Source organism: Corynebacterium sp. Marseille-Q2823 (genome assembly GCF_903645345.1).
Taxonomy (GTDB): domain Bacteria; phylum Actinomycetota; class Actinomycetes; order Mycobacteriales; family Mycobacteriaceae; genus Corynebacterium; species Corynebacterium hiratae.
The window spans coordinates 1-55,363 of the sequence record NZ_CAHJXS010000006.1 but is presented as its reverse complement, the minus strand read 5'-3'; the positions used below and the strand labels follow the sequence as shown (position 1 = coordinate 55,363).

The 55,363-nt window shown below is 61.2% G+C and carries 57 protein-coding genes and 4 tRNA genes (1 of these 61 cut by a window edge); 29 read left to right on the top strand and 32 right to left on the bottom strand.

Annotated features, from left to right (window positions below):
- Both HWX44_RS08345 and HWX44_RS08340 read right to left on the bottom strand, forming a co-directional pair.
- Nucleotides 1-373, bottom strand: partial view of a DUF885 domain-containing protein gene (locus HWX44_RS08345; protein WP_175974147.1) — the beginning only. It extends 1,289 nt beyond the left edge of the window; the window shows 373 of its 1,662 coding nt (coding positions 1-373); it begins with the start codon at nt 371-373; its stop codon lies off the left edge, out of view.
- Nucleotides 374-443: 70 nt separating this feature from the next.
- Nucleotides 444-1,013 (bottom strand): LOG family protein, encoded by a 570-nt coding sequence (locus HWX44_RS08340; RefSeq protein WP_175974145.1) that lies wholly within the window; start codon nt 1,011-1,013, stop codon nt 444-446.
- 97 nt (nt 1,014-1,110) lie between these two features.
- Between HWX44_RS08340 and HWX44_RS08335 the strand changes: the two genes are divergently transcribed.
- Nucleotides 1,111-2,187 (top strand): ROK family protein, encoded by a 1,077-nt coding sequence (locus HWX44_RS08335; protein ID WP_175974142.1) that lies wholly within the window; start codon nt 1,111-1,113, stop codon nt 2,185-2,187.
- Here the strand turns inward: HWX44_RS08335 and HWX44_RS08330 are convergent.
- From HWX44_RS08330 to amn, 6 genes are all read right to left on the bottom strand, one after another.
- Nucleotides 2,184-2,753, bottom strand: coding sequence for an HAD-IA family hydrolase (locus HWX44_RS08330; protein ID WP_049156695.1), 570 nt, complete (start codon nt 2,751-2,753; stop codon nt 2,184-2,186). The genes HWX44_RS08335 and HWX44_RS08330 overlap by 4 nt on opposite strands.
- Nucleotides 2,695-3,081, bottom strand: coding sequence for a hypothetical protein (locus HWX44_RS08325; protein WP_046648617.1), 387 nt, complete (start codon nt 3,079-3,081; stop codon nt 2,695-2,697). Before HWX44_RS08325 ends, HWX44_RS08330 begins: the two co-directional genes overlap by 59 nt.
- 64 nt (nt 3,082-3,145) lie before the next feature.
- Nucleotides 3,146-3,628, bottom strand: coding sequence for a ferritin (locus HWX44_RS08320; protein WP_046648618.1), 483 nt, complete (start codon nt 3,626-3,628; stop codon nt 3,146-3,148).
- A 117-nt stretch (nt 3,629-3,745) separates the two neighbouring features.
- Nucleotides 3,746-5,194 (bottom strand): SulP family inorganic anion transporter, encoded by a 1,449-nt coding sequence (locus HWX44_RS08315; RefSeq protein WP_175974140.1) that lies wholly within the window; start codon nt 5,192-5,194, stop codon nt 3,746-3,748.
- Nucleotides 5,194-5,709: a phosphoribosyltransferase gene (locus HWX44_RS08310; RefSeq protein ID WP_046648620.1), complete on the bottom strand. Its 516-nt coding sequence runs from the start codon at nt 5,707-5,709 to the stop codon at nt 5,194-5,196. Before HWX44_RS08310 ends, HWX44_RS08315 begins: the two co-directional genes overlap by 1 nt.
- Before the next feature lie 53 nt (nt 5,710-5,762).
- Entirely contained in the window at nt 5,763-7,166 is a 1,404-nt protein-coding gene (gene amn / locus HWX44_RS08305) for an AMP nucleosidase (protein WP_175974138.1), read from the bottom strand.
- Nucleotides 7,167-7,333: 167 nt separating this feature from the next.
- Between amn and HWX44_RS08300 the strand changes: the two genes are divergently transcribed.
- Nucleotides 7,334-8,083 (top strand): esterase/lipase family protein, encoded by a 750-nt coding sequence (locus HWX44_RS08300; RefSeq protein ID WP_049156683.1) that lies wholly within the window; start codon nt 7,334-7,336, stop codon nt 8,081-8,083.
- Here the strand turns inward: HWX44_RS08300 and HWX44_RS08295 are convergent.
- Genes HWX44_RS08295 through bioB form a run of 3 tightly spaced genes read right to left on the bottom strand, consistent with a single transcriptional unit; the run spans nt 8,080 to nt 10,249 of the window.
- Nucleotides 8,080-9,003: a Sir2 family NAD-dependent protein deacetylase gene (locus tag HWX44_RS08295; protein WP_049156682.1), complete on the bottom strand. Its 924-nt coding sequence runs from the start codon at nt 9,001-9,003 to the stop codon at nt 8,080-8,082. The two genes, HWX44_RS08300 and HWX44_RS08295, sit on opposite strands and share 4 nt — an antisense overlap.
- Nucleotides 9,004-9,014: 11 nt before the next feature.
- Nucleotides 9,015-9,269: a biotin synthase auxiliary protein BsaP gene (gene bsaP, locus HWX44_RS08290; protein ID WP_175974136.1), complete on the bottom strand. Its 255-nt coding sequence runs from the start codon at nt 9,267-9,269 to the stop codon at nt 9,015-9,017.
- Entirely contained in the window at nt 9,269-10,249 is a 981-nt protein-coding gene (bioB, locus tag HWX44_RS08285; RefSeq protein ID WP_046648630.1) for a biotin synthase BioB, read from the bottom strand. Before bioB ends, bsaP begins: the two co-directional genes overlap by 1 nt.
- Before the next feature lie 78 nt (nt 10,250-10,327).
- On the opposite strand from bioB, the gene HWX44_RS08280 reads away from it, so the two are divergent.
- Together HWX44_RS08280 and HWX44_RS08275 are read left to right on the top strand one after the other, a co-directional pair.
- Complete coding sequence (locus tag HWX44_RS08280; protein ID WP_070512799.1) at nt 10,328-11,644, top strand: M20/M25/M40 family metallo-hydrolase; 1,317 nt, start codon at nt 10,328-10,330, stop codon at nt 11,642-11,644.
- 35 nt (nt 11,645-11,679) lie between these two features.
- A complete protein-coding gene (locus HWX44_RS08275; RefSeq protein WP_369816116.1) occupies nt 11,680-12,192 on the top strand; it encodes a hypothetical protein in 513 nt (170 codons plus the stop codon).
- 4 nt (nt 12,193-12,196) lie between these two features.
- Here HWX44_RS08275 and HWX44_RS08270 read toward each other — a convergent pair whose 3' ends face one another.
- Together HWX44_RS08270 and HWX44_RS08265 are read right to left on the bottom strand one after the other, a co-directional pair.
- The gene (locus HWX44_RS08270; RefSeq protein ID WP_070681629.1) at nt 12,197-12,487 is read right to left on the bottom strand and encodes a CHY zinc finger protein; all 291 of its coding nucleotides are present in this window, start codon (nt 12,485-12,487) and stop codon (nt 12,197-12,199) included.
- Entirely contained in the window at nt 12,484-13,206 is a 723-nt protein-coding gene (locus HWX44_RS08265; RefSeq protein WP_118783644.1) for a PaaX protein, read from the bottom strand. The genes HWX44_RS08270 and HWX44_RS08265 overlap by 4 nt, the downstream gene beginning before the upstream one ends.
- Nucleotides 13,207-13,275: 69 nt before the next feature.
- On the opposite strand from HWX44_RS08265, the gene HWX44_RS08260 reads away from it, so the two are divergent.
- Nucleotides 13,276-13,908, top strand: coding sequence for a VC0807 family protein (locus HWX44_RS08260; RefSeq protein ID WP_070681632.1), 633 nt, complete (start codon nt 13,276-13,278; stop codon nt 13,906-13,908).
- On the opposite strand, the gene HWX44_RS08255 is transcribed toward HWX44_RS08260, so the two are convergent.
- On the bottom strand, nt 13,905-14,732 hold the full coding sequence (locus HWX44_RS08255) for a lipase family alpha/beta hydrolase (protein ID WP_070681636.1): 828 nt from the start codon (nt 14,730-14,732) through the stop codon (nt 13,905-13,907). The two genes, HWX44_RS08260 and HWX44_RS08255, sit on opposite strands and share 4 nt — an antisense overlap.
- 62 nt (nt 14,733-14,794) lie before the next feature.
- The gene (locus tag HWX44_RS08250; protein ID WP_175974134.1) at nt 14,795-15,592 is read right to left on the bottom strand and encodes a trypsin-like serine protease; all 798 of its coding nucleotides are present in this window, start codon (nt 15,590-15,592) and stop codon (nt 14,795-14,797) included.
- 290 nt (nt 15,593-15,882) lie between these two features.
- On the opposite strand from HWX44_RS08250, the gene HWX44_RS13305 reads away from it, so the two are divergent.
- The gene (locus HWX44_RS13305; RefSeq protein WP_230308947.1) at nt 15,883-16,167 is read left to right on the top strand and encodes a hypothetical protein; all 285 of its coding nucleotides are present in this window, start codon (nt 15,883-15,885) and stop codon (nt 16,165-16,167) included.
- A 2-nt stretch (nt 16,168-16,169) separates the two neighbouring features.
- Here HWX44_RS13305 and HWX44_RS08240 read toward each other — a convergent pair whose 3' ends face one another.
- Entirely contained in the window at nt 16,170-16,583 is a 414-nt protein-coding gene (locus tag HWX44_RS08240; RefSeq protein ID WP_175974132.1) for a hypothetical protein, read from the bottom strand.
- A gap of 48 nt (nt 16,584-16,631) precedes the next feature.
- Entirely contained in the window at nt 16,632-17,348 is a 717-nt protein-coding gene (locus HWX44_RS08235) for an ASCH domain-containing protein (RefSeq protein WP_175974131.1), read from the bottom strand.
- A gap of 207 nt (nt 17,349-17,555) precedes the next feature.
- Between HWX44_RS08235 and HWX44_RS08230 the strand changes: the two genes are divergently transcribed.
- Nucleotides 17,556-18,191 (top strand): Abi family protein, encoded by a 636-nt coding sequence (locus HWX44_RS08230; RefSeq protein WP_070546042.1) that lies wholly within the window; start codon nt 17,556-17,558, stop codon nt 18,189-18,191.
- A gap of 107 nt (nt 18,192-18,298) precedes the next feature.
- On the opposite strand, the gene HWX44_RS08225 is transcribed toward HWX44_RS08230, so the two are convergent.
- Nucleotides 18,299-18,383 (bottom strand) — tRNA-Leu (locus HWX44_RS08225).
- Between the two features lie 189 nt (nt 18,384-18,572).
- On the opposite strand from HWX44_RS08225, the gene HWX44_RS08220 reads away from it, so the two are divergent.
- From HWX44_RS08220 to HWX44_RS08170, 11 genes are all read left to right on the top strand, one after another.
- Nucleotides 18,573-19,397, top strand: a complete 825-nt coding sequence (locus HWX44_RS08220) for a DUF3662 and FHA domain-containing protein (RefSeq protein ID WP_175974129.1) — start codon at nt 18,573-18,575, stop codon at nt 19,395-19,397.
- 44 nt (nt 19,398-19,441) lie between these two features.
- On the top strand, nt 19,442-19,894 hold the full coding sequence (locus HWX44_RS08215) for an FHA domain-containing protein FhaB/FipA (protein ID WP_046648650.1): 453 nt from the start codon (nt 19,442-19,444) through the stop codon (nt 19,892-19,894).
- Nucleotides 19,891-21,135: a protein phosphatase 2C domain-containing protein gene (locus HWX44_RS08210; RefSeq protein WP_254868143.1), complete on the top strand. Its 1,245-nt coding sequence runs from the start codon at nt 19,891-19,893 to the stop codon at nt 21,133-21,135. The genes HWX44_RS08215 and HWX44_RS08210 overlap by 4 nt, the downstream gene beginning before the upstream one ends.
- Nucleotides 21,136-21,193: 58 nt before the next feature.
- Nucleotides 21,194-22,546 (top strand): FtsW/RodA/SpoVE family cell cycle protein, encoded by a 1,353-nt coding sequence (locus HWX44_RS08205; RefSeq protein WP_175974127.1) that lies wholly within the window; start codon nt 21,194-21,196, stop codon nt 22,544-22,546.
- A complete protein-coding gene (locus tag HWX44_RS08200; RefSeq protein WP_175974125.1) occupies nt 22,543-23,973 on the top strand; it encodes a penicillin-binding transpeptidase domain-containing protein in 1,431 nt (476 codons plus the stop codon). The genes HWX44_RS08205 and HWX44_RS08200 overlap by 4 nt, the downstream gene beginning before the upstream one ends.
- The gene (locus HWX44_RS08195) at nt 23,973-25,391 is read left to right on the top strand and encodes a serine/threonine-protein kinase (RefSeq protein ID WP_175974123.1); all 1,419 of its coding nucleotides are present in this window, start codon (nt 23,973-23,975) and stop codon (nt 25,389-25,391) included. Before HWX44_RS08200 ends, HWX44_RS08195 begins: the two co-directional genes overlap by 1 nt.
- Before the next feature lie 6 nt (nt 25,392-25,397).
- Nucleotides 25,398-27,338: a Stk1 family PASTA domain-containing Ser/Thr kinase gene (gene pknB, locus HWX44_RS08190; RefSeq protein ID WP_175974121.1), complete on the top strand. Its 1,941-nt coding sequence runs from the start codon at nt 25,398-25,400 to the stop codon at nt 27,336-27,338.
- 67 nt (nt 27,339-27,405) lie between these two features.
- Nucleotides 27,406-27,681 carry a cell division protein CrgA gene (crgA, locus tag HWX44_RS08185; protein WP_010188168.1) on the top strand — a complete coding sequence of 92 codons (276 nt, stop codon included), beginning with the start codon at nt 27,406-27,408 and terminating at the stop codon, nt 27,679-27,681.
- Between the two features lie 15 nt (nt 27,682-27,696).
- Nucleotides 27,697-28,773: a histidine kinase gene (locus HWX44_RS08180; RefSeq protein WP_175974119.1), complete on the top strand. Its 1,077-nt coding sequence runs from the start codon at nt 27,697-27,699 to the stop codon at nt 28,771-28,773.
- Nucleotides 28,774-28,821: 48 nt separating this feature from the next.
- Complete coding sequence (locus HWX44_RS08175; RefSeq protein ID WP_049156615.1) at nt 28,822-29,031, top strand: hypothetical protein; 210 nt, start codon at nt 28,822-28,824, stop codon at nt 29,029-29,031.
- An 11-nt stretch (nt 29,032-29,042) separates the two neighbouring features.
- Nucleotides 29,043-29,696 (top strand): response regulator transcription factor, encoded by a 654-nt coding sequence (locus HWX44_RS08170; protein WP_175974117.1) that lies wholly within the window; start codon nt 29,043-29,045, stop codon nt 29,694-29,696.
- Nucleotides 29,697-30,470: 774 nt separating this feature from the next.
- On the opposite strand, the gene HWX44_RS08165 is transcribed toward HWX44_RS08170, so the two are convergent.
- Nucleotides 30,471-31,115, bottom strand: a complete 645-nt coding sequence (locus HWX44_RS08165) for a rhomboid family intramembrane serine protease (RefSeq protein ID WP_175974115.1) — start codon at nt 31,113-31,115, stop codon at nt 30,471-30,473.
- Nucleotides 31,116-31,186: 71 nt separating this feature from the next.
- Nucleotides 31,187-31,717 carry a peptidylprolyl isomerase gene (locus tag HWX44_RS08160; protein ID WP_046648667.1) on the bottom strand — a complete coding sequence of 177 codons (531 nt, stop codon included), beginning with the start codon at nt 31,715-31,717 and terminating at the stop codon, nt 31,187-31,189.
- A 69-nt stretch (nt 31,718-31,786) separates the two neighbouring features.
- On the opposite strand from HWX44_RS08160, the gene HWX44_RS08155 reads away from it, so the two are divergent.
- Nucleotides 31,787-32,425 (top strand): HAD family hydrolase, encoded by a 639-nt coding sequence (locus HWX44_RS08155; protein WP_046648670.1) that lies wholly within the window; start codon nt 31,787-31,789, stop codon nt 32,423-32,425.
- Between the two features lie 27 nt (nt 32,426-32,452).
- On the opposite strand, the gene metE is transcribed toward HWX44_RS08155, so the two are convergent.
- Together metE and HWX44_RS08145 are read right to left on the bottom strand one after the other, a co-directional pair.
- Nucleotides 32,453-34,717 (bottom strand): 5-methyltetrahydropteroyltriglutamate--homocysteine S-methyltransferase, encoded by a 2,265-nt coding sequence (gene metE, locus HWX44_RS08150; protein WP_175974113.1) that lies wholly within the window; start codon nt 34,715-34,717, stop codon nt 32,453-32,455.
- Nucleotides 34,714-35,637: a methylenetetrahydrofolate reductase gene (locus tag HWX44_RS08145; protein ID WP_175974111.1), complete on the bottom strand. Its 924-nt coding sequence runs from the start codon at nt 35,635-35,637 to the stop codon at nt 34,714-34,716. The genes metE and HWX44_RS08145 overlap by 4 nt, the downstream gene beginning before the upstream one ends.
- A gap of 362 nt (nt 35,638-35,999) precedes the next feature.
- On the opposite strand from HWX44_RS08145, the gene HWX44_RS08140 reads away from it, so the two are divergent.
- The 5 genes from HWX44_RS08140 to HWX44_RS08120 all read left to right on the top strand — a co-directional run bounded on the left by HWX44_RS08140 (nt 36,000) and on the right by HWX44_RS08120 (nt 41,206).
- The gene (locus HWX44_RS08140; RefSeq protein ID WP_071406942.1) at nt 36,000-36,875 is read left to right on the top strand and encodes a hypothetical protein; all 876 of its coding nucleotides are present in this window, start codon (nt 36,000-36,002) and stop codon (nt 36,873-36,875) included.
- Nucleotides 36,876-37,041: 166 nt separating this feature from the next.
- Nucleotides 37,042-37,245, top strand: coding sequence for a hypothetical protein (locus HWX44_RS08135; RefSeq protein ID WP_046648675.1), 204 nt, complete (start codon nt 37,042-37,044; stop codon nt 37,243-37,245).
- 83 nt (nt 37,246-37,328) lie between these two features.
- Complete coding sequence (locus tag HWX44_RS08130) at nt 37,329-38,873, top strand: ABC transporter transmembrane domain-containing protein (RefSeq protein WP_175974109.1); 1,545 nt, start codon at nt 37,329-37,331, stop codon at nt 38,871-38,873.
- Nucleotides 38,870-40,657 (top strand): ABC transporter ATP-binding protein, encoded by a 1,788-nt coding sequence (locus tag HWX44_RS08125; protein WP_175974107.1) that lies wholly within the window; start codon nt 38,870-38,872, stop codon nt 40,655-40,657. The genes HWX44_RS08130 and HWX44_RS08125 overlap by 4 nt, the downstream gene beginning before the upstream one ends.
- A gap of 18 nt (nt 40,658-40,675) precedes the next feature.
- A complete protein-coding gene (locus HWX44_RS08120) occupies nt 40,676-41,206 on the top strand; it encodes a GNAT family N-acetyltransferase (RefSeq protein WP_175974105.1) in 531 nt (176 codons plus the stop codon).
- Nucleotides 41,207-41,263: 57 nt separating this feature from the next.
- Here HWX44_RS08120 and HWX44_RS08115 read toward each other — a convergent pair.
- Nucleotides 41,264-41,336: transfer RNA gene (locus tag HWX44_RS08115), tRNA-Ala, on the bottom strand.
- Nucleotides 41,337-41,523: 187 nt separating this feature from the next.
- Between HWX44_RS08115 and HWX44_RS08110 the strand changes: the two genes are divergently transcribed.
- Entirely contained in the window at nt 41,524-42,438 is a 915-nt protein-coding gene (locus tag HWX44_RS08110; RefSeq protein ID WP_175974103.1) for a polysaccharide deacetylase family protein, read from the top strand.
- A gap of 225 nt (nt 42,439-42,663) precedes the next feature.
- Here HWX44_RS08110 and HWX44_RS08105 read toward each other — a convergent pair whose 3' ends face one another.
- The 5 genes from HWX44_RS08105 to gyrA form a co-directional block, all read right to left on the bottom strand.
- Nucleotides 42,664-44,415 (bottom strand): hypothetical protein, encoded by a 1,752-nt coding sequence (locus HWX44_RS08105; protein WP_175974101.1) that lies wholly within the window; start codon nt 44,413-44,415, stop codon nt 42,664-42,666.
- A 492-nt stretch (nt 44,416-44,907) separates the two neighbouring features.
- A tRNA-Ala gene (locus HWX44_RS08100) sits at nt 44,908-44,980 on the bottom strand.
- A gap of 9 nt (nt 44,981-44,989) precedes the next feature.
- Nucleotides 44,990-45,066 (bottom strand) — tRNA-Ile (locus HWX44_RS08095).
- Between the two features lie 101 nt (nt 45,067-45,167).
- Nucleotides 45,168-45,515 carry a DUF3566 domain-containing protein gene (locus tag HWX44_RS08090; protein WP_046648692.1) on the bottom strand — a complete coding sequence of 116 codons (348 nt, stop codon included), beginning with the start codon at nt 45,513-45,515 and terminating at the stop codon, nt 45,168-45,170.
- Nucleotides 45,516-45,518: 3 nt separating this feature from the next.
- A complete protein-coding gene (gyrA, locus tag HWX44_RS08085) occupies nt 45,519-48,107 on the bottom strand; it encodes a DNA gyrase subunit A (protein WP_175974099.1) in 2,589 nt (862 codons plus the stop codon).
- A gap of 79 nt (nt 48,108-48,186) precedes the next feature.
- On the opposite strand from gyrA, the gene HWX44_RS08080 reads away from it, so the two are divergent.
- The 4 genes from HWX44_RS08080 to HWX44_RS08065 are packed head-to-tail and all read left to right on the top strand — an operon-like array spanning nt 48,187 to nt 49,619.
- Nucleotides 48,187-48,408 (top strand): CopG family transcriptional regulator, encoded by a 222-nt coding sequence (locus HWX44_RS08080; protein ID WP_175974097.1) that lies wholly within the window; start codon nt 48,187-48,189, stop codon nt 48,406-48,408.
- Entirely contained in the window at nt 48,405-48,665 is a 261-nt protein-coding gene (locus HWX44_RS08075) for a cell filamentation protein Fic (RefSeq protein ID WP_070701391.1), read from the top strand. The genes HWX44_RS08080 and HWX44_RS08075 overlap by 4 nt, the downstream gene beginning before the upstream one ends.
- Before the next feature lie 50 nt (nt 48,666-48,715).
- Nucleotides 48,716-49,162, top strand: coding sequence for a hypothetical protein (locus HWX44_RS08070; protein WP_175974095.1), 447 nt, complete (start codon nt 48,716-48,718; stop codon nt 49,160-49,162).
- Nucleotides 49,163-49,172: 10 nt separating this feature from the next.
- Nucleotides 49,173-49,619, top strand: a complete 447-nt coding sequence (locus HWX44_RS08065) for a DUF6918 family protein (protein WP_175974093.1) — start codon at nt 49,173-49,175, stop codon at nt 49,617-49,619.
- Between the two features lie 116 nt (nt 49,620-49,735).
- On the opposite strand, the gene gyrB is transcribed toward HWX44_RS08065, so the two are convergent.
- From gyrB to dnaN, 4 genes are all read right to left on the bottom strand, one after another.
- A complete protein-coding gene (gene gyrB / locus HWX44_RS08060; protein WP_070517653.1) occupies nt 49,736-51,784 on the bottom strand; it encodes a DNA topoisomerase (ATP-hydrolyzing) subunit B in 2,049 nt (682 codons plus the stop codon).
- Between the two features lie 129 nt (nt 51,785-51,913).
- Entirely contained in the window at nt 51,914-52,456 is a 543-nt protein-coding gene (locus HWX44_RS08055) for a DciA family protein (protein ID WP_046648698.1), read from the bottom strand.
- Entirely contained in the window at nt 52,449-53,627 is a 1,179-nt protein-coding gene (gene recF / locus HWX44_RS08050) for a DNA replication/repair protein RecF (RefSeq protein WP_175974091.1), read from the bottom strand. The genes HWX44_RS08055 and recF overlap by 8 nt, the downstream gene beginning before the upstream one ends.
- Nucleotides 53,628-53,632: 5 nt before the next feature.
- The gene (gene dnaN, locus HWX44_RS08045; protein WP_046648700.1) at nt 53,633-54,814 is read right to left on the bottom strand and encodes a DNA polymerase III subunit beta; all 1,182 of its coding nucleotides are present in this window, start codon (nt 54,812-54,814) and stop codon (nt 53,633-53,635) included.
- Between the last annotated feature and the right edge of the window lie 549 nt (nt 54,815-55,363).

The following is a 55,363-nucleotide window of genomic DNA, read 5'->3' as shown; positions in this document are numbered from 1 at the left end:
GGATGGTCTGCACCGGGGAGGCAATGTTGTTAAGGCAGCGGATGTCCTCACCGGCATGGTGTAGGTCAAGATCCAGGCAGAGACGGTCGCGCAAGACGGCGGCGGTGACGTAGTCCACCTCATCGAAGTCATCGTCATCATCAGACTCGTCGGTGGTGTCATCGAGGGCGTCGAGATCCGCCATCATCTCACGAGTGCGATCCGCCACGGAGGAGTAGTACTCCGGGGAGAAATCTTCCAACTCCCCGTCGAAGCCGGGGATTCCCCACGCGGTGGCATCGGTGGGCGTGAGCTGCGCGAGGTCGTGGACGAAGTTATCGCACGACGCGTCCAGCAGCGAAGGCTGGCGCTCTGCGTTCTGGTCAAAACTCATAAGGGCGAAGTCTAACGAAGATCCAGGGGGTTGGGCCAACCCAGCACCGCCTTATTTACCAGGTTGTTAGCTAATTGTTGCTCCACTTACTTCCCGGGCTCCTCCATGATGCAAATTGATCCAGGACTTCAGCTGGAAACGGGCTGACCACGAGCGCGTCGAGGAAGCGTTTTTGAACGAACCCCTCCTGCACCATTGCGGAGTACATGTTTATAAACGGCTGCCAGAAACCGTTGACGTCTACTAGGCCCACCGGGCCATCGAGGTTGCCTAATTGTTGCAGGGTAAGCACCTCGGTGAGCTCCTCTAGAGTTCCCACACCGCCCGGCAGGCACACGAAGGCATCCGCGAGTTCCTCCATGCGCGTTTTGCGCTGCGCCATGGTGTCCACGACCTCGAGCTTGGTAACCCGCTGGTGTGACATCTCGTAATCGACGAGCTGCCGCGGGATTACTCCGATGACGGTGCCGCCAGCTGCCAAGCAGGAATCCGCGACGATGCCCATCAGGCCCACGTCACCGCCGCCATAGACCAGGGTGAGGTTGCGCCGCGCGAGCTCCTCCCCCAAAAGGTGTGCGGATTGGCCATAGGCTTCAGAGTTTCCGACGGCGGAGCCGCAGTACACAGCAACAGAATCCATGAACACCACTCTAACGCAGGCACACTTCTAGACTATGATGTCTACTGAATCCCAATTTCTATTAGACAATGCGGTCTGGTGAATTTATACTTGCGCCATGATTAAATCTGGTCCCGTGTTCACTCGCCCCCGCACCCCGGCGGCGAAGTGCCTCCACATCATTCGACTCAATCCCGTTGTGACCCGCAGTGAACTTGTCGAAGCCACGGGGCTATCCCAGCCCACGATTACCCGCGCCACTGCCGCGCTTCTGGGCGCTGGGCTGATTCGCGAGCGCACGGATTTGACTCAGTCCCGCGGGCGCGGGCGCCCCACCGTGCCCCTAGAGATAGCGGATAATAACTGGATGCTCGCCGGCATTGCGGTTGGTACCGCCTTTACCCACATCGCCTTCTTCGATACCAAGGGGCGCACCCTCCGCGAGGAAGACGTGGCTACCCCGGTTTCGCGTTTGAGTGCAAGCGATGTCATCGAGCACATCATCGCTGGTGTCAATCGCCTGATGACCGGCCTGGATCTCCGTTTGGTTTCAGTCGGCGTGACCACCTCCGGAAGCGTCAACGAGGCCGGACGCATCACTGCCCACAACCTGGGCTGGGACGAGATGGACATCGCCAGCCGTCTGGAGTACCAGTTCGGCGTTCCGGTTGTCGTGTCTTCCGTCATCCCCGCCATCCTGGGATCCGAGACGCAGTCCGCGGAGCTGGGCGCGGAAAAGCCCGTCATGGTGCTCTACGCGGATGACTCCGTCGGTGCTGCGCTCACAGTCGGCGATGAAATTGTGCAGCTCGAACTCGACGGGGCTGACGCCCTGGCCACGCAGGCGATGCTTAATGAGACCGGCGGAGACTCGTTCCCAGCCGTGGTGGCGAATGCTGACGATCAGACGCGAGCGCTTCTCGACGATCGCGCGCGCTCCCTCGGCACCACCGCCGCTGAGCTGTTGACGGAGCACACGCCCGATACTCTCGTTGTGGCCGGCGGCGCCTTCTCGGATGATCCGGCGGCCCCGAAGCTCTTTGCTTCCGCCGTGCGCCAGGCCACCGATCACCCAGTGGAGCTGCGCATGATCCCCTCGCACACCGAAATTGTTCGCGCCTGCACCCGCGCTGTGGCGCTCGATCCACTGCTGCGCGTACCGCTGGAGCTCGGCCGCGAGGCGAAAGCTGCCTAAAAAGGGATCGAATTGATGCCCGTAAAAAGGTGGGCCTTGAGCCCGAGGCGCTGCGCGCCAGTGACGAAGTCGGGCCGATCATCGAAGAAGTGCGTGTCCTTGGCCTGCGCGCCCAGGGCATCGACGGCCACGAGGTAGGCCTCCGGATCTGGTTTAGCTACCCCGATATCGCAGCTCAGCGTCACGGCGGCGCATTCCTGAAGCCAGGTCTGCGTCTGGCGGATCCGGGTTCCCAGTACCGCCGGCACATTCGCTAGGATGCCGACGCTGTGGCCTTGACCGATGAGGTTTAGCACCGCACGAACTACCTGTGAGTCGGCAACCAGCAGGCGCTCAGTGTCCAGTTCGGTCGCGTGGCTGACGTCAAAGGAGTCCAGTTCAGTCAGCGCGCGGATGCGCCCCCAATATTGCGAATCACTCAGGTGCCCAGAATTATAAGCTGGGCGAAACTCCTCATAGAGCGACCAAAAGTGCTCCGGGTTTTCGGGACGGAGATAATCCTCCAGCTCAGCGTTCCCAGCGGGCCGCATGAGCACGCCGTAGAGGTCGAAGAGCAAAGTGGCCATGCGCCCAGTGTAGCCAGACCGCAATAGCGCCGGTCAGGGTGCCCGCCACGAAAAGCGGAAGCGACAGCGTGCCGTGGGCCCACAACGTCGAGATCGCTCCCACGAGGAACAAGCCGCCCACGCTAAACAAGGAGCGGCTCAGCGCCGTCGATGCCGCAGCCGCGCCCAACAAGAGGGCAAGTCCTGCAAACGGACCAAGCATGACGGCAAGAGCAAAGAAGAAGGTTCCCAGCGCCATGTTCGTTGCCGCCAGCCACGTGCCGCCGACCAATGCGATCACAAGGCCGGCCAGGGCACCGCAAATGAGCATCAGGCGCGTTGTAGTCATAAAAGAAATTCTCCCACCAACCGCAGGGGGCTGTGGGAGAATTCGTGCAAACTATATGGCTTCGTTACCGTTGCGCCAGCGAACCATCGATGCGCAGCAGGCCCGAGCCGTCATTGCCCACCAGCTTGAGCTGGTCAATGATCTCGGACACGGTGGACTCCTCCTCAACCTGCTCCTCGAGGAACCAGTTGATGAGGGCGCGGGAATCGAGATCCCCGGCGGCATCCGCGGTGCGGGCGATCTCCCGGATCTGCTCCGAGACCTTCTGCTCATGCGCGAGGGAGGCCTCAAAGGCATCGAGCGGGGTGGCGGCCTTGACGGAGCCGACCTGGATATCCCCCAGCTCGACGCGGTAGCCGCGGTCCAGCAGGTGCTCAGCAAATTTCTGTGCGTGCTCGCGCTCTTCCTCTGCCTGCTTGAAGAACCAATCGCGCATGCCCGGGAAGGACAGGTTGTCCATCTCGTAGGCCAGCTGGGTGTAAATCAGGGCTGCGCCGTGCTCGTTGATGACCTGCTCGTTAAGGAGGGTTTGCAGCTTCTCGTCCATGAAAGTGATTCCTTTCGTCTGTTTGGTGTTACCCACAATACAGAAAAAATTCGGGCACGCTAGCAAGGCGATCTTAAGCAAACTCGCACGTCATAACACTTTTTCTGATAGGTTTACCTAACTCAAACCGGAAATCCTCTGGTAGCGCGCGAGGCTAACGCCATCGAGGCCGCGGAATTCCACCGCTATGCCACGGCTTGCGTACTTGTTCTCCACGGACTCGAGTACCGCGACGGTCGAGGCATCCCAAATATCGGCCTCCGAGAAATCCACGATGATTTTGTCCACCGGCAGGGTGTAATCGAAGGCGTAGACCAGATCGTTCGAAGAGGCGAAGAAGAGCTGGCCGCGCACGGTGTAGACGTTGCCCTCCAGCTCCACCGACACCAGGTGCGCCACGCGGCGTGCAAAGGCCACCGAGGCGGTCAGGACGCCGAGGATCACACCGACCGCCAGGTTATTTGTCACCAGGGTGCCAATCACCGTCACGAGCATGACGAGGGTTTCGCTCAACGGCATGCGGTGAATCGTGCGCACCGAGTGCCAATCCACGGTGTGGAAAGACACCATGAACATGACCGCCACGAGCGCGGCCATGGGGATTTTTCCTACGGTATCGCCCAACACGAGGATGAGGATGAGGAGGAAGACGCCGGCGAGGAACGTCGACAAGCGCGTGCGCGCCTGGGATTCCTTGACGTTAATCATGGTCTGGCCGATCATTGCGCACACGCCCATGCCGCCGATGGCCGCGGCGAGCATGTTGCCGATGCCCTGGCCCACGGATTCGCGCGTCTTATCGGAGTGGGTATCCGTGAGGTCGTCGACAAGCTTGGCGGTCAGCAGGGATTCCATAAGGCCGACGAGTGCAACGCCCAATGCATAGGGAAGGCAGAGGAGAATAGTCTCCTTCGTCCAAGGTAAGTCCGGAATAACAAAACCGGGCAGGGAGGTCGGCAGCTCGCCTTGGTCCGCGACGTTGGGAACCTGCCAGCCGAAAATCACAGTGAGTGCGCTAACCACGATAATCGCGACGAGCGGGGCGGGGATCACCGTGGTAATCCGCGGCCACACCACCATGATGACGAGGCCTAGCGCGACAAGGGGGTAGACCAGCCACGGCACCTGCCACAGGTGGCTCAGCTGCGCCGTGAACATGAGGATGCCCAGGGCGTTGACAAACCCCAGCATGACGCTGCGGGGGATGAAACGCATGAGCTTGGCGACGCCCAGCACTGCCATCACTACTTGGAGAATTCCCGCCATCCAGATGGTCAGCAGCACGTACTGCAGGCCATGCTCATGGGCAAGTGGTGCGATGACGACGGCGACAGAACCCGCCGCGGCGGAAATCATGGCTGGGCGCCCGCCGGTGATGGCAATGGACATCGCCATGATGACGGAGGCGAAGAGCCCCACCTTAGGGTCGAGGCCGGCGAGGATGGAAAAACTTAAGACTTCCGGGATGAGGGCGAGCGCAACAGCAAGCCCGCCAAACACCTCCTTGCGGAAGCGGGCGGGCGAGCTAAAGGCCGCGCGGAAAGAACCGGCGGAGGCTTCTGGCATTAATGTCCTTCCTGGAAAGAGCCATCGCGCGTGATGACTGGCAGGACGGACCATGCGAAGTTGATCCACTGGTCGGTCTTCTTCCACGAGAAGTCCGGCTCAAAGATGGTGGTCGGCTTGGTGTAGATGACTGCGGACTTGACCTCGGACGCGGTCTGCTCGAGCAGGTTGACCACGAGGTCGAGGGTCTTGCCGGAATCGGCCACGTCATCAACGACGAGGACCTTCTTGCCCTTGAGCGAATCCGTATCCAGCTGCGGGTTAAGGAGAATCGGCTCCGGAAGGGTCTCACCGATATCGGTGTAGAACTCCACGTTGATAGCACCCATCTCCTTGACCCCGATGGCGTAGCCAATGGCGCCGGCTGGGATCAATCCACCGCGGGCCACGCCCACGATGAGATCCGGGAACCAGCCCGAATCAACGATTTCTTGGGACAGGAAGCGACTGGCCTCACCGAAGACCTCCCACGTCAGGTTCTCGCGTTCCGGGTTCCACCACTCCGGGGTGCTCATCGTCTAGGTCTCCTTCGCCAGATTGTGCATTTCCCTCAGTCTAATCATCAACCTCAACGGAACGGAACCTCTCCCACCGTTCGGCGCAATTTGCGGGTGCGCAGCCGCTCCGGATTCTCCGCTAGGGCCTCCACCGCGCGCACCGCGCACATGACGTGCGCCTCCTTCGAATTGGAATAAAAGGCCTGCGCTTGGGCGGGAAGTTTGGGCACGGCGTGCAGGGGTAGATCGGAGACCGACAACAGCGTGCCGTAGGGGATGCGGTAGCGGTAGCCGTTGGCGGCGAGGGTGCAGGATTCCATATCTACTGCCACCGCAGTGGAGTGTCGCAGCCATTCCCACAAGTCCCGGGAGGTGCGCCACTCCCAGTTGCGGTCATCGGTGGAGAGCACCGTGCCGGTGCGCATGAGCGAATTGTCTTTCCCGTATACCTCTTCGACGGCGGCCTCCAGCATGCGTTGGATCTCCGGGATGGCGGGAATCGGGTTGCTGGTAGTGACGGTGCCGTCGAGGATGTGGTCCTCGCGCTGATAAGCATTGCCCAGGATGAGGTCACCGATGCGCATGCGGCCATCGAGCCCTGCGCAGTGTCCGATCATGATCCAGGCCTCCGGGCGCAGCACCGCCAAGCAGTCCGTGATGGTCTTGGCGTTAGAGGGGCCCACGCCGATATTGATCATCGTGATGCCATCGCCGCCGGCGGTGATGAGATCAAAGCGGGGCATCTGGTAGCGGGAGGTGAGGGTGAGCTCGTCGACGTCGAGAAGCACCGCGTCATTGGGGTGGATGGTCTCTCCCGTGGGCAGCACGAGTGCGGTGTAGCGGGAGTCTTCCCGCGCCAGTTCGCGCAGGCCGAACTTGACGAACTCGGTGGTGTGCATGGCGTAGTTGGTGAACAGGATGTACTTCTGCACGGTGTCCACCTCGATGCCGGTGTAGTGCTCGATGCGGGCGCAGGCGATGTCGAAGCGCTGCGCACCAAAATGGAACAGTGGTTTTTCTTTGCCGTGGAAGGCTTTCCAGGCGCCGTCCACGATTCCGTCATGCACCGCATCGAGGGTGGGCCGGGGGATGTCGCCACGGTCCTGGGGAATCTGTGTAATCCCCCGGATATATTCCGGCGGGATGCGCTCATCCGATTGACCGACGTAGAGATCGCACGGGTAGTTGTTGCTAAGCCGCGTGAGCTGCTCTATCAGGTAATCACGAATCAGCCATGGTTTGGATATCACTGCCGAGTAGCGGCCCTCTTGGTCCACGTAGCCGAAGGGCTCGGAGCGGTCGATAGGAGTCCACTGACGCACATGCACGGTGATCTTTGGGTACACCACGTGGCGGTAGGCATCGTGGTCCCCTGAGGCCAGTGCTTCACGTGCCAGCGCACAGGAACTGTCATAGAGCTCGCAGAGACGAGCAACCGCTTCGTTGACGGAGTGGACATGCTGCAGGTCGGTCATGCCCGCGAGTGTATCCATGAAAGAAGCCCGCCGCGGTGAAGCGGCGGGCCCTATCCCCATGACTAATCCGGTAACGCGTACGGTGTGGAGCTCACCGCCGTTCCGTATTAGGCAAGCCTTAGCTTAGTACGAAAGTTGGATAGGGGTCAAGAGTAAACTGAAATTTCATGACCCCACTCCCCCTCGGTGCCCGCAGACGCCCACGCGGCGTCTACGAAGACGACTGGTCCGCGCGCCCTACCGCCGAACGCCCCTGGCCGGTTGTCTTGATCCACGGAACCTGCGACAGCAAGGGGATATGGCAGGTTCTCGCAGACATGCTCCGCGCCGCTGGCTGGGCCACCTTCGCCCCTGACTACGGGACCCGCGCCACTGGCCCCCTGCAGGAATCCGCTCGGCAGCTCGACGCCTACATCAACGCCGTCCGCACCGTCACCGGCGCGGAGCAGGTGATTCTCGTGGGCCACTCCCAGGGTGGATTATTGGCTCGGTACTGGATGCGCATGCACGATAGCGCGGAGTTTGTACGGCACGTGGTGTGTATCAGCTCTCCCAATCACGGCACGACCCAGGGTGGAATCGCCAGCCCCCTCTTTCGCAGCGAGAGGCAGGAGGAGGTGGCGCGCTCGCTTATCGACGGCTGGTTTGGCCCCGCCGGCATGCAGCAGGTCACCGGCAGCGAGATTGTTGAGGCCACGAACCGCGGCAGCGAGGTCGAACCCGGGGTGAGCTATACGTGCATCGCCACGCGCGCCGACGCCATCGTGGTTCCACCAAACACCTGTTTCCTCAATGGCCCGAATGTCCACAACGTCTATATCCAGGACATCGAGCGCCTTGCGATTATTCGCCACGAGGATATGCCCATGGATAAACGGGTATGCCAGTTTGTCCTCGAGGAACTGGAGCGGCTCTAGAGCTCCAGCTCGTCGAGAACCGCATCGAAAGCCGGCCCCACCTGGGTCCGCCACAGTGTGTCCACGCGGTCATCCGCGCGCCCTGGCCCTCCATTGATGGTGGCCACGCGCTTGCCCTGTTTCTTTGCCTCCAGAACGAAGCGGAAGCCGCTCATCACCGCCAGCGACGAGCCGGCTACCAGCAGGGAGTCAGACGCGTTGACCATCGCGTAGGCGGCGTCCTTTTTAAAAGTCGGAACGGGCTCGCCGAAATAGACCACGTCTGGTTTGAGGCGCTGTGAGCCGCACCGCACGCAGCCGGGCATGACAAATTCTTCGACCGCTTCTTGGCTGAGGGCAACGTCGCCGTCAGGGTTAACGTCCTCTTTGTTGACTGCCCAGCGTTGCAGGTAAGTCGGGTTGGCTGTGGCGGCGCGGGCGTCGTAGTCCGCGCGTGGTTCTTCGTACCCGCAACTCAAGCACACCACGTGCTGCATGTCCCCGTGCAGGGCAATGAGGTTGCGCTGCCCGGCTTCCTCGTGCAGGCCGTCCACGTTCTGTGTGACGACACCCGTGAGGAGCCCGGCGCGCTCGAGTTCGACCAACGCGTAGTGCGTGCGGTTGGGGTGTGCAGCTTGCATGACCCGCCAGCCGACGAAAGCACGCGCCCAATAGCGGTGCGAGGCCTGCGGATCGTGCAGGAACTCCTGGTAGGTCATGGGGCGGTGCCGGCTGAGGGAACCGCGCGGTCCGCGGTAGTCGGGCACGCCCGATTCCGTGGATACGCCCGCGCCGGTGAGGACCATGACGTTGCCGCGGCGCAGTTGATCGGTGACGGCGTCCAGTGCTTGTTGTGGAGGAGTCGGCTCAGCGATCTCGGCGACGACCCGGGAGATGGAGCGCAACGCGGACTGGTGAGCGTGGGCAACGGCGGGATCCATGGTGCCCCAGCTTACGGGAGAGCCTCCTCGTAGAGATGATCTGAGTCGAGCGCGCCATGGCGCGACCAGCGCGCGTTCCAGCCACCCGGGCGCACCTGCCCCACCATGCGGCGCCCACACAGCTGGCAATAGCGCGGGACGTCCAGGCCCGCCGCGGCCGCCGGGTGCAAGGTGAATTCCTCGCTCAGTGGTTTCCCCGTGTTGGGGTGGAACAGCGGCTCATCGCCAGCAAGGACGGCGGCGGCCAGCTCCGTCGAGCTGTTCATCAGAGCGCCTTGATGGGCAGGTCGATGCGGCCGAGCATGTCGACGTCCTTCTCAATCTGCTTGCCCAGAGTGGTCAGGTAGTTGCCGGCGATGATGGCGTTGATGCCGCCAAGCAGCCCCTTTTCGGTTCCGTCATCACCCAGGGAGAGCTCGCGGCCGCCCGCAAAACGGAGGGTTACAGACGGCATGGCCAGGCGGAAGGCGGCCACGGCGCGCAGCGCCTCACCGAGCGGGACCAGCGGATAGTTCGCGAATGGTGTGCCCGGGCGCGGGTCGAGGAAGTTCATCGGCACCTCGCAGGGCTCGATCTGGGCCAGCTGGTAGGCGAACTCGGCGCGGTCTTCCAGTGATTCGCCCATGCCAATGATGCCGCCGGAGCAGATCTCCATACCGACTGCCCGGACGTTCTCGAGGGTCTCTTTGCGCTCCTCCCAGGTGTGGGTCGTGACGACGTTGGGGAAGAAGGACTTGGAGGTCTCCAGGTTGTGGTTGTAGCGCTGGGCGCCCATGTCCTTGAGGCGCTGGGCCTGCTCGCGGGTGAGGGTTCCCAGGGATAGGGAGATTTCGATATCAACTTCATCGAGGATGGCCGGGATGGCCTCGGCAACCTGGGACAGGAGGTTCTCGTCTGGGGCCTTAACGGCCGCCACAATGCAGAACTCCGTGGCGCCGGTCTTGGCGGTCTTCTTGGCGGCCTCCACCAGCTCCGGGATGTTGAGGCGCGCGGCACGCACGGGGGACTCGAAAAGGCCCGACTGCGAGCAGAAGTGGCAGTCCTCCGGGCAGCCGCCGGTCTTAATGGAGATGATGCCTTCCACGGAGACGTCCGGACCGCACCACTTGAGGCGGGTTTGATGCGCGATGTCCGCAATCTCTTCCAGCTGCTCATCCGGGATCTGAAGGACCTGCAGCAGTTCTTCTTCGTTCAGGCCGATGCCCTGCTCCAGGGCCTTCTCGCGTGCGATATCTACGATGCTCATGCGGGAAACCTTACTTGAACACCGTTCAAGTTGTGGTAAATCCGCGTGTTTTGTTCGGTCCGGACTAACCTCTAGGCCATGGATTCCACGCTCTATGACGACACCCTCGCGCTACTCCAGGAGCTTATTCGCAATGCCTGCGTGAATGACCTCACGCCTGACTCCGGCAACGAGGTCCGCAACGCGGATACTCTGGAGAAGTTCTTCAACGGCACCCCGGTGGAGATTCAACGCTATGAATCGCACCCAGGCCGCGTGACCATCGTGGTGACCGTTCCGGGTGACCCGGACAAGGAGCCGCTGACGCTCATGGGCCACACGGATGTCGTGCCCGTCGACGAGCCCAAGTGGACCAAGCCGCCCTTCGACGCCGTCATCGAAGATGGCAAACTCTACGGCCGCGGCGCGGTGGACATGCTCTTTATTACGGCGACGATGGCGGCGGTGACCAGGGACGTCGCCAAGCGCGGCAATCCCGGCGGCACCCTGGCCTTTGTCGGCATGGCGGACGAGGAGGCCCGCGGCGGTTTGGGCTCCATCTGGATGGACAAGCACCACCCAGAGGCCTATTCGGTACGCAACTGCCTCTCGGAGACCGGCGGTAGCCACCTGCCCGGCGCGCTCGGCTTCAACGTCGGCGAAAAGGGCGCAGGCCAGCGCCGTCTGCACGTACACGGCGATGCCGGCCATGGCTCGACGCCCTTCGGCAAGGACTTTGCCATCGTCAAGATTGGTGAGGTCGCTCGCCGCATCGCTGCTGCCGAGCCGCCCGTGGCTACGGATGAGGTGTGGCAGGGATTCGTCAAGACCTTCCGCTTCGACCCCGCAACGGAGGCAGCGCTTCTCGACGGCTCCGCTACCGCCGCAGATTATGAGAAGTTCGGTAATTTGTCTGCCTACGCCCACGCCTTCTCCCACACGACGATTGCCCAAACCGTCCTGCGCGCAGGTGGCGCCATCAACGTGCTGCCCTCCCACGCCTACCTGGAGATGGACATCCGCCCCTTCCCTGGCCAGACCCAGGAGGAGCTTGATGATTTCCTACGTGAAGCGCTCGGAGATATGGCCGAGGAGGTAGAAATCGAGCACCTTATTACTGAGGACGCCACACAGTCCTCGACTGATACTGAGCTGTGGCGCTGCATTGAAGAGACCGCCCACGAATTCTTCCCAGAAAAGAAGGTGTTGCCGGTACTGGCGACGGGTGGTTCCGACCTGCGCGTGGCTCGTCGCCGCGGCGGCAATGCCTACGGTTTTGCGCTGCATGCCGAGGATCGGGACATGGCCAGCGCGAACTCGCAGCTGCACAGCCACGACGAACACCTGCACTTGGAGGACTTGGAGCTGACCGTGAAGGCGTATTCTTCGCTGGTGGATCGTTTCTTGAGCCGCTAACGCAAACGTGTAAAAGCTGTGGCACAATGTGGCGCATGAGAAAAAAGCTTGTCCTGTGCTCCGTTGCTGCCGCCATCGGCCTGTCCGCTCCTACTGCCTCCGCCGACATGGTGGATGACTACCTGGCCAAGGTCCCGGCCGGCCAGATCTCCTGCGAGCAGGCCACCAAGTACTACACCAACCCGTCCGACTACAACAGCAAGAAGTCCCAGGCGCTCGCTGCCGCTAACTTCCACCCGCGCGGCGGCGAGATCCGCGACGCCGTCGCCCGCGCCGACGAGGCCATCGCGCGCTGCGGCCTGAATGGCGGCGGTGGCAACGCTGCTAACAATGGTGGTGCCCCAGCCAACAACACTGCCCCAGCTAACAACACCGCGCCTACCAACAACGGTGGTACCCCAGCCAATAACGGCAATAAGGCCCCGACAAACAACGCTTTTCCGACGATTCCAGTGACCTTCGGAACCTTCACCATCTACGTCCCGGATATCGTGGCGTACCTCAAGACCCTCGTCGAGGGCACCCCGCTGGCCCAGCTTTTGCCGTAGAAAACTAGCGGAAATACGTCCCCGCGTGCAGCGCGCAGCCGGTATTGAAGGCATGCCCGCACGCGGGGCATTTGTATGACGAATACTCAGCGTATGTCATCGTTCGGCCGCAGGCCCCGCACATGACGCAGAGCTCGTCCTTCGGCATGGGTCCAAAATCATGATCCGTTAACTCCGCGTGGCAGAGCGAACACGCGAACCAGCCGCCGCAGGTGTGGCACTTGTTCGCAACGACGTCGACTAGCGTGTGCCAGTGGCGGCACCGGCCCTCCGCGTCAATCGCTCCGTGGATCATGGCCACGACTCTAACAGCCGCGCCATCGCCCGGTGGGCCGGCGTGATGTCCATGCGCAGGCGGCTCTCCAGCAATTCCGCAGGGAAATCAGCGGGGAGAAGCTGTGCGGGGAAGGGCGGGGTGCGGCGCAGCGCCGCGAAGGCGGCGGCGTGGCGGCGCGTAGTTTCGACGACGATGCCAACGTCATCGGTGGGCAAAGGGGGGACGTCGCCCAGCGCGCTAATACGAGCAGCACTATCCTCAAGGTCCCACGCGGTGGCAATAACGTCGCGAGCAGTGTCCTCATCCACGGACCAGGTGCCGATAAAGGTTTTCTGCGCCCACTCCCCCGGCGCGTGGGCGCCCACCAGGACTCCGGGCCGCAGCTGCCGGAAACCGCTGGCATGGGCGGCGCGCAGGAAGGCATCTTTCTCCGCACGGCGATCCTCGCCGATATCGAAGATCACCGTGTGAAACGCCCCCTCCCACTGGAAGTCGCGCGGCGAACCTAGGTGACGAAACTCCGCAAGGTAGTCCCCCACCATGGAATACACGGAACAACGCCCCGCTCGGCGCGAGGATAGGTCGCCCGCGCGCACCATACGGGATAGATACGTGCGCGCACCGGCCGGCGACAGACCCAGCCCAGTGAGGATCGGTGTCAGCACAGGCCCGGGGAGCTCCTCGCGGCGGGCCAACCCACAGAGGTATCCAAAAGTTCCTGGTCCAACGTCAGCCATGCCCCAACCCTAGGGTTTTTATGTGTCAGAAACAAACCGATTCGTATGTTTTGTGGCACACTATGTGGCATGAGTCTCAATCCACGCCTGCTCAACTTCCTCATCCTCGGCGTCTTCGACGTCGGCCTGGCCATCCTGCTATTCCAGATCGTCGATTCCACAACCAACAACCACGTCTATGCCTACCTGGCCGCCAGCATCGGCCCCCTCGTCGGCGGCATCATCCAGCATGTGCGCCAGAAGTCTTTTTCTGGGATTTCTGCGTTGATCCTTGCCTTCAACGTTGCTGCGGCGTTGGCCACGCTGGTCGGTGGCACCGATGAGCGCCTCCTGCTAGTTAAAGGCAGCGTTGTTACCGGCATTATTGGCTTGCTCTTCCTCGGCAGCCTGGCCCTTGGAAAGCCCCTTGCCTTCTACTTTGGCCAGCGCTTTGGCACCGACGGCACAAAGGAAGGCGTCGCCTACTGGAACGGGTTGTGGAAATACCCGACCTTCCGCGCCTCCCAGCGCTACATCACCATCGTGTGGGGCGTCGTGTTCCTGCTCGAAGCCATCATCCGCGTCGTCGCCGCCTATTCCCTCCCCTTCACCACCGCCTACTGGCTGTCGAATGCGTTGCCCTTCGTGGCCCTCGCTATCTGCCTAACGGCCACCTTCGCCATTGCTGCACGCGCCCGCAAGTCCGCGCCGACCCCGGCCTAGCGCGTGAGCCCCCACAGAATCTGCTCGTGCACGCGCGGGTCATGGGGCAGCTGCCCATGTTCGACCGGGGCCGATTCCACGTTGACCACATCCGCCCCCGGAACAGCGCTCAGCTCAGAGGTCTGATTCGGCGTCACAGTGCTATCCGCCGGCGAGTAGATGGAGGTATAGGTGAGGCCGGACGCGGTGTCCGGCAACTGGTTGAGATTCTCCATGAACTCCGAACCCTCCAACTGTTGAATGCCGGCGCTGGTACCCACGAATTTGACCACGCTGGGGGCAATTTTGGCTGCCGTGCTTAGCGACGTTGCTCTGCCACCCCACGTCGTCCCGTGAAAATTCGCGCCGATGGTGACCACGCGGTTCACTTCATCGGGCGAACCGTAGAGCTGGGTGAAGGTCTTGGTGTGCAGGCCGCCCTGGGAGAAGCCCACGAGGTTTACTTTGTGTGCTCCGGTGACCTCCCGGATGTGCTCTATCTGCCTGGCTATTTCGCGCCCAGAGGATTCTAGATCCGAAATCCCCTTCAGGTAGTCATAGGCGTTCTGGTAGGCCACGTCCTCGGCGCCATAATCGAAGGCCCAGACGCACATGCCCTGGTCCTTGAGTGTCGGGATGAGGTCGTTCCACTCAGCCGAGTTAGCCGAGGTTCCGTGCAGCAAAACGACCGGCTCGGTAACAGGACCCGTGGGCTGGCAGTCGGGATCGTTGATGCCGAGACCCTGCGCGGCGGAGGTCTCCATGGTTTGAGCATGGGCCGGAACGGGGGCCGCAGTGGCGAGGAGAATAGCGAGGAAGGCACGCTGCAGGAAGCCGTTTTTCATAAGGAGACAGCTTATCGCCGATCCCTGAGCATCTGCTGTACGGTTCCTGTATGCCTGCCGAACTACCAGGAGGAAAGGCTGCTCAAGCTGCTGGAGCGCTTGGATTCTTTCTTTTGGGTCTGGGCGTGTTTCTTTGCTTCCTCGAATGCTGCGGGCGAATCGAAGTCATCGTAGCTATCCATCAGCGTTCGCAGAGACTGCAGATTCGGATAGATTTCGCTGTGCCACATGTGACGGCGCGTGCCATCGGTGCACTCCTCGTTTTCTTCACCGCCGGTGTGCACCGCGAAGATCATGGTGTCCTGGTAGAGCGGCGCGCCGGAATCTCCGTTGCACGTGCGCGAAGCAAACATGGAGCGCGATCGGATGAGATTATCGAAATCGTAGCCTTGAATCTCCCCAGCGACCCCAGTCTCTTCGACGCGGACCACGGCCTCAGAGGCAAAATTGTGCATCCCTCCGTAGCCCACGAGGAAGAGCGAGTCATTGACGCGCAGTGGCCGCGAGGGCAACTCGAAGGCTTCCGCGTCCATGGGTTCCGCTTTCAGCAGGGCGACGTCCGACTTCTCTGCTACCGGGGTGGAGGCGAGCACCTTGGCGTTGTCACCATCCGCCTGCGTGAGACGCAGGTCGCGGCCCAAGCAGTGTGAAGCAGTAAGCCACCAATCATTGCCGATGTACCCCGCGGAGCACTCGCGTTTGCCGTTTCGCCACAGCGCCGCGACGCGGTCATCGCTGGCTGCAACCGTGCTCGTTGCCTGTAGAACCCCGGGGACGTTCGCAGAAGTGGGGGCGCCAAACAGGGAGGACGTCACTGTCACGATGATGGAGAGCAAGGAAGCGAGAATACCAGGGAACACAAGGCGTAACTCTATCAGTGAAATCGCATGCGTGCTCACCGCACACCACGGCATATCATTAGGACCTGTGATGAAGCGATTTCTCTCTCTTGCCGCTGCACTCTTCTTTCTCAGCGGCTGTTCCTCTCTCGACGTTGAATCCACCCCTGCGAGTGAGACGTCGCAAACAGCGAAGACGCCCACGCCCACCCCCCGCTACGGAGGAAAACGTCGAAGGCGTCAACATAGATCAACCACAAGAGGAAGTCATCGGCTTCACCGAGGCCCCCGGCGCGGCGCAGCCTACTCCGATGGAGAAAACCATCGAGTCCTGCGGTGATGTCTCGCTGCACGAAACCGGTACGACATTCTTCAGCGATGGAACCTCTGGCTGGACGCAACAGTGCTCAGACGAGATGCTGGCTGCGAATCCTCCAGTTCAAGAAGCCGCCGCGGTGTATGAAGCACCCGCCGTGCAGGAGAACTACGTTCATCCCGGTGCGTATTGCAGCGGCGGAAGCGGCGTATCAAAGAGAGGTGTCCCGATGACATGCGCACCCGCTTCTGATGGCAGGATGCGCTGGCAAAGCGCGTAACCTCATTCCGGCAGTTGAGGGCCTTTACCCTTCTTCCACAACGCAAAGGCGATGCCTCTGCGGATCAGTGCTGAAAGCCCCACGGGTAGGCAGCACAGGAAGGGCAAAGCGATGAGCATCTGGCCGACCCAGCCGAAGAGACCAACCGCCCCGATAACGACGAAAACGGCATCTAGGCGGAAATCTGTAATGTCCTTCCGCTGCATGGGCAGGGAAATAAGGTAGGCAATTCCCAGAAACACGAGTGCGGGAAGAACCACAAAGACCGCAAGGAAGCCACTTTCAGCATCAGTTCCTTGCGTATCGACGAAAAAGACGGCCACCAGCAGCCCAACAAACACGAACTCCACAAACGGTAACCGCAGCACTGGGAAATCTATAAGCCGCGGTGGCTGGGCGGAAGCGGGGCCGAACATACCGACAGTCTAGGCAAAATCATTTCCGCGTGGGCTTCGCCAAAGCTTTTAAGCCTTGCGGAGCGTGAACTCAACGACGTCGACTTCGTCGTCCTCAGCTAATCCGGGATAGTGAGTATCAAGCGCTTCTTGGAGCTCAGCAAGAGAGCCAAAGCCATCTCTTCGGGCTTGTTCCTCCGTCAAGGACCTCCGCTGGGTAGAAACAACTGACGTGACCGCTGCGGGAATGGTGACGACCTCTCCGGATTCTTTCTCAAAGACAATCTGGGCGGTTCCTTCATGGAAGGGATCATCCACCCGAATGGTTTGTTGCTTTTCTCCGCTTCGAATTGATTCCTCGTAGCCTTCCCACATATAGATGCGTTGCTCTTTGTCCATGTCACGCCAGCTATATGCGAACGGTAAGAGCTCTTCCACGGTGAGTGCTTCAAGTCCATTGCTTCCGCGCACAATGCACCGGATAGACGGATCAGTATCAAATAGCACTTGGCGGCACTTTCCACAGGGCGAAAGCACCTGGCCAGTCGGGCCGTGGACGGCGACTACCGCTCGGATGGGATCCTCGGGATGACTAGCAGCGTGGTTAGCTAAGGCCGAGATTTCACCACAGGGGCCACCGAGAAAATGATATGCGTTTAAACCGAGCACGTGTTTGCCGGATTCGGTCAGGAGGGCTGCGGCTACGGTGTGATCTACCCCGTCGTGGAAACGCTGCGCATGGGTCGTGGCTGCGGTCAGTAGTTCTCGGAGTTCATTAGTAATCATCCTTCAAAGGTAGCTGCTACTGCCACAACTCCCAAGCCCAAGGGATCACAAATCTGTCGCTGTCATTCACGGTAAATAAGGGCGAAAAACTTCGAATTTCTGGCCGCTATAATTCCCCGAAGATACCAATAACCCCGGCGATTTACTCCTACTTTCGTAGTGCAGGGATCGTTCCGGGGTTTTCAAAGCGCACATTATCATATCCATATGGATAATCCAAGCCCAGCCCAAGTACAGCTGTCCCAGTGGTTTTCATCTGCGCGAATGAGCAGGTACGCCGATCATCCATCACCAGAAACGCTCTACCTTTGGAATACTCACCTCACGAAAACCTATCTCGCAGACATCGAACACCTCGAAGTACTCCTCCGAAATAGCATTCACAATGCCCTAACCGGAAGGTACGGCGAGCGATGGTTTGACGACGATCGAATCCCTTTCAACGATGCAGCGAAGAAGAATATCCGCAAAGCGAAGAAACGGGCCGGGAAGGAAGGTGCACCACCAGGAAAAATCATCGCTGAACTCAGCTTCGACTTCTGGCGTTTCCTCTTGAGTAGTCACTATCAGGCGAGTATCTGGCCCCAGGTAAAGAAGGCGTTGAAGAGAACGCCTGACAGTAGACAGCAGTTTGAAGAACTTGTAGTCATTGTTTACAAAATGAGGAATAGGTGCTCTCACCACGAATCAATCGTTCAACAGCGCGATAGAGCCCGTGAAGTCGCACATCTCGACTCCGTTGATAACGCTATTCAAGAAGTAGCGGACTTCATTGATCCTCACGCCGCGGTATGGATCAAAGACAATTCACGCGTCCCCGCTATACGGGCACAACGACCTTAATCCATTGACGCTTTCTTGATACGTCGTACTGGCCTAGCGAACTCAGGCCACTGAAAAAGAAAAATCTCGAGACACCGACCGGAACGATGTCTCGAGACTTCACAGCGTGCCCGGGGCGGGACTTGAACCCGCACGTCCTATAAGGACACTGGCACCTGAAGCCAGCGCGTCTGCCAATTCCGCCACCCGGGCAGGGTATTGATGTCTTGGCGACTAGCTAACCTTAGCACGCAGTCCAACAGATTCTACAAATCCGCTGGCAAACCCGAACTTTCCAGGGAACTATAGGCCGCGCGTCTACGTTAATTAGAGGAAAGCAACCTATACTGATCGCTGCTATACCTCTCCCTTGAACATCCCGAAAGGAGGACGGCCCTTCCTATGGCATTGCTAGATAAGCTCGCCAAGCTGGATTCTTCCCTGCAACGCGGACTGGACAACGGCATGGCCTTTGTCTTCGGCGGAAAAGTCGTCCCCGCAGAGATTGAGGAGCTTCTCAAGCAGGAGGCACAAGACAATCTGTCCCGCGGTGATGATGGCAAGCTTTATAGCCCCAACGTCATGACCGTCGGCGTGTCCTCCAAGGACATCGAGAATCTCTCACAGGACCCGGATGTTCCCAAGGATCTAGCTGATCAGCTCACCCGCTTCATCCGTAACAGTGGCTGGTCCCTCGCCGGGCCGGTCATCGTCCGCATCGCGGAGGAGTCGGGGCTGCGGACTGGGCAGTTGCGCGTGTCCTCTTTTTTGGATCACGAGCCCACCGAAGAAACCGGATTCGATGCGATTTTCCACCACGACCATGGTCAGGAGGACTCTATGACCCAGCCGCACAACGCCGACGAGGCCGCAACCACCGCCTTCATGGCCCCCACCCCGAATCAGCCGGCGCCGCAGGGCCCGGCGGTGACGCTCATGTTGCAGGACGGCTCCTCCCGCGTCTACCACGTGCAGGAGGGTTCCAATATTCTGGGCCGCAGCAACGACGCGGACCTGCGCCTGCCGGATACCGGTGTCTCCCGCCAGCACGCGGAGATCACCTGGAACGGCCAGGACGCCGTGTTGGTGGACCTGCAGTCCACGAACGGCACCACCGTCAACGACACCCCGATTGAGAACTGGCTGCTTGCCGACGGCGACGTGATCACCCTCGGCCACTCCCACATCGAGGTGCGCATCACCGGCCTCGAAGACCACGGCTACTAAGCCGCCCGGCAATTGTTCCCAGATTCTTAGCGTAAGGACTTTTCATGGATTCGATCGTGCTGCTCTCGCTGCGCATCGGCCTGCTGGTGTTGCTGTGGCTGTTTATCTTGGTCGCGCTCAACGCCATGCGCCGCGACGCCAATAAGGCCGCCGGCGTCTACCAGGCATCGTCCCCGGTGAAGGGGGCCCAGAGGCGTCGCGAAGCGCCGCGTGAAATCGCCATCGTGGACGGGCCGCTGCGCGGTTCCCACATGGAACTGGGCACGCTCGAAGACTGTACGATGGGCCGCGCGCAAGACTGTGACTTTGTCACCGGTGATGATTTCTCCTCCGGCCACCACGCCCGCCTCTTCCGCAGGGGCAGCGAGTGGTTCGTGGAGGACCTCGAATCCCGCAACGGCACCTTTGTTGGTGGCGTTCGCATTGACCAGCCAGAACGAGTCGGAGTCGGCTCCGATATCAAACTTGGCCGAACGACCGTGAGGTTGATGGCATGACTTTAAGCCTGACTTTTACTGCAGTGACAGACCGCGGATTGGTCCGCGAAAACAATGAGGATTCCGCCCACGCGGGCCCGCACCTGCTGGTGCTGGCCGACGGCATGGGTGGCCACGCCGCCGGCGAGGTTGCTTCCACCACCATGGTGGAGCACATGGCCTCCCTCGAGCGTGATCCGGGCGATAACGACATGCTGGCCCTGCTCGGCGCGGCGGCGGAAGACGCCAATGCGGCGATCCGCGAGCACGTGGATGAGCACCCGGAGACGGAGGGCATGGGCACCACGCTGACCGCCCTGCTTTTTAACGGCTCCGAGTTCGGCGTGTGCCACGTGGGTGATTCCCGCGGCTACCGGCTGCGTAAGGGGAAGCTGACCCAGATCACCAAGGATGACACTTATGTGCAGTCTCTGGTGGATGAGGGAAAGCTCGATCCGGAGGATGTCTCCTCCCATCCGCAGAAGTCGTTGATCCTCAAGGCCTACACGGGCCGCCCGGTGGAGCCGACTCTCTTTATGCTCGATGCTGAACCGGGCGACCGCCTCCTGCTGTGCTCGGATGGCCTATCGGATCCGGTAACGGCCTCCACCATCGAGCAGGCGCTGAAGCAGGGCACGGTCGAAGAGGCCGCTACCACCCTGCGGGATCTGGCGCTGCGCTCCGGCGGCCCGGACAACGTCACCATTGTGGTGGCGGAAGTCGTGGAGGCGGAGGGTGACGAGGACTCCCCCATCACCGTCGGAGCCATCCAAGGTGTTGTTCCGGAGCCGACGCACCCGGATTCTTCCGCGAGCCGCGCCGCAAAGCTGATCTCGCCCCCAAAAGCCCAGGCCGCTGAGGAGAAGCCCCAGGAGGAACCACAGCGGCGGCCCCAACGAAGCCGGATTGGGTGGAAGGTGATTGCATGCCTTGCCATCGTCATCGTGCTCGTCGTCAGTGGCGGGCTCTGGATGAAGAATTATCTGGGCAATAACTATTACGTGGCTACGGATGAGGGTGGCACCCTCACCATCCAGCAGGGTGCGGATTATGAAATCTTTGGCCGCCCGCTGCACCACACGTATCAGAATGCGTGCCTGGGCAAGGACAATGCGCTCAAGCTCGGGTACGGAGAGTGCGCGGGCGACTTTGCGCCGTTCACGCTGAAGGATTTGCCCGAATCCGAACGTGCCGCTGTGGGCAACCTGCCCTCCGGCTCCTATGACGAGGTGCGACGCTGTCGCAGCTCGGACAGGCGCTAAGCGCTGAGGCCTCGGAAGGCGGAAAGATGCAAGCGTCCAGAACTGCCGGATGAAGTAGGTGAGTAAGTTCTTCTCCCGCGGCACCGAATTCGGCCTGCTCGTGCTAGCCACCGTGGTTTTCGCCATCACCTTGGTGAGCCTTGAGCTGTCCCGAGGCAACGTGCTGACCCTCGATGTGCTCTGCCTCATCGGCGGTTTCATCGGCGTCTTTGCCGTCGCTCACCTGGTGCTCTGCTTCCTGGCACCCTATGCGGATCAACTCATGCTGCCCATCGTCGCGGTGCTCAACGGCACCGGGCTCATTCTGTTGCAGCGCCTCGATCTTGCTAATGGCGGCGGGCTGGCGGTGCGGCAGGTGATGTGGACCATCGTGGGCCTCATCCTCTTCGCGCTGGTGCTCGTCCTCCTGCGAGATCACCGCTCGCTGACGCGGTATTCCTATATCTTGGGCGCGCTGGGCCTAATCCTTCTCGCATTGCCCCTGGTGTGGCCGCAGCCGCCGGGCGTCGACGCCCGCATCTGGCTGTGGCTCGGACCCTTTTCCATCCAGCCGGGTGAGTTCTCCAAGATCCTGCTAATTTTGTTCTTCGCCATGCTGCTGACCCAGAAGCGCTCGCTGTTCACGGTGGCCGGCTACAAGTTCTTGGGTATTTCCCTGCCGCGCCTGCGAGACCTCGCCCCCATCCTGGTGATTTGGGGCATCGCGATTGTCATCATGGGCATTTCCAATGACTTCGGCCCAGCCCTGCTGCTGTTTAGCACCGTGCTCGGCATGCTCTTTATGGCCACCAACCGCGTGAGCTGGCTGCTCATTGGCGTCATCCTCGTGGGCATCGGTGGCTTCGGCATCTACCAGGTCTCGGAGAAGATCCAGCAGCGCTTCTCCAACTTCCTGGATCCGCTGGCTAACTATGATTCCACCGGCTACCAGCTCTCCCAGGCGCTCTTCGGCATGTCCTCCGGCGGCATTACCGGCACCGGCCTAGGCCAGGGCCACCCGGACATGGTTCCGGTGGCGCACTCGGACTTCATCCTGGCCGGAATCGGTGAAGAGTTCGGGTTGGTTGGCCTCGCCGCGGTACTTGTGCTGTTTGCCATGCTCGTCTCTCGCGGCTTCCGCACCGCGCTGACCTGCCGTGATACCTATGGCAAACTGGTCTCTTCAGGGCTGGCCCTGACGCTGGCCGTGCAGGTCTTCGTCGTCACTGGCGGCATCTCCGCGCTGCTGCCCATGACGGGCTTGACCACGCCGTTCATGTCTGCGGGTGGCTCCTCGCTCATGGCCAACTACATGCTGCTGGCCATCCTGCTGCGCATCTCCAACGCGGCACGCCGCCCGGCGCGCGAGCTGAGCTCAAACGCACCCACTGACACGTCCATGTTCCCCGCCGTCCAGGAGGCCATCCGATGAACCGATCGATCCGCCTCGTCGCCCTTTTTTCCCTCATCCTCACTGCCATCCTCCTGGTAAACCTCACGGTGGTGCAAGCGTTTTCGACGGATAAGTACGCCCATAACCCTAAGAACGTTCGCGGCTACCTGGAGATGCGCACGACCCCGCGTGGCCAGATCTTCGCTGGCAACACGGTGCTGGCGCAGTCCACTGCCGACGCCGAGGGCAACTACTCCCGCTCCTACCCCGCCGACTCCCCGGCCTTTGCCAACATCACCGGCTACCTCTCGGAGCGCTTCGGCGCCTCCCAGCTGGAGGCCTCCCAGAATGACATCCTCAATGGCAAGGATGATTCGCTCCTGGCGCGCAATTGGCTCGATATACTCTCCGGCAAGCCGCAAAAGGGCGCGAACGTCGAAGTCACCGTCGATCCAGCCCTACAGCAAACCGCCTACGATCAGCTCGCTGGACCGGGCTATAACGGCGCGGCCGTAGCCATCCAGCCCTCGACGGGCAAGATTTTGGCCATGGCCTCCTCCCCCAGCTTCAACGTCTCCGACCTGCTCGGTGATAACGCCGGCGAGAAGTGGGAGCAGCTGCAGAACCAGGAAGGCACCCCGCTGGTCAACCACGCCACGCAGGACACCCTTCCGCCCGGGTCCATCTTCAAGATCATTACGACTGCCGCAGGCCTCAATAACGGTTTCAATCCGAACTCCACGCTGACCGGCGCGGCGTCCATTACGCTGCCCGATACCGTCACGGAGCTCACCAACTACGGCAACCAGTCCTGCGGCGGCGCGGATAGCGTCACCCTGCAGACGGCCTTCGCGCTGTCCTGCAACACCGCTTTTGTGCAGATGTCGGAAAGCATCGGCGCCGATGAGCTGCGCAAGTACGCCGAAGGCTTCGGCGTGGGTGAGAAGTACTCGTTGGGTGTTAATACTTCCGCCGGCGCGCTCGGCGAGCTTGGCGACGGCGCCCAAGTCGCCCAATCCGCCATCGGCCAGCGCGACGTGACCATGTCCGCCCTCCAGGCAGCCATCATGGCCGGGACCGTGGCTAATAAGGGCAAGCGCATGGAGCCCTACCTGGTCAACCGCATCACCGATGCCCAAATGAATGAGCTGCGCACCACCACACCGCGCCAGGCCGCTGAAGCTGTGGATGAAGAAACGGCTAATACCATCAAGGACCTCATGTTCGCTTCCGAGCGCAGCACCTTCGGCTACGACGGAAACGGTTTTGCCTCGAAGACCGGCACCGCTGAGCACGGTGAGGGCCTCGCCCCGCACGCATGGTACGTGGCCTTCGACCCGGACAAGGACATCGCGGTGGGCGTCGTGGTCAAGGACGGCGGGCACCTTGGCCAGAATGCCACCGGCGGCCAGGTCTCCGCGCCTATCGGCCGCGCCATCCTGCGCGCATACGGAGGTGAGCAGTAGTGAATAGTGCAGATAACAAAAAGCACCTCCAAGAACTGATCGGTGAGGACTACCAGCTGCAGTGGATCGTCGGCCACGGCGGCATGTCCACGGTGTGGCTGGCGGATGATGTGCGCAACGACCGCGAAGTCGCCCTCAAGGTCCTGCGCCCCGAGTTCTCCGACAACAACGAGTTTCTCTCGCGCTTCCGCAACGAGGCCAAGGCGGCAGAGTCCATCGATTCCGAGAACGTCGTGGCCACCTACGACTACCGCGAGCTCGAGGACAACGGCCGCACCTTCTGCTACATGGCCCTGGAGTACATCCGCGGCGAATCCCTGGCAGACCTCTTGGCACGCGAGGGCGCGCTGCCGGAGACCCTGGCGCTCGACGTCATGGAGCAGGCCTCCCACGGCCTATCCGTGATCCACCACATGGGCCTGGTGCACCGCGATATCAAGCCCGGCAACCTCATGATTACCCAAAACGGGCAGGTCAAGATCACTGACTTTGGCATCGCCAAGGCCGCCGCCGCCGTGCCGCTGACCCGCACCGGCATGGTCGTCGGCACCGCCCAGTACGTCTCCCCCGAGCAGGCCCAGGGCTACGAGGTCGGCCCAACTTCGGATGTCTATTCACTCGGTGTGGTGGGCTACGAGATGCTGGCCGGCAAGCGCCCCTTCAGCGGTGATTCCTCGGTATCGGTGGCGCTGGCACACATTAGTCAGGCGCCGGAGCCCTTGTCGACGTCGATTAGCGCGCCCACCCGGGAACTGATCGGCATGGCCCTGCGCAAGGACCCCAACACCCGCTTCGCTGATGGCAACGAGTTCACCAATGCGATCTCGGCCGTACGCCAGGGCCAGCGCCCGCCGCAGCCCAAATCCGCGGCGCTCGCACCCATCGCTGCTGAACCTTCTCCCTCCGCCTCGACGGAAATGCTGGCCAACATGGCGCACCCCACCACGGTGCGGCCAGCCGTCCAGCCTTCTACACCAGAGCCGGAGGAGCGCCCCGCCAAGAAAGGTGGTTTCGGCACCGGGTTGCTCATCGCCGTGGCCATCGCCGCCCTCGTGGCCGTCGGACTCATGGCCTACCGGATGTGGGGGAACACGGCACCGACCCCACCACCAGCGCCGACGGAGGTCATCGTGACCGAGACGGTTGTGCCGGAGACGACAGAGGAAGAGGAAACGGAAGCTCCCGAGACTGTCGAGATCACCACCGTCGAGGAGGAACCAACCCGGGTCACCGTCACCACGACGCACTCGGTCATCCCCGCCCCGCCGGTGACCACGGAACACACGACCCATCAGGAGCCGCCCGAATTCCCTACGGAGGAGACGCAACCGCAGGTCAATGACAGCCCAACGCCCGCGCCCGAACTAGACTCACAGAGCAACCCCACCGAAGAATCCGCACTACAGGGAGGCCAGTAACCCACCATGGTCAGTGATCGGTACCACCTCCGCCAGTCCATCGGCACCGGCGGCATGTCCGAGGTGTACGAAGCCGAGGACTCCGTTTTGGGGCGCACCGTCGCCATCAAGATGCTGCGCCCCGACATGGCGCGCGACGTCAACTTCCGCGAGCGTTTCCGCCGCGAGGCCCAGAATTCCGGCAAGCTCAATCACCCGAACATCGTTGCCGTCTTCGACACGGGTGAAAAGGACGTCGAAGGCCTGATGGTTCCCTATATCGTCATGGAATACGTGCAGGGCCGCACCTTGCGCGACATCGTCCGTGAGGATGGCCCCATGCCGGTCGAAGAAGCCGCGCGCGTGCTCAAACCGGTGGCGGATGCTTTGCAGTCTTCCCACGAGGCCGGGATTATCCACCGCGATATCAAGCCGGCCAACATTATGCTGACCAACACCGGCCAGGTGAAGGTCATGGACTTCGGCATCGCCCGCGCGCTGGATGATTCCACGTCGGCGATGACGCAAACCTCTGCTGTCATCGGCACCGCGCAGTACCTTTCGCCGGAACAGGCCCGCGGCAAGCCTGCCGACGCCCGCTCTGACGTCTACGCTTTGGGCTGCGTCATGTATGAAACGGTTACCGGCCGCACGCCGTTTGAAGGTGAAACACCTTTTGCGGTGGCTTACCAGCATGTGCAGGAGGATCCGGCACCACCCTCGGAGCTCATCACTGAAGATCTGACGGAACGGCAGCGGCTCGGCGTCGACGCCGTCGTGCTCACGGCGATGGCCAAGCACCCTGCGGACCGCTACCAATCTGCTTGGGAGATGGGCGATGACCTCGAGCGTTTGGCCCAGGGCCAGCTGCCGGAGGCAGCACGCTCCCACGTCAACGATGAGGATCACCCCACCACGATGGTGGCACCCGTGGCCGCGCAGCACCGCGCACCGGTGGCCTCGACTCGTCCCTCTGAAGACGATGAGTCCGGCTCCGGTCTGAAGTGGCTGGCGGCGCTGCTCGCGGCCTCTCTCGTCGCCATCATTGGTTATTTTGCCTGGGACTTCTGGGATAGCTCCCGCCAAGAGGCCCGCGAGCGCGAGCAGGAGCAGCATGAAGCAGCCCAGCGCGCGAGCATGGTGACTATCCCGAAGGTGGCCAACCGCCCGCGCAACGAAGTCGTGGAGGAACTAGAGAAGCTTGGCCTGCTGGTAAGCATCAACGAGGAAGCCAGCCCCGATGTACCGCGCGGCAAGGTCATCCGCATCAACCCTGCGGAAGGCTCAGAGCTGCAGAAGAACTCCTCGGTCACGCTGACGGTGTCCTCCGGCAAGGAGGTCACCGAGGTCCCGGATCTCACCGGCATGAAGCTGGATGAAGCCACCGCCGCGCTGGAGGAAGCCGAGCTAGAGCTCCACACCGACGTCGAGCAGGTGAACGATGAGGCCCCTGCGGGCGAGATCATTTCCCAGAACCCGGCGGGCGGTACGCAGCTGTCCAAGGGTTCGAAGGTGCGGATCACCGTCTCCAAGGGGCAGAAGGAAGTCAGCGTCCCGGATGTCAGCGGTATGGATCGTGACCGCGCGGTCGAGATGCTGTCCTCCATGGACTTTGACGTCAACGTGAACTCGGTGGACTCTGAGCTTCCGGAAAACCAGGTGCTCAGGGTCGTCGAGAAGGGCCAGAAGCTTCCCAAGGGCAGCCAGGTCACCCTGGAGGTCTCCAACGCGATGCTCATCCAAGCGCCGGACCTGACGCGCTCTACGCAGCAGGAAGCTGACTCCGCGCTGCGCGCCAAGGGCTGGTCCGGCTCCTTCGAGGTGGGCGAGCGCATCCCGACGTCTAACCCGATCGACAGCGACAAGATTGGGTGGGCGTCGGCAAGCCGCGGTGATGTCATCCGCAAGGATGAGACCATCCACATCCGGTTCTGGGAGTTTGACCCGGCTGCACTGCTGCCGCAGTAGCTCTCATTGCCGCAGCTGCTAAGGTATTCCACAGATTAACCCCCCTATTCTTCGTGAAGGTGTAACAATGCCAAAGTCCAAGATCACGACGGAGGGCTCCGCACTCCCGCAGTCCTCCAGCTCTGCTACTAACCGTACCCCGGTCAAGATCAACTCTGAGGGCACCCCGAAGTGGTACATCGCCATCATGCTGGGGCTCATGCTCCTCGGCCTGCTCTGGCTGGTGGTGAACTACCTGGCGGGCGAGTCCATTCCGTTCATGCAGGAGCTGGGACCGTGGAATTACGGCATCGGCTTCGGCCTGGCCATCATCGGCCTGTTGATGACGATGGGCTGGCGTTAGTTTTCATCGCCGCCGATGAACTCCTCGAGGTTCTATAGCGTCGCCGGTGTCGGCTGCATCATTCTGGTGATGCTCACCGTCACGGTGGACAAAAGCTTCCTCACCCCTGGCGCACTCGTACTCGCCGGCCTCGGTGTCACGCTGACTCCGCTGGCCCTCCGCCACCCTCTTGTGGCGGCCTGCGGGTACGGTGCGCTTTTTGCGCTGACGGTGTGGCTCTCGGAGTGGCGGTCTTTCCTGCTGTTGGCGTGGAGCCCCGTCATCGTGGGCATCGTGGCGTTTCGCATGCGCTGGCTGTGGGCGGTCCTTCCAGCGGTGGTGTACACCTACCTCGTCACGACGGATCCTTCGAACAACTATGTTCCGGATTTCGATCCTTTGAACCTGTCGCTGCCGCTCATCTTGTATGCGGTGGCCATCGTCATTGGGGCCGCGCTGCGCAAAAACCGGGACCAGCGTCTTGCCGCCGAACAACGCGCCGCCGAGCAACGCGAGGCGTTGATGACAGCCCTCCATGATTCCGTGGCTGCGACGCTAACCTCCGTGGTGATGCGCTCCGAGACCTTGGCGCTGACGCAAACGGACCCCTCCGCGGCTGACTCCGCGGAAGCGATTGCTAACGACGCCCGCCGGGCCATGGGCGAGGTCCGTGATCTATTGCGCGTGATGAAGAATGAGAGCGTGACTCAGGGAGTTAAGTCCTTGGAAGAAGACCTCGACACCATGGTTAGCTTCCTGAGCAGCCACGGCTTCCACTGCGAAGCACAGATCAATGTAGGCAAGAACGGTGAGCTCGCGCTACCGGAAAAGCTCTCCCTCGTGTTCTCTGAACTCGCCATTAACATCCTCAAGTACGCTCGCCCTGAATCCCGTGTGAGCATCGAGGCCACCGGCAGCTCCAAATCCATCGACCTCGTGATCACTTCCGAGATTGCGGCGCAACAATCACGCCAGTACATGACGACGAATCTGGGCTTGGGGGAAATCGCCCGCCGTGTTCGCAGGATGCACGGCAGCTTCGGCAGCGGCAAAGAAGGCAATCTCTGGGTCACACGCCTTTCTCTTCCGGCCGCCTGCCTAAGGAAAATATAGTAAGATTGCCCGATAGTCCGCTATTTCTTAGATTTTAAAAGGTTCGACATGCGTACTTCCCTCGCCGTTGCCGCCGCAGCACTCGCGCTGTTCTCGGCACCAATTGCCAGCGCTGCTGAGACTCCCGCTGAAACCAACGTTGACGCTGCTGCTGAGACCACCGAGTCCACCGGATTCACCTTCTACAGGTCGTACGCGAGCGAATTCGCCGACCACTTCCGTTGCTCCACCAGCCCCCAGCGCTGGTGGTGCGGCTAAACTGTTTCTCCATGAGCATTCGGGTTTTCCTCGTTGATGATGATGAGCTCGTTCGCTCGACGCTCCGCGTCTATTTCCAGACCACCGAAGACATCACGGTGGTCGGTGAGGCAACCAATGGTGCGGATTGCTTAGCGCAGATTGAAGAAGTCAATCCGGACCTCGTCCTCGCCGATATTCACATGCCGCACATGGACGGCATTACGCTGCTCAAGCACCTTAATTCCGGACCGAATCCCCCGACGTTTTTGGCGGTGACCGCCTTCGACTCGGATGACACGATGCTGAAGATCCTGCGGGCGGGCGGCGCGGGTTATATCTTGAAGAACCAACGCCCGCGCTCCATCATTGAGGCGGTTCGAGCCGCTGTGGAAGGGGGCACCCGCGTGGCGCCCGCCGCCATGCACCGTTTGGTCGACTACATCGGTGAGCCTGCCACCCCACGCGATCCCGTCGCCGCCGCCATTGAGAGCCACGAGCTTCACGACGCCGAAATAGCCGTCCTCAAGCTCCTCCTCGCCGGCAACTCCAATTCAGAGATCGCCGCCGCCACTCATTATTCGGAATCCGCCGTGAAGAAGCATGTCTCACGCCTCATCACCATCTTCGGCGCCAGCACGCGCCTGAACCTGGTGACCAAGATTCTGGGTGGCGCTGGCTCCTGAGCCCGACTTCGCTCTAGCGACAGAACCGACCTAGGACATGGGTGGGTGAGCTACGCCACTCTTGGCACTGCTACCTGGTGGTTTTCGGCGGCAGGGCGGGATTTTTCCGCACTAAATTGACCCAAGTCAGGGCATCCCTGGAAAAGGCATCTGACAAAAGGCATCTTTGGGTCTAAAAACGCCATCTGCAAGGCGTAAAAGGCGTTTTCAGCCGTGAAAACGCCTTTTGACGGATGCCTTTTATCAGACGCCATTTGTCGGATGCCTCCAGCATGTCGATGGAGGCACGCAGATGTTGCGCGTTGCGAGGGGATCGAAGAAGGTAATCCGTTTCGCGAAGATACGTGCAGTGCTCTACGGAAACGGTCATTGTGACCCGATTTTGGTCATGAGCGGGTGAGCAACGCCACTCTTGGCACTGCTACCTGGTGGTTGTCGGCGGTGGGACGGGATTTTTCCGCACTAAATTGACCTAAGTCATGCCAAACACCCCGCAACCAGAGCACTGTTAACACCTTGGGTACAAAGTTATCCACAGGGTGGGGATAACTCTGTGGACAACGAATTCCACAGCCTTTCTCCACACCCTGTGGATAAGTGTTTTCACGCTTCCCACAGCCCGCACAAAAACTTCGAACACAACCTAATACGCTGCTGATCTGCGGTTATCTTGGCCCACACGTTCGGTAAATTACAAAAATGTAGTTATCCACAATGTGGATAACTGATGTGGAATTCTTTCGCACAAAGGTTTTGGTGGATAACACGCCCAAGTTATCCCCAAAGCCCAGCTCCCAGCGCCGCTGCAACAACAGCTATCGCCCCGATAAGCCATATCCCTAGCCAACGCAGCCACGCGCGCTGACGAAAGAGAAATGGTGCCAACAGCAGTCCTGTGAACAAACCACCCAAGTGCCCCCACACGGAGACGTTCTCCGCCACGAAGCTGTAGATAACGTTGGCCACCACGAGGACGATGGGCGCTCGCAGATCCAGACCGCGGCTGCGGTACACACCAATGAGTAGTCCCATGAGCGCAAACAGGGCGCCGGAGGCGCCCACCGTGGGTGTGCCGAAATCCATCCACAGCACTGCGGCGGAAGAGCCCACAATGGAGATGAGATAGGCCGCTACATACAGCGCGCTGCCCAGAGCGCGCTCTACTTCCCTGCCCACAAAGAACAGCATCACCATGTTGACCAAAAGGTGCCCGGCATCGAGATGCATAAAGCCTGCGGTAATGACAGTTGGGGGGTGCTCGGACACTTCAGGGCCCCACAGCGTCCAATCTTGGGCCAGCAAGCTGCGATAGTAGGGCGTAGAGAGGGTCTTGGCCTGGATGGCCGTGACCAACCATGCCCCAATGCACAGCACCATGAGCACCAGAGTGGCCGGTGCTGATTTCAGATAGCTCTTCACGCAGACTCCTAAAACAACGAGCCCGCCACCACATCACGTGGCAGCGGGCTCAGATGAAAAGCTAAGAACGCTTAGGCGATCTCGATGGACTCGATGACGACGTCCTCAGCCGGACGGTCCATGCGGTCGGTGGAGACCTTAGCAATCTTGGACACGACCTCCTGGGAAGCCGGGTCGGTGACCTCACCGAAGATGGTGTGGTGGTTGTTCAGGTGCGGGGTCGGCGCCACGGTGATGAAGAACTGGGAGCCGTTGGTGCCCGGGCCGGCATTCGCCATGGCCAGCAGGAACGGGCGGTCAAACTGCAGCTCCGGGTGGAACTCATCCTGGAACTGGTAGCCGGGGCCGCCACGGCCGGTACCGGTGGGGTCACCGCCCTGGATCATGAACTGGTCGATGACGCGGTGGAAAATAGCGCCATCGTAGAACGGGCCGGACTGCTCGCCCTTGGCGTTCTGGGTGGTGTAGTCCTTCTCGCCCTTGGCCAGGCCGATGAAGTTCTCAACGGTTACCGGTGCGTGGTTACCGAACAGGTCGATAACAATGTCACCGTAGTTGGTGTGCATCGTTGCAGTTGCGGTCTTCTGAGTCATGCCAGCCATTGTATGGAAATTTCGCCCGGTGCGTCGTTCCGGCACAACGCTGTGAGCGATCTGCGTAGGGTTACAAGCATGATCCGCGCCATTCTCTTCGATCTCGATGACACCCTCATGGACCACACCGCCGCGATGCACGCAGCCGTTGAGGAGTGGTTGCCAGGCGGGCATCACGAGCGCTTCGCGGAAATTGAAAAGAAGTGGTTCGCCGCCTACGAGCGCGGCGAGGTTTCTCATCAGGGCCAGCGGGTGGAGCGCTGCCGCGAGTTCCTGGGCCGCCCGGAGATGACGGAGCAGGAGGCGCTGGCGGAATATGCCAAGTACCTAGCCGCCTACGAGAAGCATTGGTGCGCGGTGGAGGGCGCGCGGGAAGCACTCGAGTATGTCCTGGATTTAGGGCTCAAGGTCGGTGTGCTCACGAATGGGGCGCGAGACATGCAAATGGGCAAACTGCGGGCAGGCGGGCTCGACCTGCCAGGCGTTGAGCTCTTCCCCACCGTGGAGATGGGCCATCCGAAGCCGCACCGAGAGGCCTACCTTGAGGCTTGTCGGCGACTGGAAGTGGAGCCTGGCTCCACGCTGATGATCGGTGATTCGGTGGCCAATGATGTCGAGGGCGCCCGGGCCGCGGGGCTCAAAGCGCTGCACTTCGATAGGGCCGGAAACGGAGACATCGCCGCGCTCAGTGAGCTGACGGCGATGGGCTACTTTTAAAAGGTTTAAATCCAAAGATTTAAACCTCTAGAGGCTAGAGCGGACCTCGTCGCGGGCGAGGACCATATTGCGCAGGGAGGCCTCGGTCTCCTCGTAGCCGCGGGTCTTCAGGCCGCAGTCCGGGTTGACCCACAAGCGCTCCACAGGCACGTTCTTCAGAGCGGCGCGGATGAGCTCGGCCATCTCCGCCACGGACGGGATGCGCGGGGAGTGGATGTCGTAGATGCCCGGGCCGATCTCGGAGTGGAACTTCTCATCGATGTCCTCGAGCAGCTCCATGCGGGAGCGGGCCGCCTCGATGGAGGTGACGTCGGCGTCGAGGCCGGCGACGGCGTCGATGATCTGGCCGAACTCCGAGTAACACAGGTGCGTGTGGATCTGAGTGGTCGGCTTGGCCTCGAGTGCTACGAGGCGGAAGGAGCGCACCGCCCAGTCGAGGTAGGCCTTGCGGTCCTTCTCGCGCAGCGGCAACAGCTCGCGCAGGGCGGGCTCATCGATCTGGATGATGTCGATGCCGGCTTCCTCGAGGTCGCGGACTTCGTCGGCCAGCGCCACGCCGAGCTGGTCGGCGGAGACGGACTGGTGGACGTCATCACGCACGAAGGACCAGGCCAGGATGGTCACCGGGCCGGTGAGCATACCCTTGACGTGCTTCTCGGACAGGGACTGCGCGAACTTCGCCCACTCGGTGGTCATGGCCTTCGGGCGGGAGATGTCGCCGACGACGATTGGCGGACGGGTGCAACGGGAGCCGTAGGACTGGACCCAACCGTTCTCGGTGACGACGAAGCCGTCGAGAAGCTCGGCGAAGTACTGCACCATGTCGTTGCGCTCCGGCTCGCCGTGGACCAGGACGTCCAGGCCCAGGCGCTCCTGCAGCTCGATGACGGACTTCACCTCGTTGCGCAGTGCCTCGGTGTAGTCGGCGTCGGAGAGCTCGCCCTTGCGGTGTGCGGCGCGGGCGGCGCGAATCTCAGCAGTCTGCGGGAAGGAGCCGATGGTGGTGGTCGGCAGCTGCGGCAGGCCGAGGGCCTCCTGTGCCTTGTTGCGCTCGGCGAACTCCGGCTGGCGCTGAACCTGGCCCTCCGGCAGCTGCGCGGTGCGGTCCTGCACTGCCTGGTCGTGGGTGCGGGAGGACTCGGCGCGGGTGCGCACGGCGCGGTCGGCCTGCGCATAGGCCTCCGGGGTGTCCAGCGGGCCGGCGGCGAGTGCGACGACCTCGCGGATCTTCTCATCAGCGAAGGCGAACCAGGTGGCGACGTCCACCGGAAGGGAGGTCTCCGCCTCCACGGTGTGCGGCACGTGCTGGAGGGACACGGAGGTGGTTACGGAAACGCCTTCGCCGAGGCTCTCGAGCTTCTCGCGCAGGTCGCGCAGGTTGGCGGCCCAGACGTTGCGACCGTCGACCAGGCCGGCGGCGAGGTGGGTGGCCTCGGCGAGCTTGGCCACGCGCTCGAGGTAGGAATTATCTAGGGCCAGGGTGCCGACGGACAGATCCACCTGGACCGCTTCCGGCTGCAGCTCGGCGATGACATCGAGGCCAGCGTTGAGGGAACCATAGGGCGTGGTCAGGTAAACCTGCGGGCGCTTCTCCGCGCTCAGGATGCGGCCGTAGGCACTCTTGAGTGCGGCGGCGAGGGTGGAGTCGTCAGCGGCGACGAGGTCGGCGACCAGGGCGGGCTCGGCGAGCTGAATCCATTCGACGCCGGCGTCGTGAAGCTCAGCCAAGACGGTGAGGTAGGACTCGACTGCCTGATCGAGGTGGTCCAGGGGCTGCTTGGTGGCGCCCTCAGCCTGCTTGGACAGGGCCAGCAGAGTCACCGGGCCAACGAGGACCGGGCGCACGGTGTGGCCGGCGGCGCGGGCCTCCTCGACGATCTTCAGCACGCGCTGCGGGCGGGCGCTAAAGGTCTGGTCATCGGTGATCTCAGGAACAATGTAGTGGTAGTTGGTGTCGAACCACTTGGTCATCTCCAACGGAGCGGTGTCCTTGTTACCGCGGGCCAGGGTGAACTCATCATCGAGGCTCTCGCCCTCGACCGCACCCACGGTCAGTGCGGTCTCGAGGACGTGGTCGTAGTAGGCGACGTCAGCCGGAATGGCGTAATCCTCAGTGAGGCCCAGCTCCTTGAGGCGAGCATAGGTATCGAGGCGTAGGGAGTGCGCGGCGGACTCGAAGGTCTCAGCGTCGATCTTGCCGGACCAGTAGGACTCCAGCGCGCGCTTGAGCTCGCGGTGGGCGCCAACGCGCGGGTAGCCCTCAATCGTGGCCTTGGGGAAGGATGCGGTCATGGGATGACTCCAATTCGATGTAGCAGGTCAGTTGTAATGTCTGGATTGTTGTGCGTGTAGATGTGCAGCCCGTCGGCGCCGGCGTTCAGCACGGATTGCGCCAATGAGGCTGTAATCTGCATGCCTATTTCTTGTTCTTCCTCGGGTGAGGTCGCTGCCGCGAGTTGGTCGAGGACCTTGGTCGGCCCATCCAGCCCGGACAGCTGGCACATTCGCTCCACCCGAGCACGACTAGTCATAGGCATGATCCCGGGGATGAGCGGAATGCGCACACCCGCCAGCCGGGCGCGCTGGGCAAAGCGGACGTAATCCTCCGCATCAAAGAAAAGCTGGGTAATGGCGAAATCAGCGCCCAGGCGCTGCTTAGCCAAAAGGACGTCGATGTCTTCGTCCGGCGTGGCGGACTCGGCGTGGCCATTGGGATAGCAGGCCACACCCACCGCCAAGCGCCCGGCCGCCAAGCGCGCCACGCGGTCCGATTCCCAGCGGCGAATGAGCCGGACCAGGGAATCAGCGTGCGGCAGGTGACCTTCGGGCATGCCGCCCTCCGGCAGATCGCCGCGGAGGGCGAGGAGGCCGCGGACGCTGGCGTCGACCAGCGTGTCGATCCAGCCAACGAGCTCTTCCTCTGTGCCGGCGGTGCAGGCCAGGTGGGCCAGAGGACGCATCGCGGTATCGCGCGAAATCTTCTCAATAAACGCCGCGGTTCCCTCCAGCCACCCGGAGCGCTGGGAGCTGGTAACGGCGATGTAATCGGGGTTATACGCGGCGAGCGTGGCCAATAAGCGGTCAATCTTCGCAGCATCCGCGTCGTGGCGCGGCGGGATCACCTCGAAGGAGAGAGCGGTGCGCTTGAGCTCCCTAGGCGTATCTTCGCTGATTTGGTCTAGTGGCGCGGATGCGGAAAGTCGCGGGGACATGCTCACCTCCTCTGCAGGTTATCGTTGTTTATCGTCGGGGTTGATGTTCCAAAACGTACCAAGCTGTCCATTTCGCACGAAAGGCTTTTTGCTTTGGTAATACCTTTAGAACTCAGTCAGCTGCACTGTTAGCCCATAGCGCTAGTGAATAAAAACCCGGCCCATCCGTACAAAGCTGTCTATTTTCTTTGGACAGCTCGCGACCTGGCGCATCTGGTGGCGGGACCTGCGCGCCGCCACTACGCTGAAAGGGAGTACCCAGCGCGAACGCGGACACACCCGGTTCGGCGCCGACAATCACTCCATAAACAGTTGTCCAACACACATCACCTCAGCATTGACATAAAGGAGCACCTGAGCCCATGAACCCCGCCGCCCTGTCCACAGCCATCAGCGCCACCTCCGCCCTGGTGGAGCGCCTCAAGGAACGCCGCGATGAGAAGGCTCGCGAGGCCTACTCCGTCCTAGAGACCGCCGCCGCCCGCATGGAAGAACGCGATGGCGACTGGTTCTCCGAGGCCCGCCGCGAAGCGGGTGCCGTAACCAAGGCCGCGCACTCCCGCCTCGAGCGCGCCCTGGAAGAGCTCAAGGAACGCAGCGAAGAAGCCACCGAGAAGCTCTCCGAAGCTGCCGCGGAGGCCCAGGACAAGGCCTCCAAGCAGTGGGAAAAGACCCAGAAGCAGGCAGAAAAGAAGACCTCCAAGGCCCGCAAGCAAGCCAAGAAGAAGGCCTCCAAGGCCGAAAAGAAAGCCCAGAAGCGCAGCGCCCAGCTGCAGAAGAAGGCCCGCCGCATCAGCGGTAAGGACAAGAAGAAGGGCTCGAAGATCTGGCTGATCTCTGCACTCGTTGCCGCCCTTGCCGCCATCGGCGGTGGCATCTACTACTTCTTCACCCAGAAGAAGGAGAAGGAGTCCGCCGTCCCGCCGCGCGTGGAGGATTTCTCCTCCCCGTCTGCACCGCAGGGCTCCACCTTGGTCTACACCTCCACCACTGAGGACGATGCCAAGAAGGAGTCCGACCTGGCTGAGGAAGGCGTCGTCGAGCGCGATGAGGAGCTGTTGGGCTCCCTGGATGAGCAGCTGGCCAAGCACCGCGAGGAAGAAACCGCTATTCAGGACGCCGTCGAGACCGAGATCGAGGTCAGCAACGCCGACAAGAAGGATGCCGACACCTCCCGCATCACCGACGACCACGAGTCCGAGGGCAAGCACCGCCTCCACACCGAAGAGGAGAACTAATCCCCCATCCTTGGGGGTGCGTGTTTCGTTGCCTTGATCTCACTCCTTTGCCTGCACGGGCCCGACCTGCTTGAATCGAGGGTTAATCGGCATCGATCGTGATGGATCGGTGCCCGCGCGCAGTTTTGCGCCGCCACCGTATCAGCAGCAGGCAAGGAGATCAGGAATGAGCTTCGAATCACTCATCGTCAAGCTCAAGAGTGGGGACACCTTCTATTTTCCGGCCGGTGCCGTCAGCGGTGATCCGTCCACCCGCGTGGATAACCTGCGCTTTGCCATCGAAAACGGCACGCAGTTCACCTCCATCGATGACTACGGCGTCGACCGCGAGTTCAACGGCTACGACGTGGACAACTACCACTTGGCTTAAGCCGCGCAACCCGTTACAGCGATCCTTCTTCGCTGTAATCTAAATCACCACCTTATGCGCCTTGCGCTATAAGATGAGTCCTTATGACTCACTATCCACGCATGCGGACGTGGTCGTGGTACCTCCCCGATGAACCACCTACCGGGGAGGTATCCCTCACTGAGACCACCGACTTCTCTCGGCCCGGCGCCGCCACGTGGCGGATGCTGGGTGCCCAACGCACCGGCGTCATCGGCATCTTCATCGCCACCCTCATCAACGCACCGCTGGGCGCGTTGGTCTCGGTCATCATCGGCCACACTACGCAGTATGCCTTTTCCGATCCCTCCTGGCGCACCGTAGCCTTGCCGCTTGCGGCCACCGCGGTCATCCTCTTCGTCGCCTATATCTGCGAAGCCACAGCGGATGCTTTCACGGATCTGAGTCAAGCCCGCACCACCCACACGCTGCGCCTGAACCTGCTGGATAAGCTGCTGGGTGCCTCGACCGCCGGGATTAGCCCCGGCCGGCTGCTCAACACGATGGATGAGGATTCGCATTACATCGGCCAACTCAAGCAGATCCTCAACTTCCCACTCGTCATGGTCGGCTACCTCTTAGGCGCCGTGGTCAGCCTCGCCCCGGTTTCCTGGCAGGTCTCCGCCGCCCTACTGATCGGTGCCCTCGCCACCGCGCTAGCCTCGTGGGCCACCACCAAGCCGCTGACCAAGGTTGCTGCGCGCCGCCGCCAGCTGGAAAACACCGCGTTGTCACTCGCCACGGACTTCGCCCAAGGTTCCCGCGTTATCAAAGGCCTGGGCGCCAAGGACATTGCCCGCCAGCGCTTTTCCGACGCCGCTCACGAAGCCCTAACCACCATGCTCCACGAGGCCAAGCTGTCCTCCCTCATGGCCTGGGTGCGGCAGATGGTCCCCGCCTCCTTTGCGGTGGGCATCCTGGCCTGGACCTCCTGGGAAACCTTCGAAGGCCACATTGCCCCCGGCGGCATGATGGCGATTACCATGCTCGCACCCCCGGCATTGACCGCGCTCGGCGTATCGCTGGGCCTGCTCACCGAGAACTGGGCCAGAGCACGCGCCTCCGTGGAGCGTGTTGGCGAGCTGCTGGGCCAGCTCGATACCACTACCGAGAAGACAACCGGCACGCCCATCGAGCTCTCCTCGCCGCGTATGCCACGACCGCGCGCCGAGCACCGTGATTCGGGTGCGCTAACGATCAACGGCGTGCCGCACCGCATCTCCGTGCTGGAAGGCACCTTGCAGGACAACGTCGATCCGCTGCGCGCGGCAACCCAAACCCAAACCCACGACGCCCTGCACGCCTCCGCCTGCGAGGACATTGTTATCCGCCTAGGCGGGCTAGGCCCGGGCGGCGAGCTTCCCACCGCACCCATTGGTGAGGCCGGCCTCAACCTCTCCGGCGGCCAGCGCCAGCGCGTCGCCCTGGCCCGCGCACTCGCACTCGATCCCGACGTTCTCGTGCTCGATAACCCCACCACGGGGCTGGATTCGTTGACCCTGGCGGACGTCGCCAAGCGCGTGCGCGAACTGCGCGCCGACAAGACCACCGTGGTAATCACTTCCGCCTCCACGTGGGCCGCCAACGCCGATGAGGTGGTGGAGCTATGAGCAACCACCCCACCACCACAGACCGCGCGGATGCCTTAGCGCCCGCCTCCCCACAGGAGTGCCTGCGTTTTCTGAAGACCCTGCCCAGTGCCCCCAGCAGGCTCGGCATCGTCCTCTTCTTCGGCCTGTTTACTGTCACCGTCATCATGATGAACCTGGTCTCCCAGGTGCTCGGCCGCGTCGTCGACATCATCCAGGGCGTGGAGCTCCCCGTCCTTGGCACGGGACGCACAGCCATGGTCGGCGCACTCATCGTCATCGCGGTGGGCTTCCTCGTGGAGGTCACCGGCCGCACCCTGGGCCGCTACCTGGTCACCTCCACCACCCGCCGACTCTCGGTGGATCTGCGCACCTCAGCACTAGATTCCACCCTCGGTGCCCCCGTGCCGGCCGTCATGGAGCTAGGTACCGGCAACATCATCACGCGCCTGTCCAAGGACATCGACACCGTGGTCATGGCCATCTCCATGATGGGTGACCGCTTGGTGCTCACCCTCTTCATGCTGCCGCTGACCGCGCTCATGATGCTCTTCATCCACCCCGCTTATGCGCTGCTCTTCATAGCGGTGAGTTGTCTGCTCTACCCCTTCATCCGCGGCACCATGCGGGATATCCCCGCCATCGCCAACGAGGTCTCCTCGGTGGAGGCCTACCGCAACAACGTGCTGTTGGACACCATCCGCGCACTGGAGACCCTCCGCCAGTTCTCACTCAAAGACTGGGCGCACGCGCGTATGGAGCGCTACTCCTGGGACACGGAGCCTGGGCGACAGGTCCGCTCATCACCGCATCGTTGGCCGCCTAGTCGCGGGCTGCTGCTGGGCTCTGTCCTCATGTCTGTGCCCATGGTGATCTGGGGCTGGCTGACCCCTGGTGAGGCCACCGCCGCCGTGTTGGTCATGCGCCTAGAGATCCACGTCTTCAACATCCTCTTCTTCGCCGGTGAGATTCAGCATTCCGTGACCTCCCTCGGCCGCGCCGTCGCCCTGGCCACCCTCGAGGACAGCGCGCACACCAGCGCGAACCAGAAGGACACTCCCCGGCTTAGCGACGCCCCCACCATCACCATCGAGCACCTCTCCTACGCTTACCCCGGTGGGGCGCCAGTGCTTAACGACGTCTCCCTGACCCTCACCGCCGGCACCACCACCGCCCTCGTGGGCACCTCCGGCGCGGGCAAATCCACCCTCGCCTCCCTCGTGGCGGGCCTGCAGTACCCCACAACGGGCACCATCAGCCTCGACGGGATTGATACCGCCACGGTGCCGAATACCTGGATCACCGAGCACGTCGCCCTCATTACTCAGGAAGTCCACCTCTTCTCCGGCACGCTGCGCAGCGACCTGCTGTTGGCGAAACCCGATGCCAGCGATGAGGAACTGTGGCGCGCGCTCAACACCGTGGGCCTCGATGAGAATTCGCGCTGGCTACCCCAAGGCCTGGACACGCTCATCGGCGCCGGCAACGAAGAGATCGGCGCGGAGGCCGAGCAACAGCTCTCACTGGCCCGCATGATCCTGCGCCAACCGCCAGTACTCATCATGGATGAGGCCACCTCCGAGGCCGGCTCTGAGCACGCCGAGGTACTCGAACACGCCGCCAAGGCCGTCACCAAAGACCGCACCTCACTCGTCGTTGCCCACCGCCTGGACCAAGCCCGCGAGGCCGACCGCATCATCGTCATGGAACAAGGCCAGATCGTCGAGGACGGCACTCACGCCGACCTCATCGCTCTGGGCGGGCGCTATGCCTCGGCCTATGCCCAATGGGAGCATGGGAAATAGGTCTTCTCCGCGCCTACCATGGAGCTCATGCATCTTCTTTCCCTTACTGAAGCCGACCGCACCTATCTGGCCCGTATCAACTTCCTTGCCGATACTTTCGGCGATGAGCACAAGGAACTTCCTGAAGGTTTCGAGGAAGGTTTCGACTATTCCCTCGGGGGTTGGGAGCCTTCCCGCGGAGGTTTCATCGCTTGGGAGGGCCACGTCCCCGCCGGTGGCGTGTGGCTGAACTGGGGTACGGCTGAACGCCATGGATTTGGCCACGTGGCGGAAGGTATTCCAGAGCTCGCATTGGCCGTGGAGCCCCGCTTCCGGGGCCAGGGTGTTGGCACCCTGCTGATCGACGCCGCCACTAACCTCTCCCGGGAGATGGGCGCCCCGGGCATTTCGCTCTCAGTGGCTAAAGACAACGACCGCGCACACCGCCTGTATCTCCATCTGGGCTTCGAGCCAGTGAGCGAAAGAGATGGCCACATCGTCTTGGTCAAGCGCTTCGGCAGCGACGCCAATTCCGAAGGCAGCGACAAGGACACATCAGAAGAAGACTGATCAGCAAGTTCAGAAAGACCAGAAAACTTAAAAGGCGCTCACACAGTGAGCGCCTTGTGGAGCATAGGAGAATCGAACTCCTGACCTTCTGCTTGCAAAGCAGATGCTCTACCAATTGAGCTAATGCCCCAGCAACTACATAGCGTACTCCTTGTGTGCCCATCTGCGAAATCATGACTGGCAGAAGAGTCCCCACCAAGCGCGGTAACTTTCGTCACTTTAGTTAACTCACACCTCATTAGTTGCGTGTCACCACGGAAAACAGCACGCGAAAGAGGGACAATGAGTCGTCTCTGAAACTTTAGTGGAAGGTCGTCATGCGCCGAATACTCCTCCGCTCCGTAGCCGCCCTCACGTTGGCTGCCACCGTTACGGTGCCACAGCAGGCAACTGCCCAACAGCTACCCACACTACCGCAGCCATCCATCCCGCAGCCAACGATTCCGACTGTGCAGGACATGCGCAAGGAAGTAGACCGCATCGAGTACGAGGCCTACAAGGCCCTGCCCAAGGAGCTTCAGGAGAATCCCGTCTTTGCGGGTTCCTCACGCCCGGTAACGAAGCAGAGCACGAAGCCACAAGCAGACAAGCCCAACCAGACTGAGAAGGCGAAATCCCAATCAATAGCGGACGATACCTGCTCCAATTGCGTAGCCATCACTTACGACGATGGCCCGGATGCATTGACGGGCCAACTTCTCGACACCTTGAAGGCCAAGGACGCGCACGCCAGCTTTATGGTCCTAGCTCCCAATGCCTATGCCCATCCCGAGCTCCTCCGCCGCATGAAAGCGGAGGGCCACACAGTTGGCAACCACACCGATACACACCGCGAACTAAACAAGCTTCCCGCGAATGAGGTTGACGCGGAAATCAAATCAGGTGCCGCTGCCATCACGGCAGCAACAGGAGAGAGCCCTCGTTGGGTACGCCCACCGTATGGCGCAACAAACCAAACCGTCGCCAACGCGGCCAAGAACAACGGACAAGCACAAGCCCTCTGGAGCGTTGACACCCTAGATTGGAAGGACCGCAACTCCGACCATATCTGCGCAGCAGCCGTTGACGGCGCCCAAGCAGGCGACATCATCCTCATGCATGACATTCACGCCACGACTGTCGACGCCGCCCCATGCGTTATTGACGGCCTCCGCGCCAAAGGTTTAGAGCCAGTATCGCTAGACACCCTCATCCCTAACCCCGAACCTGGACGCCAGTACCTCAGCAGCTAGACGACAAGGCAACACCCCTAAATCAGCTCATGCCGTAGGAGCAAGCTAAGACAATAGCTTGCTCCTACGGCATCTTCTTTGCGCGAGTCCGTCTGAAATGGGAACAATCCGTGTACCCGGTTCGGAGCTGGGCTAACAAACCAAAAAGAAGCACCCCACCATTTGGTGGGGTGCTTCCTAAGCTCTGGCTCCGTTAGGGGCGAAGCCGATTCAAGCTAGCTTGAATTAGAAGGGGAGCTTGATGTTCAGAGCCTTAGCAATTGCCGGGAAAGCAGCTGCGATTGCGGCCAGGACACCAGCGACGATGCCGAAGATAGCGAGCGGGGTCGGCTTGCCATCGTTGGACAGCTTGTCCTTGATGTCGGAGGACTTGTCGTCCTTGTTGTTGCCCGGCTTGGTAGCGCCGTCGTTGGAGCCGTTGTCGCCGCCCTTGTTGCCACCGTTAGCCAGGTTCTCGAGGGCGTCAGCGATACGCTGGCGCTCCTTGGCCTCCTGCTCAGCGCGCTCCTTCTCAGCCTTAGCCTGCTCCTCAGCAGCCTTGGAGTCAGCGATGTCCTTCTTAACGCCATTGTCAGCGTTGAGGACCTGGCGGTAAGCCTCTTCGTACTCAAGGTTGGTGTTGTTCGGGCCGAAGAAGTCCTGCTGAGCAGCAACCTTCATTGCCAGGTAGTCGAGGCGCTCCTCGTCGGTGCCGCCGTCCCAGACAGCGACCAGGGTGTTGCCCCACGGGCTCTCCGGGTCCACGAAGTCGGCCGGAATCTGCGGAGCCCAGATGCGGTTGCCGTCGAAGTTAGCCTTGTCAGAAGCCCAGTTCTTGAAGCCCTTGAACTTCTCCTTCTGTGCCTTGTAAGCCTCGTAGTTTTCGTTCTTGGCCTTGGAGACAATGCCGGTGTTGTGAGCGATGAGCTCAGCGTAAGCCTCGCGCAGGGTCTTCTGCTCGCCGTTAACAACGACGGTGCCGTTCTCGTCAGACTCACGCAGCTCGAGGACGCGAGCGCCGATAGCGAACTCGGTCTCCATTGCGCGCAGGACGCGGACCTGAGCGTATGCCTGGTCCAGGTAGCCCTGGCGTACGAGGATGTCGCTACCCTGAGCACCGCGGGAAGCCTCGAGGGCGGCCTTGCGAGCCTCTTCCAGCTCTGCACCGTCTGCCTTCAGCTGCTCGAGCAGCATCTCAGCGTCAGCGATCAGCTCCTTAACGAGCGGGATGTAGTCACGGTCGATGTAGTTCTTATCGGACTCATCAGCACCGCGCCAACCGGTGTAATCGAGGCGCTCCTTGTAGGTCTCGATGGTCTCTTCGAAGATCTTGATGTTCTCTGCCGGGGTCTTCTGAACGGAGTTGAAGTCCTCCGGATCAACCTGGTTCAGCTTCGGAGCCTGAAGTGCCGGAAGGTTAACCTTCTTCGAAAGCTCCTCGGCCTTCTTCAGGTCGCTTGCCAGCAGGCCTTCCTTAGGCTCGCCGTCGCCGTAAACCTTGCCACCGGAGATGTTGGTGACGGTGGTGTTGTAGTCGAAGGCCTTCTCTTCGTAGTTCTCCCAAGCCTTGTCTGCGGACTTGTCATTCTGCAGAGCGTAAGCTACGGAAGCGCGAGCAGCCTGAACGTTCTTCTCAGCCTGTGCGAGCTGCTTGGTAGCCTCGTTGGCTGCAGCCTGGTAAGCCTTGTGGTCTGCCTGCTCAGAGCGGTCAAGACCATCGGTGTTGGCGTTAGAAGCTGCATTGAACAGCTCAACAAACTGGTTGTTGTTAACGATGTAGTGGTCGGTTGCAGCTACGAGATCGCGGAGCTGAGCCTCGGTGACGTTCTTAGCTTCAACGTCCTTGCCCAGGGATGCGTCCGGCTCGTTGAAGCCGCCGCCCTGGATGTTGGAAGTGTTGGTGTCCTGAGCGAAAGCCGGGACTGCAACACCGGAGACACCGGTGGCAACTGCGATAGCACCTGCGAGAGCGGCGGTGCGAACACGGTTCTTGAACATGTAATTCCCCTATGAGAGTTGAGGTCGGACTGTGAAAATTATCTTACGATAACCGTCGTGTAGGGCGACGCTAGCAATCGTTCTTCATGAATGATCTTCACATTCTCAACGAGTAGTGCAGCTTTTGTCGCTGCAGCAAGATTATCGAAGTCTGGCGGGTCTTTCCAGTCAAACACAACTTATTTTTAAACTTTTTCCAACCAGCTGGCGGCGATGCCTCGCATTTTTGCTGGTAGATGGCCTTCTTCTATACAGGAGTTGAAATTGAAACTATTTCGAACCTTTGTGACAACTGTGAATGAACTACCCCTATCTGGGTAATAATTACACGAATGTCATTGCACTTGCTAGGGTGTCGGCCCAATTTTCACCCCTCACTCCCCCTGATACCTGGAACGGGTGGTTCCTGTGGGCCTTCGTGGGGCTTAAGTGGAAAAAGGAAAGACACCCAGCTTCGTTGTCGTCGCTGAGCGTCTTTCCTTATTTATATTGTGGAGCATAGGAGAATCGAACTCCTGACCTTCTGCTTGCAAAGCAGATGCTCTACCAATTGAGCTAATGCCCCATTGTTCCGTGGTGGGCCTAGCTGGAATCGAACCAGCGACCTCATCGTTATCAGCGATGCGCTCTAACCGACTGAGCTATAGGCCCTTGACCGGAACGAGTAGTTACTCTACATAGGACCGGCGATTTATTACAAATCGCCTGGTCATATGCAGTATTTGAAGCTGGTTTTACTTCACTTTGTATCGCTATTGATGCGGCTCATCTTGCAGGCGGATCTTGAATCCACCGAAGACGTCCACGATGGCGTTATATATAACAGCCATGAGCGGCGCCAGGATCGTCATCAGGACGGCGATGATGGCGCCGAACAGGGCGGCTGCAGAGACGACCAATCCGAAGGAGACCTCAAATCCGCCGCCGACACCGCCAACAAGGCTGTTGAGGGAATCCCAGATGCCCGCCTGGTCAAGGCCGATGTACAGCAGGCACACGGCGATGATCCAGGCCACGAGGCCGACGAGGGACATGGCCAAGCCAACGCGGAACGCCGACATGGGCGAAATCCGGGCTAGTTGAAGCTCTCGTCCAATCATGGGTTACTCCTCGTCCTTATCGGAGTCCTTGTCTTCGCCCTTTTCCGGCTTGGAGTTCTCTCCAAGCTTGAGGTGTTCGGGCTTGACGTCCTCGACAGACTTTTCACCCTTGGCAACTGCCTGGGCGTCCTCCTCACCGTCGTCTTCAACATTGCGGTCGATAGCCAGCAGCTCGACGTCGTCGGCCAGGTTGACCAAGCGCACGCCCATGGTGGCGCGGGAGCTCGGGCGAATCTGGTTGACTTCGTTGCGGACAACACCACCTGCAGAGGTGATGGCAAAGATCTCGTCGTCCTCGTCGACGGCGATTGCTGCAATGAGCTTGCCGCGCTTTGGCGTGTACTTGAAGGTCATCACGCCGAGGCCACCGCGGCCCTGCGGGGTGTACTCCTCAATGGCGGTGCGCTTGCCGTAACCGCCGGAGGTAGCTACCAGGAGGAACTGGCCGTCATTGACCACGGACATGGACAGCAGCTGGTCATCGCCGCGGAAGCGCATGCCCTTCACGCCGGCGGTAGCGCGGCCCATCGGGCGCAGCTGGTCATCGTCCGCGGTGAAGCGGATTGCCTGACCCTGCTCAGAGGTCAGCAGGATGTCATCGCCCTCGTTGACCAGCTGGGCGCCGATCAGCGCATCGCCCTCGTTGAGGTTGATAGCGATGAGGCCGGCGGAACGTGCGGACTCGTAATCGGTCAGTCGGGACTTCTTTACGCGGCCCTGCTGGGTAGCAAGGACCAGGTATGGGGCGTCCTCGTAGGACTGGATCTGAATGACCTGAGCGATCTTCTCCTCCGGCTGGAACTCCAGCAGGTTAGCCACGTGCTGGCCACGAGCGGTGCGGCCCGCCTCCGGAAGCTCGTAGGCCTTGAGGCGGTAGACGCGGCCGAAGTTGGTGAAGAACAGGATCCAATCGTGCGTGGAGCAGACGAAGAAGTTCTTCACAATGTCATCCTGCTTCAGCTCCGCGCCGCGCACGCCCTTGCCGCCGCGCTTCTGGGCCTTGTAAGCATCGACCTTGGTGCGCTTGGCGTAGCCAGTAGCGGTAATGGTGACCACGACGTTCTCGCGAGCGATGAGGTCCTCATCGCTGACGTCGCCGGAAGCGGCAACGATCTGGGTACGGCGCTCATCGCCGTACTTTTCGACGATCTCCGCCAGCTCATCGTGGACGATCTGACGCTGGCGCTCCTCACGGGCCAGGATGTCCTTGAGGTCCGCGATGATCTCCTCGATCTCCGCCAACTCATCGATAATCTTCTGGCGCTCCAGCGCGGCCAGGCGGCGCAGCTGCATGGCAAGGATGGCATCGGCCTGGACATCGTCGACGTCAAGAAGCGCCTTTAGGCCCTCGCGTGCCTCATCAACCGTGGGGGAACGGCGGATGAGCGCGATGACCTCATCGAGCATGTCGAGCGCCTTAACCAGACCGCGCAGAATGTGGGCGCGCTTTTCGGCCTCATCGAGGCGGTACTGGGTACGGCGGACGATGACCTCGATCTGGTGGGCCACGTAGTAGCTCAGCATCTGATCCAGGCGCAGGGTGCGCGGCACGCCATCCACGATGGAAAGCATGTTGGCGCCGAAGGAGGTCTGCAGCTGGGAGTGCTTGTACAGGTTATTAAGGACAACGCGGGCTACGGCGTCACGCTTGAGGGTGACCACGATGCGCATACCCACGCGGTCAGAGGATTCATCCTCGATCTTGGCGATTCCGGCGATCTTGCCGTTGACCACAGACTCCGCGATATTGGAAATCATGTTGTCCGGGTTGACCTGGTAGGGCAGCTCAGTGATAACGATGGTCTGGCGGTTGCCCACCTCCTCGATGGAGGTCACGCCGCGCATACGGATGGAGCCGCGGCCGGTGGTGTAGGCATCCTTGATGCCCTGGTCACCCACGATGAGGCCCGCAGTCGGGAAATCTGGGCCCTTGACGCGTTCCATGCAGGCGGCCAGGGCTTCTTCCTCAGAAGCATTCGGGTTATCAAGCAACCAGTAAATGGCTTCCGCCAATTCGTTGAGGTTGTGCGGCGGAATGTTGGTGGCCATACCGACAGCGATACCGCCGGAGCCGTTCATCAGCAGGTTCGGAACGCGGGAGGGCAGAATCGTCGGTTCCTGCGTCTTGCCGTCGTAGTTCGGTGCGAAATCGACGGTGTTTTCGCGGATATCGCGGACCATCTCCATGGCCAGCGGCGTCATGCGGCACTCGGTGTAACGCATAGCTGCCGGGCCGTCATTACCGCGGGAGCCGAAGTTACCTTGGCCGTCGACCAGCGGGTAGCGCATGTTCCACGGCTGGGCCAAGCGCACGAGGGTGTCGTAGATGGCGGAGTCACCGTGCGGGTGGAACTGACCCATCGTGTCCGAGACCGGGCGGGCGGACTTTACGTAGCCACGGTCTGGGCGGTAGCCGGAGTCATACATGGCGTAGAGGATGCGGCGGTGAACCGGCTTGAGGCCGTCGCGCACCTCCGGCAGGGCGCGGCCGACGATGACGGACATGGCGTAGTCGATGTAGCTCGACTCCATCTCCTCATTGATGTCAATTGGTTGGATGCGATCGAAGAGATCACCGTTGTTATCACTCATAAGGCCCTATGGTACCGCTTGGGGCCTTATAGGACGGTTTCTGGCGCGACAATGGTATCACCGTGATACCATTCCCACCATGGCTATGACACTGCGCCTGACCCCAGAGCAAGACCACGCGCTGACCTTATTGGCTTCCGCGCAAGGTACTTCCAAGCACGAGGCGGTGGCGCGCGCCATCGTCGCAGCGGCCGCACGGACCTTGTCGGAGGCCGCCGTGCAAGACACCGCCCGCCGGCTGCTGCCCGGGCGTTCAGAATTGGAGGCGGAGATCCGCCAGGCTCGGGGCTCGCGCAAATGAGTGTTGAGCAACTGATTGTGATCGCGCGGGAGTTTTGCCGGTCCTATCGTGTACGGATTACTGACTTCGCTGCCCTCGCCGCTGCGGCCGCTGCCAGCACGGCAACCATCGAGGGGATTGCCGTGCACGGCAGCCGTGCCGCGGCCGCGCAGTCGCTGGAGACGGTCTTGCGCTCAGTGCCCGCGTTGAGCGGAAAGAATGAAGAATTCGCGCGATTGTGCGCGCAGGTCTATCTTTCTGTTGCAGAAGTTATGTAAGTTAAACGTGATAAAGAAGTCTCTATTCCCTTCTGAGAAAGGAATTCCCTATGTCCTCTATGTCTTTGAAGAAGTTCCTCGCCGCCGGCGTTGTGGCTACCACCCTCACCACTTCCGTAGCCCCCGCCGCGAGCGCTGAAACCACGAATGATGATTGGAAGGCCAACGTAAATCCCGACTTCGAGCAGGGCGAAGGCGGCTCCTCCCTGACCGGCTCCACGCCCATCGACATGACGCTCATCATCGGCGGCTCCATCGCTGCTGCAGCAGCACTGCTCAAGCTCGTCGTGGACAACAATCCAGCTCTGCGCGCCCAGGCAGATGAGTTCGCCGCGCAAATCGGCATGGCAGGCTCCTCCGGTTCCTCCGAGCACAACCGTCTCTACGAGGGTGGCCTCGACTTCGACCTCGAGCGCCTGGCCCGCACCAATGGTTTCCCGGAGATTGCTGACCAGATCGCCGCGCTCAAGGCGGGCTCCAGCGCCCCGGCACAGTAAGCTCGCCTGTATGACAAACCTCTCCCAACTCCTCCAGTCTCCTACCCGCAACGCCGTGGTGGCGGACTTGTCCACGGCAGCAGACGACGCCGTAGCATCCCTGACCGGTATCACCGGCATGGCCTTCAAGGGCGCTTTGGTGGCCGCAAAGAAGGCAGACTCCAAGGTTCTGTCCAAGGGAATCAACCAGATGCTGCCGGAGCTGCTCAACACCCTGGATTCCTACTGGAAGGAATTTGAAGGCTCTGAGCAGTCCGATTTCGGCACCTACCTCGACGGGCGCAGCGGCGAAGTTACCGAGGCCATCATGGCTGCGGCTGATAAGGCCGCCAAGGACATTAAGGCCCCCGGCATCGCGCGGACCTACAAGTCGCTGCGTGGCAAGGCCTCTTCGATCTTGGAGCCCAACGTGGCGACCATCGGCCGCGTTCTGCAGCGCCACATGGATACCGTATAAGTGGATTAGCTTTCCGGGCCACAGGCACCGACGAAAAAAGACCAGCACCTCTTTTTGAGGGCTGGTCTTTTTCTTGCTTTCTCTTGTTCCCCTGTGGGCTCGTGCTTTGAGATGTTTTAGACGTCGAGGAAGCGAACGTCCTTCGCGCGGCGGGTAATGAAGGAGCGGCGGGCGGCCACGTCATCACCCATGAGGATGGAGAAGAGCTCATCGGCGCGCTGCGCATCTTCCAGGTCCACGCGGCGCAGGACGCGGGTCGTCGGATCCAGGGTGGTCTCCCACAGCTCGGAGGCGTTCATCTCACCCAGACCCTTGTAGCGCTGGATGCCGTCGTCCTTGTTGATCTTGCGTCCCTGCTCCAAGCCTTCGGCAAGCAGCTTGTCACGCTCAGCATCGGAGAAGGCATAGCCCGGCTGGCCCTTGCCCCACTTCAGCTTGTACAGCGGCGGATTCGCCAGGTACACGTGGCCATCCTCGACCAGCTGCGGCATGAAGCGGAAGAGCAGGGTCAGAAGCAGCGTGGCGATGTGCTGGCCGTCCACGTCGGCATCGGCCATGAGCACGATCTTGTCGTAGCGCAGCTTCGAAATATCGAACTCTTCGTGGATACCGGTGCCCAAGGCGGTGATGATGGCCTGGACCTCAGCGTTCTTGAGAACCTTGTCCATGCGGGCCTTTTCCACGTTGAGGATCTTGCCGCGCAGCGGCAGGATGGCCTGGAACATGGAATCGCGGCCGCCCTTCGCGGAACCACCTGCGGAGTCACCCTCCACGATGTAAAGCTCAGAAAGCTTCGAATCCTTGGAGCGGCAATCTGCCAGCTTGCCGGGCAGGCCGCCGAGGTCACCGGCGGACTTGCGGCGCACCAACTCACGTGCCTTACGCGCGGCCACACGGGCGTGCGCGGAGGACACGGCCTTGTTGATAATGACCTTGGCCTCGGCCGGGTTGGCGTCGAACCAATCGTTGAGGTGCTCGTTGACAGAGCGCTGGACAAAGCCGCGGATCTCCGAGTTACCGAGCTTGGTCTTGGTCTGGCCCTCGAACTGCGGGTCCGCCACCTTGACGGAAATAACGGCAGCAAGGCCTTCACGGCAGTCATCGCCGGAGAGGTTGCCATCCTTTTCCTTGAGGAGCTTGTGCTCCTTGGCGTAGCGGTTCATCAGGGTGGTCAGAGCCGCGCGGAAGCCTTCCTCGTGCGTGCCGCCTTCGTGAGTGTTAATGGTGTTGGCGAAAGTGTGGACGGACTGCTTGTAGCCCTGGTTCCACTGCAGCGCGATTTCCACCTCATGGTCCTCACCCTTAACGTCGAAGGCAACGATGGTGGGGTGGATGGCGGACTTATTCTTGTTGAGGTGCGCAACGTAGTCCTGCAGACCGTTCGGGTAGTGGTAGGTGACTTCCTTCTTCTTCTTGGAAGTCTTGCCCTCGCCGTCCTCGCCCTCCTGGCCGGCTTCGTCCTTGTTATCCAGGGAGCTCAGGCTGACGGCGGAATCGCCGGCCTCGGCGATCTCCTCGAGCTCGGCCTGCTCCTTGGAGATGGCGCGCTCGTCACGCAGAACAATGGTCAGACCCTTGTTCAGGAAGGCCATCTCCTGCAGGCGGCGAGCAATGGTGTCGTAGTTGAACTCGACGGTTTCGAAAATTTCCGGGTCCGGCCAGAAGCGGATGGTGGTGCCGGTGCCGCGGGCATTATCGCCCTCCACCAGCTCATCGGGTATAGCGTTGTTGAAGTTCTGGTACCAGTGCTTGCCATCGCGCTTGATGTCCGCTTCGACGCGGGTGGACAGTGCGTTGACCACGGAGATACCCACGCCGTGCAGACCACCGGACACGGCATAAGATTCAGAGTCGAACTTACCGCCGGCATGCAGCTGGGTCATAACCACCTGGACGGTAGGGATACCGGAGGCGTGCATTTCGACCGGGATACCACGGCCGTTATCGATGACCTCGATGCCCCCGTCCTCACGGAGGGTGACAATGACCTTGTCGGCATAGCCCGCCATTGCCTCATCGACGGAGTTGTCGACGATCTCCCAGATCAGGTGGTGCAGGCCGCGGGCACCGGTGGAACCGATGTACATACCGGGGCGCTTACGGACGGCCTCAAGGCCCTCCAGAATCGTAATTGACCCCGCATCATATGCGTGTTGTTCAGCCACGGATTCGTGTACTCCTTTTGGCTAGAGCTAAATCTAAGACTTTAGCCATTCTACACTGTGTCCCCCCACGCGAGGACAGTGCACGCCCGTGAGAGCCCCAAATTTGCGTGAATTTCGCGATCGCCCCGATCAGCCGTACGTATCCTGTGAACCTTGCGGCTTGACCCATTGGCGGCCCTCATAGTTACGGTGCTGCTTGGGTCCTTGAATGTGGAGCTTAACCACCACGTCCGGGCCCAGGCGGTCCGCGATCTTCTGCAAGATGGGCCGCTGCAGGTAGCGCAACTCGGTGGCCCAGCTGGAGGAATCGCACGCCACGTAGACAACCTGCTCCTTGATGGTGAGCGGCTGGGTATGCGCGGCGATGCGCTCGCCGACGAGGTTTTCCCAATTGCCCATGACCCAGCCATGAGCTAGTTCGTGCTCCCAGCCGCGCTTGCCAATCTCGCGTTGGATCTGCGCACCCAGGCTAGGGATGTCGAGGCTCCGGCGCCGGCGGCGACCGTCGGGTCCACTCGGCCGCCCGCGCCGAAAAGGCTTCGGCTGCTGTTCATTCGATGTAGCTGCCAGGTTCATCTTGGGAGCCGGTTTATTGAGCTTTGGCGGATTTTTCGACGTGTTTCGGGTGCGCTCAAAGAGCGCTTTGACCGGATCAAATTCCTGCTCAGTCATTGCTTTCACCGCCCGCATCGTACGGTGCGATCTCAGAGACCCGGCCCTCGTCGGTATCGCGCACGCTGACGGTAAAGCGCTCGATGGGCTGTAGGTTGCCGGGCAAATCCTCATCCACCGCCGCAGTGATGAGCACTTGTTCCGCGCCTGCGGCGAGATGGACGAGCTTCTCGCGGCGCTTGGCATCGAGCTCAGCAAAGACATCGTCAAGGATGAGGATCGGATCCGTGCCATCCTGGCGCAGCAGGTTGAACTCCGCTAGGCGCAAAGAGATGGCATAAGACCAAGTCTCACCGTGGCTGGCAAAGCCCTTGGCGGGGCTCGTCCCCAGGTTAAGAACGAGGTCATCGCGGTGCGGGCCAACGAGCGAGATGCCACGCTCGATCTCGCGCTGGCGTTTATTTGCTAGCTCGGTGAGCATCATGGCCTCGATAACCTCGCGGTCGGAGGTATCCACCGTGGACTTGTACTCGATGGCCGCCGGGCGCGATTCCGGGGCCAGGCCGGCATAGGCGGCGGGGATGAGCTCGCGGAGTTCGTCGACAAGCGCCAGGCGTGCCTGGATCACCTTCGCGCCGAGCGAAGACAACTGCGTATCCCACACGTCGAGGGTTGCCAGCGCTGAGGCGCCGTCGCTGTCGTTGTAGCCGCGGCGCAGGCTCGGTGACGCCGACTTCAACAGCGCGTTGCGCTGCTTGAGCACCTTGTCATAGTCGGCCTTGATACCCGCCAGGCGCGGAGTGCGGGAGGCAATGATGTCATCCAAATACTGGCGGCGCGTTGCCGGTTCGCCCCGCACGAGAGATAAATCCTCCGGGGAAAAGAGCACGGTTTGCACCACGCCGAGCAGCTCCCGCGGGGATTTCAGGCGCGTGCGGTTGATCTGTGCCTGGTTAGCTGCATGGGGTTTGATGAGCAGGTGCGCGGTGAGCTCGCGCCCCTGGTTGACCGCCGTGGCGGAAATGCGGGCGTTGGTTGCGCCGTGGCGCACGAGGGGGGCGTCGTGGGCGACGCGGTGCGAGGACAGGTGGGCAACATAGCCGATGGCTTCGACGATATTGGTCTTGCCAAAACCGTTGCGGCCGATAAAAAGGGTAATCCCCGGTTGCAGCCTGAGAGTGAGCTCGGGCCAGGAGCGAAAGTCCCTGACATCGAGATCGCGAATAAACATATGGCCTAGCCCGGCAAGCGCACTGGCATCAGCAGGTAGGTGAAGTCAGTCTCCGGGGTGGGGAAAGAGCCATCCTCGTTGGCCTCCGGCAGCTCCTCCGGCTCCGGAATCATAATCGCCGGGCGCGAGGGCTCGGTAAAGCCGAAGACCACGCGGTCCGTGTGGACCACGGCCAAACCATCCTTGAGGTAGGACGGGTTAAACGCAATGACGAAGTTGTCGCGGCCGTTGAAAGCACAGGGCAGGGACTCGCTTGCGCGGCCGGAATCGGCGCCGGCGGCCAAGGTCACTTCACCTTCGCTGAACTCCATGCGGATCTGAGCGTTGCGGTCCGTCAGCAGGGATACGCGGCGGATGGCTTCCTGCAGCGGTGCGACCTCAATGCTGGCCATGGCCGTGTGGGTCTTCGGCAGCAGGGGTGCCACATTCGGGAAATCTGCATCGAGCATGCGCGTGGTGGTCTCGCGGTTATCGGCATGCAGGCCGAATAAACCTTCCGCAGCGATGTTCTCACCCGTGCCTACGGCGATCTCCACCGGGATGTTGAGGTGTGTGTCGAGGGAGCGGCCGGTCTCCTGCAGCGTCTTTGCCGGGACGAGGAGCTTGGCCTCCACGTCGGGGGATACCGGATCCCACTCGAAGGTGCGCATGGCCAGGCGGAAGCGGTCCGTCGCCGTCATCTGCACGTGGGAGCCATTGATATCGATGTGCACGCCGGTGAGCATGGGCAGGGTGTCGTCCTTGCCGGCGGCGGCGACAACTTGGCTGATGGCTTCCACGAAAAGCTGCGGGTTGATCGTGCCGGTGACCTCCGGAAGGACCGGCAACTGCGGGTAATCATCCAGCGGGATGAGCGGTAGCTCGAAGCGGGAGGAACCACAAACCAAGAGAACCTTGTTGTCCTCCTGCGTCATCTCAATTTCCTTGTTGGGCAAGGAAGCGACGATGTCAGAGAGCAACTTACCGGCCACGGCGATGCGGCCTGGCTCATCGACCATGCCGGCGATGCGCACGCGAGTCGACACCTCGTAGTCGAAGCCCGTGAATTCCAAACCATTGTCATCCGCGGTGATCAGCATGGCGCGCAGCACCGGCTGGGTGACCTTCGACGGCAGGCTGCGCGCAACCCACGCGACGGCGTTGGCGAGGTCATCTTTGGCAACGCGAAATGACACGGACTGCTCCATGGTGATGAGACGCTCCTCTAGTTCCGGATGGAAGATTCTTGCAAGCTCACTCCAACTTACAGGATCAGCACCGAACCACAGGAGTTTTGTCATTCACCCTCTTCGGCCCTCGATGAGACCGTGTGGGCAGGCTGGGCGCCGGCGAATCACACACATCCTTTTTCTTCTTAGTTAGGGAGAAAACAAAATAGGAGTAGTAATAAGCGCTGTGGGATCTGTGGACAACCCAGCAAAGGCCAAGCTCTCAGCCGCGAACCGATCTGTGAGTCAGGGTGTGGGATCACTGTGATCAAATGACAAGAAATGTGAGTAACTCGGTCGGGGCCGAAGTTATCCACAATCCATCCCCAGATCTATCGCCGCTGATCACAGGGTTGCTCACAAGGCTGAAGAGGTCGCTGATCTGCTGTGGAAGAAGAAAACGTGACGAGGATCTACAAATTACAAGAGTGGAATTACACAGCTGTGAATAACTATGTGGATAAGTTTTCGCCGATCAAAAAGACGCCCCCGGCCCACGCCCGCGGGGAGGTTGTGCGGGGTGGGAGG

Bases quoted from the DNA above. Each gene is read 5' to 3' on its own strand.
- HWX44_RS08275 (WP_369816116.1), top strand. From the start codon at position 11,680: ATGAGAAAAAAGCTTGTCCTGTGCTCCGTTGCTGCCGCCATCGGCCTG.
- HWX44_RS08310 (WP_046648620.1), bottom strand. From the start codon at position 5,709: ATGAGCACCCCGGAGTGGTGGAACCCGGAACGCGAGAACCTGACGTGG.
- HWX44_RS08215 (WP_046648650.1), top strand. From the start codon at position 19,442: ATGGATTCGATCGTGCTGCTCTCGCTGCGCATCGGCCTGCTGGTGTTG.
- HWX44_RS08265 (WP_118783644.1), bottom strand. From the start codon at position 13,206: ATGGCTGACGTTGGACCAGGAACTTTTGGATACCTCTGTGGGTTGGCC.
- HWX44_RS08130 (WP_175974109.1), top strand. From the start codon at position 37,329: ATGACTCACTATCCACGCATGCGGACGTGGTCGTGGTACCTCCCCGAT.
- HWX44_RS08235 (WP_175974131.1), bottom strand. From the start codon at position 17,348: ATGATTACTAATGAACTCCGAGAACTACTGACCGCAGCCACGACCCAT.
- HWX44_RS08255 (WP_070681636.1), bottom strand. From the start codon at position 14,732: ATGAAAAACGGCTTCCTGCAGCGTGCCTTCCTCGCTATTCTCCTCGCC.
- HWX44_RS08055 (WP_046648698.1), bottom strand. From the start codon at position 52,456: ATGACTGAGCAGGAATTTGATCCGGTCAAAGCGCTCTTTGAGCGCACC.
- HWX44_RS08240 (WP_175974132.1), bottom strand. From the start codon at position 16,583: ATGTTCGGCCCCGCTTCCGCCCAGCCACCGCGGCTTATAGATTTCCCA.
- HWX44_RS08175 (WP_049156615.1), top strand. From the start codon at position 28,822: ATGCGTACTTCCCTCGCCGTTGCCGCCGCAGCACTCGCGCTGTTCTCG.
- HWX44_RS08300 (WP_049156683.1), top strand. From the start codon at position 7,334: ATGACCCCACTCCCCCTCGGTGCCCGCAGACGCCCACGCGGCGTCTAC.
- HWX44_RS08140 (WP_071406942.1), top strand. From the start codon at position 36,000: ATGAACCCCGCCGCCCTGTCCACAGCCATCAGCGCCACCTCCGCCCTG.
- HWX44_RS08105 (WP_175974101.1), bottom strand. From the start codon at position 44,415: ATGTTCAAGAACCGTGTTCGCACCGCCGCTCTCGCAGGTGCTATCGCA.
- HWX44_RS08080 (WP_175974097.1), top strand. From the start codon at position 48,187: ATGGCTATGACACTGCGCCTGACCCCAGAGCAAGACCACGCGCTGACC.
- HWX44_RS08135 (WP_046648675.1), top strand. From the start codon at position 37,042: ATGAGCTTCGAATCACTCATCGTCAAGCTCAAGAGTGGGGACACCTTC.
- HWX44_RS08315 (WP_175974140.1), bottom strand. From the start codon at position 5,194: ATGCCAGAAGCCTCCGCCGGTTCTTTCCGCGCGGCCTTTAGCTCGCCC.
- dnaN (WP_046648700.1), bottom strand. From the start codon at position 54,814: ATGGAGCAGTCCGTGTCATTTCGCGTTGCCAAAGATGACCTCGCCAAC.
- HWX44_RS08210 (WP_254868143.1), top strand. From the start codon at position 19,891: ATGACTTTAAGCCTGACTTTTACTGCAGTGACAGACCGCGGATTGGTC.
- HWX44_RS08230 (WP_070546042.1), top strand. From the start codon at position 17,556: ATGGATAATCCAAGCCCAGCCCAAGTACAGCTGTCCCAGTGGTTTTCA.
- HWX44_RS08125 (WP_175974107.1), top strand. From the start codon at position 38,870: ATGAGCAACCACCCCACCACCACAGACCGCGCGGATGCCTTAGCGCCC.
- HWX44_RS08065 (WP_175974093.1), top strand. From the start codon at position 49,173: ATGACAAACCTCTCCCAACTCCTCCAGTCTCCTACCCGCAACGCCGTG.
- HWX44_RS08295 (WP_049156682.1), bottom strand. From the start codon at position 9,003: ATGGATCCCGCCGTTGCCCACGCTCACCAGTCCGCGTTGCGCTCCATC.
- HWX44_RS08200 (WP_175974125.1), top strand. From the start codon at position 22,543: ATGAACCGATCGATCCGCCTCGTCGCCCTTTTTTCCCTCATCCTCACT.
- HWX44_RS08340 (WP_175974145.1), bottom strand. From the start codon at position 1,013: ATGGATTCTGTTGCTGTGTACTGCGGCTCCGCCGTCGGAAACTCTGAA.
- HWX44_RS08110 (WP_175974103.1), top strand. From the start codon at position 41,524: ATGCGCCGAATACTCCTCCGCTCCGTAGCCGCCCTCACGTTGGCTGCC.
- HWX44_RS08145 (WP_175974111.1), bottom strand. From the start codon at position 35,637: ATGTCCCCGCGACTTTCCGCATCCGCGCCACTAGACCAAATCAGCGAA.
- HWX44_RS08270 (WP_070681629.1), bottom strand. From the start codon at position 12,487: ATGATCCACGGAGCGATTGACGCGGAGGGCCGGTGCCGCCACTGGCAC.
- HWX44_RS08160 (WP_046648667.1), bottom strand. From the start codon at position 31,717: ATGGCTGGCATGACTCAGAAGACCGCAACTGCAACGATGCACACCAAC.
- HWX44_RS08260 (WP_070681632.1), top strand. From the start codon at position 13,276: ATGAGTCTCAATCCACGCCTGCTCAACTTCCTCATCCTCGGCGTCTTC.
- HWX44_RS08335 (WP_175974142.1), top strand. From the start codon at position 1,111: ATGATTAAATCTGGTCCCGTGTTCACTCGCCCCCGCACCCCGGCGGCG.
- HWX44_RS08170 (WP_175974117.1), top strand. From the start codon at position 29,043: ATGAGCATTCGGGTTTTCCTCGTTGATGATGATGAGCTCGTTCGCTCG.
- amn (WP_175974138.1), bottom strand. From the start codon at position 7,166: ATGACCGACCTGCAGCATGTCCACTCCGTCAACGAAGCGGTTGCTCGT.
- HWX44_RS08280 (WP_070512799.1), top strand. From the start codon at position 10,328: ATGGATTCCACGCTCTATGACGACACCCTCGCGCTACTCCAGGAGCTT.
- crgA (WP_010188168.1), top strand. From the start codon at position 27,406: ATGCCAAAGTCCAAGATCACGACGGAGGGCTCCGCACTCCCGCAGTCC.
- HWX44_RS08120 (WP_175974105.1), top strand. From the start codon at position 40,676: ATGGAGCTCATGCATCTTCTTTCCCTTACTGAAGCCGACCGCACCTAT.
- HWX44_RS08180 (WP_175974119.1), top strand. From the start codon at position 27,697: ATGAACTCCTCGAGGTTCTATAGCGTCGCCGGTGTCGGCTGCATCATT.
- metE (WP_175974113.1), bottom strand. From the start codon at position 34,717: ATGACCGCATCCTTCCCCAAGGCCACGATTGAGGGCTACCCGCGCGTT.
- HWX44_RS08075 (WP_070701391.1), top strand. From the start codon at position 48,405: ATGAGTGTTGAGCAACTGATTGTGATCGCGCGGGAGTTTTGCCGGTCC.
- HWX44_RS08330 (WP_049156695.1), bottom strand. From the start codon at position 2,753: ATGGCCACTTTGCTCTTCGACCTCTACGGCGTGCTCATGCGGCCCGCT.
- HWX44_RS08155 (WP_046648670.1), top strand. From the start codon at position 31,787: ATGATCCGCGCCATTCTCTTCGATCTCGATGACACCCTCATGGACCAC.
- HWX44_RS08220 (WP_175974129.1), top strand. From the start codon at position 18,573: ATGGCATTGCTAGATAAGCTCGCCAAGCTGGATTCTTCCCTGCAACGC.
- HWX44_RS08090 (WP_046648692.1), bottom strand. From the start codon at position 45,515: ATGATTGGACGAGAGCTTCAACTAGCCCGGATTTCGCCCATGTCGGCG.
- HWX44_RS08325 (WP_046648617.1), bottom strand. From the start codon at position 3,081: ATGACTACAACGCGCCTGATGCTCATTTGCGGTGCCCTGGCCGGCCTT.
- gyrA (WP_175974099.1), bottom strand. From the start codon at position 48,107: ATGAGTGATAACAACGGTGATCTCTTCGATCGCATCCAACCAATTGAC.
- HWX44_RS08070 (WP_175974095.1), top strand. From the start codon at position 48,716: ATGTCCTCTATGTCTTTGAAGAAGTTCCTCGCCGCCGGCGTTGTGGCT.
- HWX44_RS08320 (WP_046648618.1), bottom strand. From the start codon at position 3,628: ATGGACGAGAAGCTGCAAACCCTCCTTAACGAGCAGGTCATCAACGAG.
- bioB (WP_046648630.1), bottom strand. From the start codon at position 10,249: ATGAGCATCGTAGATATCGCACGCGAGAAGGCCCTGGAGCAGGGCATC.
- recF (WP_175974091.1), bottom strand. From the start codon at position 53,627: ATGTTTATTCGCGATCTCGATGTCAGGGACTTTCGCTCCTGGCCCGAG.
- HWX44_RS13305 (WP_230308947.1), top strand. From the start codon at position 15,883: ATGGAGAAAACCATCGAGTCCTGCGGTGATGTCTCGCTGCACGAAACC.
- bsaP (WP_175974136.1), bottom strand. From the start codon at position 9,269: ATGAACAGCTCGACGGAGCTGGCCGCCGCCGTCCTTGCTGGCGATGAG.
- pknB (WP_175974121.1), top strand. From the start codon at position 25,398: ATGGTCAGTGATCGGTACCACCTCCGCCAGTCCATCGGCACCGGCGGC.